Here is a 41792-nt window from a genome sequence, read left to right as displayed (position 1 = left end):
CCTGACGCTGCCGGTCGATGGCGAGGCCGTCCATGGCAGCATCTAACGAGATACGGAGGTAAATAGCAGCGCGTGTAGTCATACGCTATTCATAGCGTATTTAGGTTACATTGAAACGAAACTCCACGATATCTCGTTACAAAGTCACTCTCTCGTTAACACCACCAAAAGGAGCGTTATCCAATGAAGCGTTCCGATTCTTAAGCTTCGGGCATTACGCCTTCGGTGGCCAGCGCGGGTCATCCGCGGAAAAGATCGCCAAGACTCATCTGGATCGCCCAGGCTGCGAACGAAATCGGCGTGAACGACGCGTCCTTCCGAGTCCACTACTTCGTGCCGCAGGCCTCCGCCCCGATGCCGCTGCTCGGTGCTGTCGCGGCCACCACCAAACACATCGAGGTGGCCAACGGTGTCATCGACATGCGCTAGCGCATCTCATGGTTGTGACGTTGGATAGCGGCTGCCGCCCGCGGCTGCGCCGCGGTTGCCCCCGACGTGAGCGACTGGCCCACCCGAGCCTTGTCAGTGGCCGTTGCCGAGTCCTCCCGTGAGTCGGGCGTGGAACCCAGTCGTGAACTCGTTCATCCCGACGAGCTCGACCGTCTTGCCGTGCTGTTCGTATTTGGTCTCGATTGCGTCGAGCGCCGCGACGGTGGAGGCATCCCAGATGTGGGATCTCGTGAGGTCGATGATGACTCGGTCAGGGTCGTCGGCGTACTCGAACATGGTGGTGAGGTCGTTGCTGGAGGCGAACAGGAGCTGACCCTCGACTGTGTAATGCGCGATCCGAGCGCCATCCTGTTCAGTGATCTCACGCCTGACGTCGATGAGGTGGGAGACGCGGCGCACGAACATCACAGAGGCGACGAACACTCCGACGACGACACCGACGGCGAGGTTGTGGGTGGCGACGACGACGGCGACGGTGATGACCATGACGGTCGTCTCGCTCTTAGGCATCCGGCGCAGGGTGGAGGGCTTGATGGAGTGCCAGTCGAAGGTACCTACGGAGACCATAATCATCACCGCGACCAGCGCCGCCATGGGGATGATCGCAACAATGTCGCCGAGGACGACGATGAGGGCCAAGAGGAACACACCTGCGAGGAACGTCGAGATGCGGGTCCGGGCCCCGGACGCCTTCACGTTGATCATGGTCTGCCCGATCATCGCGCAGCCACCCATGCCGCCAAACAGGCCGGAGAGCAGGTTCGCGACGCCCTGCCCCCAGCTCTCCCGGGTCTTGTTCGAGTGGGTGTCGGTCACATCGTCCACGAGCTTCGCCGTCATGAGCGATTCCATCAGGCCTACCAGCGCCATCGCGAGGGCAAACGGCGCGATGATCGTGAAAGTCTCCCATGTCAGCGGCACATTCGGTATGAACAGCTCGGGAAGGCTGCGCGGCAGCTCACCCTTGTCGCCGACTGCGGGTACGTTGATCGAGAAGACGACCGCGGCGGCGGTCACCAGAGCGATCGAGACCAGTGGGGCCGGTATGACCTTGGTGATCTTCGGTATGAGGACCATGATCAGCAGCCCGACTGCGACGAGAGGGTGGACCATCCAGGGCACGCCGATGAGTTCGGGCACCTGTGCCATGAAGATGAGGATCGCCAGCGCGTTGACAAAGCCGACCATGACGCTGCGCGGGATGAATCGCATGAGTCTGGCGACTCCGAAGACGGCGAGGAGGATCTGGAAGACCCCAGCCAGAAGCACCGTCGCGATGAAGTAGTCCAAGCCGTAGTCGCGGGCGACGGGGGCGATAACGAGAGCGATAGCGCCCGTCGCCGCGGTGATCATGGCGGGTCTGCCGCCGAGGAACGCGATGGACACTGCCATCACGAATGAGGAGAACAAGCCCGCACGTGGATCGACGCCCGCGATGATCGAGAACGAGATCGCCTCGGGAATGAGCGCCAGCGCCACGACCAGGCCTGCGAGAACTTCGCGAGTGAGGATGCGCGGGGTCTTCAGTGCGGTGAGCACCGACGGTTCGGGCCGGTACCGACCCTTGTCTTCTTTGGTCGCAGTGGGCAAGGCCATGCGGTACCTCCATCTGTTCAGGGCGGCGCTCTCAGGCCAGGAGCGGAGAATGTCTGGTGGTGCGCGACAACGCGCGGCTTCGCCTGGCGATAGATCGCCACGGCGGAGGCATGTCCAGTCTCATGTGGACACGAGAGTCAACACTAACGTAACGTGAGAGTTGTGTCGAACTGAGACGATGAGATGAGGAGGCTCCCGTGCCCGAAGCGGGAATGATGCACATCGGAGAGCTGGCTGAGCGGACAGCTCTGTCGCAGCGCACGATCCGCCACTACGACGAGATCGGACTCTTGACGCCCTCCGGACGCTCCGAGGGCGGGTTCCGGCTCTACACTGAGGGCGATCTCGGCAGACTCCTGCTGATCCGGCGCATGAAGCCACTGGGATACTCGCTCGATCAGATGGGCGACCTACTCCGGGCGCTCGACGGCGCAGATGGCGTCGGCGCTGCCGCCGAGAGCGCCCGGCGGGCGCTGAACGATTTCCGCACCGACGCGGAGGAACGCCGCGCGAAGCTTGCCAAGCAGCTTGACGCCGCTGACGAGTTCATCGGCCTGCTCGCCGCGCACTCCTCGGACTGAGTCGAAACAGACACACGATGCGCTATCTGTGCCAGCGAGGCCACTTCGAAGCGTTCATGGCTGCAGTGGACGGCAACGGATTCGCCACCGCCGCACCGCTGGACCGGCAGTAGCCCAACATATTCCAGCCCGGCTCCGCCCTGCCGGTCGTCCCCATGGTGCCCGAGCTGCGTTAGCACATTTCCTACAGCTCCGGCACCCACGCTTCTGTCGAGCAAACCGCCGAGGACGGGCTCAACCTGATGTCGTCCACCCTGGTCTCCGAGACCAACGCCGAGCCCCTGAGCGAAATCCAGGCAGACCAGATCAGTCGCTACCGCGCCGCATGGAAGACGGCGGGCCATGCTTGGACGCCGCGCGCGTCGGTTTCGCGCTCCGTCTTCCCCATCGCTGACGGCGCGGACATGCAGATGTTCGGCATGCAGGCCTCCGGCTCCGATCAGCTGGGCATGCTTCCCGACGTCGGCGCCTCCACCTTCGGTCGCACCTTCGCCGCTGAGCCCGACAAGCTCATTGAGCAGCTCAAAGCCGATCCCGCCGTCATGTCCGCCGACGCCCTGCTCATCATCATCCCCACCGGGATGGGCGTGGACGTCAACGTGAAGATCTTGGACAACTTCGCCACGCATGTCGCCCCCGCTTTCGGTTGGCAGCCGAACCGCGAAGGCCCAGTTACCGGCTATCCCATCGAGTAATTCCTGCAGGTCGCAAGCTCTTCGCTTCAATGTCAGTTCAGTGCGTTTTCAATAGTTCAGTGAATACTGTATAGTTCAGCACATGCTGACTATTGCTTCACGCCTCGACGTCATGAACCGGCTCGGCCGAGCCATGGCGGATCCGACCCGCTCCCGAATCCTGATGGCCCTACTAGACGGCCCGAGCTACCCGGCCGTGCTTTCGCGCGACCTGGACCTGACCCGCTCGAACGTCTCGAATCACCTGAGCTGCCTGCGCGATTGTGGCATCGTCGTCGCTGAGCCGGAGGGCCGCAAGACTCGCTACGAAATCGCCGATCCGCACCTCGCGGCAGCGCTCGACGCGCTAGTGAACGCGACATTGGCTATCGACGAAAACGCCCCGTGCATCACCCCTGAGTGCTCGGTGCCCGGCTGCGGCGAGAAAGGAACGGACGCATGAGTTCAGCATGTGGATGCGAACACAAACCAGCCGCGGAGATCGAAGATCTCGATCGGCCTTGGTGGAAGGACCCCGAGTTGCTACTGCCGATCTTCTCCGGCGTAGCCCTCATTACAGGGCTGGCGCTGGACTGGTCCGACTTGGAGATGCCCGCAACGGTACTGTATTGGCTTGGCCTGCTGTTGGGCGCGTACACGTTCGCGCCTGGAGCGATCCGGAACCTTGTCACGAAGCGAAAGCTCGGCATTGGTTTGCTGATGACGATCAGCGCGGTCGGCGCGGTGATCCTTGGTTTCGTCGGAGAGGCCGCGGCACTGGCGTTCCTGTACTCGATCGCCGAGGCGCTTGAAGACAAGGCGATGGACCGGGCCCAAGGCGGACTGCGGGCACTGTTGAAGCTGGTACCGCAAACCGCGACCGTGCTGCGCGACGGTACGACGGCCGAGGTCGCTGCGAAGGACCTTGAGGTTGGCGAGCTCATGGTCGTACGCCCCGGGGAGCGGATCGCCACGGACGGCATCATTCGGTCTGGGCGCTCCAGCCTTGACACCTCAGCGATCACCGGAGAATCCATTCCGGAGGAGGTTGCGCCCGGCGACGAGGTGCCCGCGGGAGCAATCAACTCCGCCGGCGTTCTGGAGGTCGAGACGACTGCAGCTGGAACGGACAACTCACTGACCACACTCGTGGACCTGGTCGAGCAGGCGCAGGCGGAAAAGGGCGACCGCGCCCGGATCGCCGACCGGATTGCCCGCCCCCTAGTGCCCGGGGTGATGATCCTGGCGGTGCTGGTCGGCGTGATCGGCTCGCTGCTCGGCGACCCCGAGACGTGGATCACCCGTGCACTGGTGGTCCTGGTCGCAGCGTCGCCGTGCGCGCTGGCAATCTCCGTGCCGCTGACGGTCGTGGCCGCGATCGGGGCAGCCAGCCAGTTCGGAGTGATCATCAAGTCTGGCGCAGCGTTCGAGAGACTCGGCGGCATCCGCCACCTGGCAGTGGACAAAACCGGAACCCTTACCCGCAACCAGCCTGAGGTTACCGGAGTGATCCCGGCAGACGGATTCGATCGGACGCAGGTTCTTTCCTTTGCGGCGGCAGTTGAGCAGCAATCGACGCACCCCCTCGCCGCGGCGATCGTGGCAGCGGAGCCCGAAGCGCCCACCGCCTTGGATATCAGCGAGGAAGCCGGTCATGGCATCGGCGGCACCGTCAAAGGCCGACGGGTACTTGTGGGCAGCCCCCGATGGATCGACGCCGGGCCACTGAAGGCGGACGTTGAGCGCATGGAGTCCGAAGGCCAGACCTGCGTCCTAGTCACCGTCGATGACGCTCTCGCCGGGGCGATCGGGGTGCGCGACGAGTTGCGGCCCGAGGTGCCCGATGCCGTGCAGTCCCTGCACGCCAACGACGTGGAAGTGAGCATGCTCACCGGCGATAACACTCGCACCGCCCGGGCGCTGGCTGAAATCGCCGGAATCGACGACGTGCGCGCTGAGCTACGCCCGGAGGACAAGGCAAGCATCGTCGCCAAGCTCTCCTCTAAGACGCCGACAGCGATGATCGGCGACGGCATCAACGACGCGCCGGCACTGGCGGGCGCAACGGTGGGCATTGCGATGGGAGCAACCGGCTCTGACGCCGCGATCGAGTCCGCTGACGTCGCCTTCACCGGCCACGACCTCCGGCTGATCCCGCAGGCGCTGCAGCACGCCCGCCGAGGCAGCAGGATCATCAACCAAAACATCGTGCTCTCTCTGGCCATCATCATCGTGTTGATGCCACTGGCGATCAGCGGTGTGCTGGGCCTGGCCGCCGTCGTGTTGGTACACGAGGTCGCTGAAGTCATCGTGATTTTGAACGGCCTGCGGGCTGCGCAAGCGAAGCGCTGAGGCTTTGATCGGCAAGTCTGATAGGGACTCAACCACACGTCGAGCGGACGCTCCTTGGACCAGGCACGTCATTCGAGTTCACGGTCTGCATCCGCGGAATCGGGATCGTACTCGGCCACCTGGCCCTTCTCGATGCGTGCGGGCACGGGAGCTGTGGGCGAGCCGCCGCCCGGCACGCTCCCCCAGCCGGCCAAAGGCCTCCGAGCGCTCCGGGTCTCCAATGCGGACCGTGGAAGCTCAGACGGCAGCCGCTAGCGTCGCACTGAGACGAGCACCAGCCGCCGCTTGATCGATCGCCGTGACAGCAGAGTTCGTCTCGGGCCAGGTATCCACGCCGTCTCCGTTACAACGCGGCACCACATGGACGTGCCAGTGAGCGACCGACTGGTCACTCCCCGGACCACAGGCGCTCAGCAGATTAACCCCCGTACCGAGCCTCGCCTTCACCATCGCTGAACCAATAACGCTGCACAGCTCAACCACCGCTGCGCGAGATTCGGACGTCGCCTCCAGTACCCCAAGGCAGTGTTGCTTCGGCACGACGAGCGTATGCCCGGCCGACAGCGCAGAATCAGTCAACGTCAAGAAGGCGAGTGCCTGCGAACTCTCCGCAATGATGGTCGCAGGGCTGGAACCAGCTATGATGTCGCAGAAGATGCACTCATCGCTGGATTTCACGACGCCCGCTCCAAGGGCGTGATCGCCGCGATCTGCTCCTCCGCGAGGTCCTCCGCACGGTCCAGCTCGTAGTGGCTCTGCAGGTTGATCCAGAACTCCGCCGACGTGCCGAAGTACTTCGCGAGCCGCAGCGCGGTGTCGGCAGTGATGCCCCGCTTGCCGTGCACAATCTCATTGATCCGCCGCGGCGGAACCCCGATCGAGACGGCGAGCTTGTTCTGCGTGATGCCGAAGCCCTCGATGAAGTCCTCCATGAGGATCTCACCCGGATGGATCGGCTCGATCCTGTCAGTGGTAGTCAACGATCTGCAACTCCTCCGGTCCGGCGTCGCTCCACACAAAGCAGATACGCCACTGGTCGTTGATCCTGATGCTGTACTGCCCGGCCCGATCACCCTTGAGGGCCTCAAGCCGGTTGCCGGGCGGGACCCGGAGGTCCTCGAGAGACTCCGCGGACCCCACCTGACGCAGCTTGCGCAGTGCGACGCGATGGATCCTCGGATCGATGGACCGCACGCGCTCACGACGCCACAGCCGTTCGGTCGCCTTGTCGCCGAACGATCTGATCATGAAGCCAGTCTATAACGGGGGCCGTCATTAACGCTAGACATTAAACCTGAACTCCACCACATTGCGCTTAACCGTAAGACTGTGGCTAAACGGATGTGCATGATGGGGATTGAGGGGATTTCACCGCGGGCCTTTGTCCCGGTGACAACGATTCAAGCTAAGCGTAAGTCCACGCTTCCTGACCTGGTCAAGCGCATGTTTGATACTGGTGAGCTCAACCGGGTGTGGATGTCAGATATTACCTACTTGCGCACCGGTGAAGGCTGGTTGTACTTGTGCGCGGTCCGCGATGGCCATTCCCGCCGGGTGCTGGGCTGGGCTATGGATAGCGTTCAAGATACTTCCCTGGTCGAGCGAGCCCTGCGGATGGCGCACACGTTGCGTGGTGACGTTCCTGATGGGCTGGTGTTTCACGCTGACCGCGGAGCTCAATTCACTAGCGAGCAGCTCTGGGAGGTTTGCCGCAGCCTGAGCATTGCTCAGTCCGTGGGGCGTACTGGTGTGTGCTTCGATAACGCGATGGCTGAGTCGTTCTGGTCGACGCTTAAAACCGAGTTCTACGACCGTAAGCGCTGGACGACCCGTGATGCTGCACGCAAGGCCGTTGCCTACTGGATTGAAGTCGTCTACAACCGTCGACGCCGACATTCCGCACTCGGTATGGTCAGCCCCGTCGACTTTGAGAACCAAATTGGTCTAATCACTAGCAGAAAAGGAATAGCTGCCTAACCACTAGGTAGCTCCACTACGTGTCCACGATTTGCGGGTAACCCCACCGACTTTGCCCCTTCGGGAGACAAGACAGTTCTTGTATCGTTCGGAAAGCATTCGTCGCTGCCGGGGTGAAGTGGCGGTTCCATACGCGGCCGTGATGTGCACCTGTGTTTCGCAGAACGGTGAGTTGTTCGCACCATCGAGCGAGGGGATCTTGGTTGTAGTAGCTCTTCTTCTGCTTAGAGTTCAATCGATCGACGTCGCCAAAGAAACCGAAACTGTGTGCAATACTCCGCTGATCATCAAGAGTGAGGCCATCAAAGAGGATGGAAATATCGGAAAAATCAAGGACATCAGCAAGAACCCAGAATGGGTAATCCCCGTAGTTGACACTGTAGTGAGCCACAGCGCGGTTACGTTTTCGCTCGCGATCCACACGCTTCTCAGCAGTCTCTAGCCAGTCTTGATGCCGGAAATCCTCACGAAAGATACCTGGATCTTTGTAAGATAAGGCTCCTTTCGCGACGAGTAGTTCGCCGATCCGTGCACGTAGCGCAACCTCAATCCGCTCAATCCCATCGTAAATAAGTGTGCGCATTTTACGGTCGAATTCGTAGAGAGCGACTATTTCTTCGAACTTCGTGCCTCGCACAAAGCTGTCGGCGCGTTGCGGCTGTTTGGGGTCTTCAGGCTCTGGGAGAATCCGGTAGGCGTACCAATACCCGGACAGCCTGTAGTAAGAGACGCTAGACAGCCACTGCCTTGCTAGGGATTCGTTGAGCTCCATCCCTCGTGAGCGCATGAGGGCAATCTGCACTTCAACCGTGGTGGGATTTTTGATCTTCTTCATCGGGTTTTCATGCCTCGAAAGAAATCCAGCCCGTCTCCAACCTGATGGTCGAAGCGGGCTGAACGATTACCTAAATAATGCCACGGCCCCAGCGCGTTGGGTGGCCTCATTTGGCTACAGGAGCATGACGGCTAGATCGAGAAAAACAAAGACCGGCCCTGGGCTCCCACCAAAATGGGTAGCGGTACCGGTCATGTTGGTATTCAGGCTAGGCGATGACACCTAGCTGTGCAACGGTGAGGGCTCGACAAGCCACTCGATAATGTTTTTGTGTTGGATCCCGTCGCGGCTCATGTCGAACTGGTCCATGCTCAGCACGGTTTTCGGGAAGTTGTCGGTAACCCCGCGAAAGGCACCGAACTCGCGGTCGACGGTGTTTTGGCTGCCGAGCAGGTAACTCACCTGGAAGTACTCAGTGTCGGAACCTTTGCGGGCGATGAAGTCAATCTCGCGCGCGCCGGCTCTTCCGACACTTACCTCGTACCCGCGCGCAAGCAGCTCCACGCACACGATGTTTTCGAGGGTCAGCTCAATGTCGGCCTGGTTCGAAAGGCCGAGCGTTTCACGAAAACCGTGATCCACCGCATAGTACTTCTCAGTTGCCCGAAGCCTCGCCTTCCCCGCAATGTCAAAGCGCGGAACCCGATAAATCAAGAAAGCGTTCACGCAAAACTCAAGGTAGTTCAACACGGTATCAACCGAAACGGTGCGCCCCTCGCTTTTGAAAAAACGCACCAGTGACTGCGCCGAGAAGGTTTTTCCAATATTTGCGAAGCAGTAACCGACGATGCGGTGAAAAATGTCGACGTCGCGGATCTGGTGATACTCAATCACGTCTTTGAGCACAACCGAGTTGTACACCGAGTCAAGGTAGTCGAGCGAGGGTTCCCGGTCGAGGTTGAAGTATTTCAACGCCGGGAAACCGCCGAACTGCACAAAGTGCTGGAAGTGTTCGCTCAGTGTGCGGTCGCTTTGGCGGTGCAGCTCGACAAATTCCGCAAACGAAAACGGTTGGATCAAGAACTCAACGTAGCGACCGGCAAGATGTGTGGCGAGATCACCGGAAAGCATGCGCGAATTCGACCCGGTGACATAGATATCTGCGTCATAGTCGACGCGGATCGCGTTGATGGCTTTCTCCCAGTCGGCGACCTGCTGAATTTCGTCAAAGAAGAAATACGCGCGGGTGTTTTTGTTGAGGTTTTCGGCTTCGATGCGCCGTAGCAGCGCCGCTGCGTCTGTGATGTGAAGCCCGTCAGCGGACTCAAAATTCATCGCAAACACTTGTGGATCAGCGCTGCCCGCGCGAATCACTTCTTGCAGCTGCTGCAGAATCGTAGATTTGCCGCAGCGACGCACACCGGTGAGCACCTTCACGAGGGGTTTGTCGATAAAGGGCTGGATCCGCGAAAAGTATCTCGGGCGTTCAATGATTCTGTCCACCACAAACCTCCCTGTCTTGTCGAGTATAGTCGACAAGCTGCTACTTTGCGGAGGTTTTGTCGATCATAGTCGACAAGAATCGCGCTGGCTCGGGCACAAAACAGCGCACCGCGGGAAGGTTGCCGGCGTGTGCCAGCGTCCAACCCGCGGTGCGCTATTCGGACGGTGCGGCCCGAATCGAGCCGCTGAGCCCTCGAGCCGTTAAGCCCTTGAGCCTAGAAGTCCCAGTCGTCGTCGGTGGTGTCTTCGCCCTTACCGATGATGTAGCTCGATCCTGATCCACTGAAGAAGTCGTGGTTTTCGTTGCTGCCAGGTGACAGCGCCGCGAGAATCTCAGGGTTCACTTCGGTCTCTTCAGCGGTAAACCGCGACGGGTAACCGAGGTTCATCAGCGCCTTGTTCGCGTTGTAACGCACGAACACGGCAACGTCGTCCATCAGGCCGAGCGGCTCGTACAGCTCACCCGAGTACTGCAGCTCAAGCTCGTAGAGCTCTTCCAGCAGGTCGAAGGTGAACTTGCGCATCTCTTCCTGACGCTCTTTGCTCTGCGTCTCGAGTCCGCGCTGGTACTTGTAACCAGAGTAGTAACCATGCACTGCCTTGTCACGCAGAATCAGGCGGATCATGTCTGCGGTGTTCGTCAGCGTCGCGTGCACCGAGAAGTGCAGCGGCAGGTAGAACCCTGCGTACAGCAGCAGCGACGACAGCAGCGTCGAAGACACTTTACGCTTGAGCGGATCATCGCCGTAGTAGTGGTGCAGCACCTTCTTGCAGCGTTCCTGCAGCAGATCGTTGGCAACTGCCCAGCGGTAGGCGTCGTCGATTTCCGGGGTGCTCGTCAGCGTTGAGAACACCGAGGAGTACGAGCGGGCGTGCACCGACTGCATGAACGCAATGTTGGTGTAGACGGCCTCTTCGTGTTCGGTGCGGGAGTCTTGGATCTGCACGATCTCACCGACAGTTGCCTGCACGGTGTCGAGCATGGTCAGACCGGTGAAGACGCGCATCGTGAGGGTGCGCTCTTCCTGGGTCATTTTCTGCCACGCGGGGATGTCGTTTGACAGCGGCACCTTCTCTGGCAGCCAGAAGTTCGCGGTCAGACGGTTCCACACCTCGAGGTCTTTGTCGTCGGTGACGCGGTTCCAGTTAATGGGGCGCAGCCGCGCTGCCGGGTCGTGGCGGTACGACGGCGGGGTGACCGAGATCTCTTGCAGCGGGCGGTCGGTGTTCAACGGATCAGTCATAGTTCAATAAAGCTCTTTCACTAGTGGTGTCTGGTGGTCAGTGCGCGGAGTGCGCGGACGGCGCGCGGTGCGCCCGCGCGCGCAGCACGGGCGCGAACGCGACTACAGCGCGCAGGAAACGCAGCCTTCGATCTCGGTTCCCTCGAGCGCGGGCTGGCGCAGGCGGATGTAGTACAGCGTCTTGATGCCCTTGCGCCACGCGTAGATCTGCGCGCGGTTGATGTCGCGAGTGGTCGCCTCGTCTTTAAAGAATAGCGTGAGCGACAGACCCTGATCCACGTGCTTGGTCGCAGCAGCGTAGGTGTCGATGATCTTCTCGGCGCCGATTTCGTAGGCGTCTTCGAAGAACTCGAGGTTGTCGTTTGTCATGTGCGGAGCCGGGTAGTACACGCGGCCGAGCTTGCCCTCTTTACGAATCTCAATCTTCGAGGCGATCGGGTGGATCGAAGCCGTCGAGTTGTTCACGTAGCTAATCGACCCGGTCGGTGGCACCGCCTGCAGGTACGCGTTGTAGATACCGTGTTCGCGGATCGACTCGCGCAGCTGTTCCCAGTCCGCAACCGTCGGCAGCGCAACTCCAGCCTCGGCGAAGAGCTCACGCACCCGCGCGGTTTCTGGCACCCACTCCTCGGCCGTGTAACGGTCGAAGTAGCTGCCGTCAGCGTAGTCGCTCTTCTCGAAGCCCGCGAAGGTCGCACCGCGGTCAATCGCCAGCTGGTTCGAAGCGCGCAGCGCGTGGTAGGTCACCGTGCGGAAGTACGCGTCGGTGAAGTCAATTCCCTCTTCGCTGCCGTAGTGGATGCGCTGCGAAGCGAGGTAGCCGTGCAGGTTCATCTGGCCGAGGCCGATGGCGTGTGACGCACGGTTACCCTCGGCAATTGACGGCACCGCCTGAATGTCGGTCTGATCCGACACACTCGTCAGCGCCCGCACCGCAATCTCAACGGTTGCGCCGAAGTCCGGGCTGGCCATTGCCTGCGCAATGTTCAGCGAGCCGAGGTTGCACGAAATGTCGTGACCGATCGTCTCGTACCCGATTGCGGCGTCGTACTCAGAGGCGGTGTTCACCTGCAGAATCTCCGAGCACAGGTTCGACATGTTGATGTGCCCCTCGAGCGGGTTCGCACGGTTCACAGTGTCTTCGAACAGCACGTACGGGTAGCCCGACTCGAACTGCAGCTCAGCGAGGGTCTTGAAGAACTCGCGCGCGCTGATCGTGGTCTTGCGGATCCGCGGGTTCGCGACGAACTCGTCGTAGCGCTCGGTGATTGACTGATCCGAAAGCGGAATACCGGTTTCGCGAAGCACATCGTAGGGGCTAAACAGGTGCATATCTTTGTTCTGCTTAGCCAGTTCGAAGGTCACATCCGGAATCACAACCCCAACCGACAGGGTCTTAATGCGGATCTTCTCGTCAGCGTTTTCACGCTTCGTGTCGAGGAACCGCATAATGTCGGGGTGGTGCGCGTGCAGGTACGCAGCGCCTGCGCCCTGGCGAGCGCCGAGCTGGTTCGCGTAGCTGAAGCTGTCTTCGAGGATCTTCATCACGGGAACAACACCGGAAGCCTGGTTCTCGACCTGCTTAATCGGGGCACCCGCCTCGCGGAGGTTTGACAGCAGCAGCGCCACACCGCCGCCGCGCTTGGACAGCTGCAGCGCAGAGTTAACGCTGCGGCCAATCGATTCGAGATTGTCTTCAACGCGCAGCAGGAAGCACGACACGAGCTCGCCGCGCTGTTTCTTACCCGCGTTCAAGAACGTCGGAGTTGCCGGCTGGAAACGGCCCGAGAGGATCTCGGTGACCGTCTTCGAAGCCAGTTCCTCGTCACCCTGACCGAGGAACAGCGCCGTGGCAACAACTCGCTGCTCGAAGTTTTCGAGGAAGAGGCTGCCGTCGAAGGTTTTCAGCGCGTAGGAGGTGAAGAACTTAAACGCACCGAGGAAGGTCTGGAACTTGTGCCCGAAAGCGTCGGCCTGTTCGTGGAGGCGCTCGACGAAGTCCTTGTCGTAGGCGCGCAGGTATTCGGCTTCGTAGTACTCGTTTTCGATCAGCCACTCCAGGCGTTCCCACACCGAAGCGAACTGCTTCGTGTTCGGGATGACCTGCTGGTTCAGGTAGGCCTCCGCCGCTTCGTGATCCTTGTCAAACTGGATCGACCCGTCCGCCGCAAACAGGTTCAGCTGGGCGTTGAGCGCGTGGTAGTCCTTCCGCTCGCCGACCCCGCCAACCCGTGCAGTGTTGGGGGTGGTTGTTTCTGATGGTGTGGCGATCGTCATGCGACGTCCTCCTCATTTGCTTCTGCTTCTAATGTGTTCTGTCGTGCCCAAAATTCGTCTAAACCAGCCTTGACTCGAGCAACGTCGCGGTTGGTGCCAAGAAGTTCAAAGCGGTACAGCTCAGGAACTTTGCACTTGGCTGAGATGATCGGTCCTGCGATGCAGTAGTGCTCACCGAAGTTGGTGTTCCCCGCGGTAATCACGCCGCGGATCAGCGCGCGGTTTGCAGGATCGTTCAGGAACGTAATCACCTGCCGCGGCACCGCCCCGGCCTGCGCTCCGCCGCCGTAGGTCGGAACCACGAGCACGTAGGGCCTGGTCACTCGGATCATTCCCTCTGTGCGCGGTCGGAGTGGGATCCGCACCGCCGGGCGCTCGAGCTTCTCGACGAAGCGGAGGGTGTTCTCCGAAACGCTCGAGAAAAACACCAGGTCAGGTGAATCTTGCCCCTCGAGCACTCGCACCTCCGCGACGCTTCGTGTTCGGCCTTCCCTGCGTTCACTCATCAGCATGTTCTCCTCTCAGCATTTGCACCTCAGCAATCCCACCCCTACATCTAGTCCTGACCCACATTGCGGGCACCACATATAGTGGTTAGCACGAATAATCTCACAAATCTACGACACGCCGAAGTACAGACTACGTCATACCGAACCTGGAGTGCTCTAGGTTTTTAGGTCCAGGTGACTTGAGTGCTGTCCATTGATGCCCTGCCTGTGGGTGGGGAGAATGGATGAATGGTGAAGAAATTCAGCAAGCATACTCCCGAGCAGATTGTTCGTAAGCTCGATAGGGCGCGGGAATTGAAGGAATCGGGATCAACTACAGCTCAGATCCTGACCACGTTGGGGATTAGCGAAGCCACGTTGAACAGGTGGCAGGCTACCTATGGGGCGATGACCAAGAGCGAGGCGAAAGAGCTCCAGCGCCTGCGCGAGGAAAACACGCGCCTCAAACGCCTCCTAGGTCAGGCAGAGCTGGAAAAGGCTGCGTGGAAAGAATTGTCGGAGGGAAACTTCTAAGCCCAGCTCGCCGCCATGATGCCGTCTGGCATCTGGTCGGGCTGGGCTACTCCCAAAGACTTGCCTGCCAGATTGTTGGGCTCTCTCGCAGTGCTTACCGGCGCGCTAGGACCCGCGAGAACAAGCCGGATAAGTACGCGGACCTACGGGCGTGGATGCACGACTTCGTTAAGGATCATCGCCGGTGGGGACACCGGCGCGCCTGGAGAAACGCCCTCGCCGAAGGGTACGGGATATGCCGCGAGACTTTCCGCAGGATCTGGCGTGAAGAGGGCTTGCGTGTCTTGCCTAGGAAGAAGCTCAAGCGTCTAGCTGCCGATACCCATCGTGATGTTCCTGCCGGCCAGTACCCGAACAACGTGTGGGCGTTGGACTTCCAGTTCGATTCAACCTGGCACGGCAAGACAATCAAAATCTGTAACATTATCGATGAATACACCCGCGAACACCTCGCCTTCACGGTCGACAAGAACATTAACGCGGTCTCGGTGACCGAACTCCTTGACGTGGCTTGTCTGGAGCACGGCGGGCGCCCGCGGGTGATCCGGATGGATAACGGGCCCGAGTTCATCGCTCATGCGCTCCAGGAGTGGGCAGCCGAGGGTGAGACAATCCAGGCATTCATCCCACCAGGCCAGCCCTGGCATAACGGGTTCGTTGAGTCTTTCCATAACCGGATGAGAGACGAACTCTTGGAGGACAACAGTATCGAGAATCTCGAGCATGCCCGCCTACTCGTGGCCCAATGGTCATCACGTTACAATAACTTCCATCCGCATTCCTCACTCGGCTACCTCAGCCCACGGAAATACGCGGAACAATGGAAACAAGAAAACACGGTCAACACTTAAACCGAGTGGGCCTAATTCTTAGGCCACTCCACTCGACGCCCCAGGCATAAGGGCGTTGGTATTCAGGGATGACAAACTCGTAGTCTCCATCATTAAGTAGCCTGCCGACGCTTATTTCCTTTGCATCGAGCTGCCTATTTTCGCCAGTCATTACTTGCCCCTAAGTCGTCGGTTGGATGGCATTCTCTCAAATTGCTCATGGATTGCGGAGTGAACCAGTCAGGCGGCCAAATCGTAGCTCGCGCGCGTTTGTATCCGTCGTGGAATGAAAGTTTCAAGTATGAGGTCTTTGTCGCTGGGGTCCAGCATCTCGACCATCATGTTGCAGACGTTGTGGGGGGTGAAGAACTCTCCTCGGTCCCCGCGAAGGTTCGAACCTACGACCTCTTCATACGCCTTACCCTTGACGTCCACATCGGAGTCAAGCAACGAGAACATCTGAAGCTGCGTGACAATGTATGCCAGAACCTTAGGGTCGAGTTCGATTTGCTCGACTGGTTTGAAAATCTGAGGGTACTGAGTCTTGACGTTCTCGAATAGCTTCCCGATCCGCGAGGAGCACCGCATCAGGCCAGTCATGTTCTGACGTTCCTTAGGTGTTGCGTAAAACTGCGGCGAGCTGGAATCACGTTCATCCTGGATCTTGCAAAATATGAGCTTCAGCAGCTCCCAGAACGCCTCCGGCTTTTGCATCCCCTGATTACCAGCGATATAGCTGTGAGCCCTCCGGAAAGCAAACAGCAAAGAGTCCGATGCAGCCGGGCGCAGTTGGTCGAAACGCGGCGTGCCCGCCTCAGCACTGTCACCACAGTGGGGAATGTCAGGGATCTCAACGGAGACCCGCTGGCCAGACGTCCCCGTTTCAAAGGCGTAGCTCGCCATATCCTCACCGTTGGTCCACATGCCGACTTCGACGTTCGGACATGCGGCCATGTAGCTGAGCATCTGTTCGACACCGTCCTTCTTCATTGAGGGACGGACCTTGGCGCTCTTGCACTCAATGATGAGCCAGGCAGTTGATTGGGTCTGCTCTGACGCCCGAAGGTCGGGCGGGAACACCACGATGTCGACGCGGACCCGTCGACTACCGAACTTGAGCGGGAATTCGACCCGAATGTCGCGTTTGTCGTACCCGTACTCGCGCACGAGCGACTTGAGGATCTCCTGACGGACATACTCCTCGGGCGTGTCCTGCCTCAACGTGGCGCCGTCGATGAATTCGAGCACTTTGCCGGGCGGGACAATCGCAAACCCGCCATGCGGCGCATCGCTCTGGACAACTGGGCGGCTCACCTTCTACCGCCAGACGTTAGTCCTGATCGAAACTCGACGACGTCTCCGTCTTGCATAACGTAGTCCTTGCCCTCCATGCGCACCTTGCCGCGGGCCTTCGCCTCTTGCATGGAACCGGCGTCGTCGAGCTCGTCGAAGGAAACGATTTCGGCTTTGATGAAGCCGCGCTCGAAGTCGGTGTGAATCACACCTGCGGCCTGGGGTGCGGTCCAGCCTTTGCGGATGGTCCAGGCACGCGATTCCTTGGGCCCGGCCGTGAGGTAGGACTGCAGGTTGAGGGTGTCGTATCCGACTCGGGCGAGCTGGTCGAGGCCGGATTCTTCCTGGCCCGTTGAGGCGAGCATCTCCGCAGCTTCGTCGGCCTCGAGCTCAATGAGCTCGCTCTCGAACTTGGCGTCGAGGAAGATCGCTTCGGCAGGCGCGACGGCCTTGCGCAGTTCCTCCTGCATCGCGGTGTCCGCGAGCCCTTCTTCATCGGTGTTGAACACGTAGATGAACGGCTTGGCGGTCATGAGCTGCAGTTCTTTGAGGAGCGACACGTCAATTCCGGCGCCGTCGGCCCCTTGGAAGAGGGTGCTTCCGGACTCGAGGAGTTCCTTGGCCTTGAGCACCTCGGGAAGGATCGCGGCATCGATGACCTTGCGCTTCGTGTCTTTCTCGAGGCGCGGAAGGGCATTATCGATCGTCTGGAGGTCGGCGAGGATAAGCTCGGTCGAAATCGTCTCCATGTCGCCCGCGGGGGTCTCGGAGCCGGGAACACGCGTGACGTCGGGGTCGCTGAAGGCGCGGGTGACCTGGCAGATTGCATCGGCCTCGCGGATGTTTGCGAGGAACTTGTTGCCGAGGCCTTCGCCTTCGCTCGCGCCCTTCACGATGCCGGCGATGTCCACGAAGCTCACGGTCGCGGGCAGGATCTTCTCGCTGCCAAAGATTTCGGCGAGTCGCGCGAGGCGGGAGTCCGGAAGCGGCACCACACCGACGTTCGGGTCGATCGTCGCGAACGGATAGTTCGCCGCGAGCACCTCCGCACGGGTGAGCGCGTTGAACAGGGTCGATTTACCAACGTTGGGCAGGCCAACGATTCCAATTGTCAAAGCCACGCCCTTCATTCTAGGGGCAGGGTCCGACGCTTGCCTTCCTCAGGGCGTGCCGCACTTTAAATGTCTCACCCCCGTGGTGAGGTAGAAGCATGAACTTTTCGACTCTTGTGACCGTTCTCCTTCCGTTGCTCATCGGGGCTGTTCTCGGAGCCGCGGTCATGTGGATCCTCATGCGCGAGCGGGTTCGCGCGGCTGAAGCCAGGGCTTCCGCGAGCGGAGCCGACATCGAAGCACTCGCGGCACGCGCGGTGAACGCGTCGAGCACCCAGCTTCTGCAACTCGCTTCGGAGCGATTTGAGCGCGATTCGGCTCAGCGCGAGGCCGTCGATGCCGCGCGCTCGGAGCAGCTTGCCAGAACCCTCTCCCCCATTTCGGAAACCCTCACGAGTTTGGAACGCTCAGTTGCGCGCACGGAGGCGGCACGCAATAAGGCCGACGGCGACCTCGCCTCGCAGTTGAAGAATCTCTCGGATCGCACACGCGATCTGGGCATGGGGACGAACGCCCTCGTGACCGCTCTCAAAGCCCCCACGAGCCGAGGCCAGTGGGGAGAGGTGCAGCTGCGGCGCATCGTCGAGGCCGCGGGCATGCTCGAGCACACGGACTTCACCGAACAGCTCAACGGGAAAAACGTGAGCGGAGAGAAGAACCAGCGCCCCGACCTTGTCGTGCACCTTAGTCACGGCCGCACCATCGTCGTGGACGCGAAGGCACCCATGGATGCGTACCTACGTGCTGCCCAGGCCACGGAGAAAAACGAACGGGCGAAATACCTCGCGGACCACGCGCGGGCACTGCGATCGCACGTCACGCACCTCAGCTCGAAGTCGTACTGGGCCTCACTTGGAGATTCACCCGAATTCGTAGTGCTGTTTGTGCCGAGCGACGGTCTTCTCGCTGGAGCGCTCGAGGCGGATCCCGGGCTGCTCGATGGCGCCTTCACGCTTGATGTCGTGATCGCCTCTCCCGCGACCCTCATGGCGCTGCTGCGCACCGTCGCCCACACGTGGCGCACGGACGCACTGAACCAGGACGCGCTTCGCGTGCTCGAAGCAGGTCGCGAGGTGCATAAGAGGCTCGGCATTCTCGGAGGGCACCTGGCGAAACTCGGCCGTTCGCTCGATTCGTCGGTGCGGGCGTTCAACAACGCGGTGGGTTCGTACGAGGCGCGAGTAATGCCCGCGGCACGCTCAATGGAAGAGCTTCACATCGTCGGTGGCGCCCTCGAAGAAGTCGAACCAGTGACCCAGCTCGCACGCGAGGTTGATCCGCACAACCTGAATGCGTGATTTCGACTCGTACATGGCGAGTACAGCAAATAACAACCGTTTCTTTACTGGTTTGTTAATTTCCCGGAGCAATTTGGAGGGCACTTCCCCGCAAATTCCCATCATCCACTGAGCGAAAGTGAAGGGTATGACTCCTCAGTCACGCGGCACGCGCCGCACTCCTGGCATTTACTCCAAGTCCCTCGCCGCGGCAGCGCTCGGCGTCACACTCGTCGCGAGCCCCGCGATCGTTCCCGCCGGCATTGCTCCTTCAACCCTCACCACTGCCGAAGCAGCCCCCGCGAGCACCTGGCCGCTCGTCGTCACTGAAATTGCCCCGAACAATGCGGGCTCGGACCACTACGAGTATTTCGAGGTCACCAACACGACCGACAAGCCCCTCACGATCGGTGAGGGCGGCTATTCGTTCGCCTACATCTATGAAGACAGCGATAGCACCGCAAAGGACGTCACCCTCGCACCTGAGAAGCCGATTGATGTCGCTGCCGGGGAAACCGTGACCCTGTGGCTGAGCTACACGAGCGATGACGGCAAGGTGGATTCGAGCGCTCACACCGTAGAGGAATTCCGCACTCAGTGGGGCATGGACGCTTCCGCCCGCGTCGAGCGCGTCACTGGTCAAAAGGGCATGGCCAACGGCGGCAACCGCGGCATTCGCGTTCTCGACTCGAACAGCAAAGAAGTCTCGCGCTCGTTCTACACGAAGGGCTCGGTCGCTGAGGACAAGTCCGCACAGTTCCGCACCCCTGCCGATTCGAGCGTGAAGAGTCTCGAGGTTCTCGAAGGCCCGGCTGCTCCCACCGCCGGCAAGGTTGACCCGAAGCAGCTCGAGAACCGCGGTGCAGAGCCTCAGCCCGAGAAGCCGGCTGAGCCCGCACCCACCGAAGACGTCCCCGGCCCGGCGGCCGACACGACTGTTGGCCAGCTCCTCATCACCGAGCTCGTTCCCGATTCCACCAACACCGGTGAGGGCGACGGTTACGAATTCATTGAAATCTACAACCCGACCACCAAGCCGATCAGCCTTGCTGACTACCAGGTCGCCTATCAATACCCCGGTGCGGGCCGCAAGATGGGCAACCAGGCCGTGTGGCCCATGGAACCCGCCGATAAGGTCGTCGAGCCCGGCGGTACGGTCATCGTGTGGATCAAGAACGGCCACAACGACGATAAGACCGTCGACGACTTCGCCAAGAACTACGGTGTTGATCCGAACAGCCTCACCATTGTCGAGTCCCACGTGGGCGGCATGGCCAACGGCTCGCTTCGCGGTATGGAGATTCAGACCCGCACGGGCCAGACCGTAAGCCGTGTCTTCTACAACGAGGACGGACGCGACGACACCCAGGCGGATCAGGGCATTCACTACGCGGTCAATCCCGAAAACTTCCAGGTGAGCGAGATCGGAGAGGTCTCGAAAGCGACGCCTGGTCAGGCGGCTCCCGCGAAGGTTCCCTCGAAACTCGTCAAGCTCAACGAGGACACCGAAAAGCCAGCTCTGGTGGATCAGACCGCCAAGTCCCTCGACCCGACAAAGGACGCCCAGATCACGATCAAGGCGACCGATAACGTCCAGGTTCGTCGCCTCACCGTCTCCCTCCAGTCGAACACCGACGATAAGCCGATGGTCAAGGACCTCCTCGCGAACGAGGATGGCACCTTCACCCTCACGATCCCCCAGGCGGACCTCACGGGGAAGAAGTACTTCGAGTATTCGGTTGAGGCCTCCGACGGTACCAACATCGCCACTATTCCGCTGACTCGCGTTGCGGTCGAAGGGGCCGAGCAGGGCCCGGTTCGCCTCAACGTCTCGGAAAAGCAGTACGTGAGCGGCATGACCCGCCTCTCGGTTGCGAGCGATCACGAGAACGACACTCGCACGCTTGCCGTTGACGGGACCGAGGTCAACGCGGATATTCCCTCGCTCGAAAAGGAGCCCGTCTTCGCCATCGACGCGACGCAAACCGATGCGTTCTTCCGCAACGGCGTGCTCGTCAAGGACGAGGTCCTCACAATCTTCGACAAGGGTTTCTACGAGAACTGGGAAACCGTGACCGCCGATGTCCCGCTCAAGTACGTCACGAAGGGCGAGTCACTCCAGGTTGACGTCGCGGCGGGCACCAAGGCCAAGCCCGGCATCGACCCGAACGAGAACAACGACGACTTCAACGCGCGCAACGCTCGCCTGGTACTCCCCGACGGCCGCACGCTGCGCGCCGCCGATTACGACGGCGCGAACGGCAAACTCGTTGAGGCAAGCAACCCCGAAAAGATCATCCAGATGGGTGATTCGCCGGGCAAGGTCGAAATTCTCAACGCGAAGTTCATGATTCCGGACGACGCCTACACCGCCAACGCTTACCAGTGGGACACCACCAAGGTCGCTGACGGCGAACACAAGGTTCTCGGTAAGAATGCTGCCGGCGACACTGTTGAGACGACCGTTATCGTCGACAACACCGCCCCGACGATCACGTCCTCGATTGAGGATGGCTCCGAGCAGCGCGGTGAGTTCGCGGTGAACTTCGAGGCGACCGACGCCGGCTCCGGCGTTGCGAGCACGTCCGCGACCTTCGACGGCGAGAAGGTCGAATCCGGCACGAAGTTCTCCTCGCTTACCCTTGCGTCGGGAACGCACACGCTGTCGATCGTCTCGACGGACAAGCTCGGTAACGAGTCGAAAAAGACGATCACGTTCACGACGCCCGTCGAGCAACCGTCGGCCACCCTTGATACGGCGGATGGCGCGGGCCTGAACGTGTGCGTGGACGATTCGCTCTCGGCGACCGCGACTGACCCGAGCAAGGACAACCTCACGGTGTCGTTCCGCGAGGGCTACACGACCTCGCTGAGCGAAGGCACGCTCGCGGGCAGCGCGGGAAGCGTCCACGACGCCGATCAAGCAGACCGCAAGGGCGATGCAATCAAGGCCGGCGAGACGACGACTGCGGGTGAGGCACTTCCCTTCCACGAGTTCTCGACCGCCGTGCCCGAGGGCGCAGGCGAAGACTCGGAGATTCGCGTGAGCTGGACCGGTGCCTCCAACAAGGGACAGCGCGTGCGCCTGCTCGTGTGGAACACCGAGAAGAACGGCTGGGAAGAAGTCCAGTCGGTCCTCACGGATAGCAAGTCTGGCGAGGCAAAGCTCGAAGCGATCGTCCCGCTCAAGAACCACAATGTGGATGGCGAGATCAAGGCTCTCGTCCAGCAGGGTGTTGGATACGCCGGTGCGGACCTCTCCGATCGCATGGGAGCAGAACCCGGCGAGCACGCAGAAGACACCCCGCGTTCGGACTACGACTACACGTTCGCGTGGGAGACCGACACCCAGTACTACAACGATGATCCGAAGATCTACAAGCATCAGCTCGCGATTCACGATTACCTGCTGCGCGTGCGCGAGAAGATGAACCTCCAGTACCTCTTCCACACGGGTGACATCGTCGATAAGTTCCCGAATGACGAGGGCTGGGTCCGCGCCGACGAGACCTACAAGAAGCTCGACGACGCGAAACTCCCCTACGGCGTGCTCGCGGGCAATCACGACGTCTATCACCAGGCGGGCGACTACTCGAAGTACAGCAAGTACTTCGGCGAGAAGCGCTATGAGAACAACCCTTGGTACGGCGGTAGCTACAAGGACAACCGCGGCCACTACGACCTCATCAGCGCCGGAGGCCAGGACTACATCATCCTGTACATGGGTTGGGGCCCGGGCGATGAGGAGATCGAGTGGATGAACGAGGTGCTCGCCCAGTACCCCGAGCGCATCGCTTTCATTGAGCTGCACGAGTACATGCTCACCACCGGTGGCCTTGGCCCGATCCCGCAGCGGATCTACGACGAAGTCATCGCGACCAACCCGAACGTGCGCGCGGTCATGAGCGGCCACTACCACGACGCTCACACACGCTACGACAAGTTCGATGACAACGGCGACGGCACCCCGGATCGCATCGTGACCCAGATGCTGTTCGACTACCAGGGCCTTCCCGAAGGCGGCCTCGGCTACCTCCGCCTCATGCATTTCGATAACAAGAACGGTCGCATGATCATCCGCACCTACTCACCGTCGCTCAAGGACTACGACTCCGACGACCCGATGTTTGAAGAGGAAGAGGGCAACGTCCAACACTTCGAGGTGCCCTACAGCACGCTCGGAATCAAGCCCGAGGATAAGAACCTCACGACGAACGATGCACGCATCGATGTGCTCACGACCAAGGAATTCGGTCACAAGGACGGCGTCGCCTCCGGCGACACCGTGAGTGTCCCCGCGAGCAATCTGCCCGAGGGCGAGTTCTCGTGGTACACGCTCACGACCGACCCGTACGGCGCGAAGCACTACAGCGAGGTGCGCAGCGCCTCTGTGACGAGGGCCGAGTGCGGCCAGGATGGCGGCACGACCGTCGATCCGGACGGCACGGTCAAGCCCGGTGAGGGCGGAAAGCCCGGCAAGGGCGGCGAGCCTGAAAACGGCAACACCGGCAGCACAGGCAGCACTGGCTCTGGCAAGGAGCAGCCGGGCAAGGGCTCGCACGGGTCCGACGCTTCCTCCGCCGCCAGGCCAGCGAAGCCCTCGCATGGGCTCCCGCGCACGGGCGCTGAGGTAGCAGGAATTCTCGCGGCAGGCTTCGCGCTCGTTGCGGGCGGTATCGCGATTCTCCGCTCTCGCCGCTTCTCGCGCTGAGTAGCATGAGCCCCGCTTAAGCGAGCGGTCTATCCAAAGGGCCGGCGCTACCCGAAACAGGGTGGCGTCGGCCTTTCTTTGCCGGTGGATTGTCCACACTAACGGGCGGAGCCCACGGGAACTGCCCCAGTTCTGGCACAGTAGAGATATGGACAAGCGAGGCGTGAACCACAGCCGCATGTACGCAGCGGAGGGAGAGAACGTCCCGGCGCTACCCGCAACGGCGGCGGAAACGACTGCGGAACGCCCGTGGCCCGTAGCGCTCTTGAGCCACAAGGTACGCGATTACGTGAACCGCATGAGCGTCGTATGGGTGCGCGGCGAGCTCGTGCAGGTGAGCCGAGGCAAAGGCGCTCTCGTGTTCATGACTCTTCGCGATACCAACATGGATGCGAGTTTTTCAGTGTCGATGCGCGCGAGCGCATTCGCCAAGCTTGACCTCGAGCCGCAGCAAGGTAGCGAGGTCGTGGTGCAGTGTAAGCCCACTTTTTGGAGCCGGCGCGGGAGCCTCCAACTCGATGCCTACGACATCCGGGCCGTAGGAATTGGCGATCTTCTTCAGCGCCTCGAACGACTCAAGCGCACGCTCTTCAACGAAGGCCTGTTCAACGCTGATCGCAAACGCCCGCTGCCGTTCCTTCCACGAACAATCGGGCTCATTTGCGGCCGTAAATCCGCGGCGGAGCGCGACGTGATCGTGAACGCCGAAAAGCGGTGGCCAGCAGTGCGCTTTGCCACGCGTGAAGTGGCAGTTCAGGGCGTGAAGGCGGTAGCGGAAGTGAGTGAAGCACTGCGTGAGCTTGATGCGCGCGAGGACGTCGACGTCATCATCATTTCCCGCGGCGGCGGCTCCCTCGAGGACCTGCTCCCGTTCTCGGATGAGTCCCTCGTGAGGCTTGCCGCAGCGGCTCGCACACCGATCGTGTCGGCCATTGGACACGAGGTCGATACGCCCCTGCTTGACCTCGTCGCGGACTATCGCGCATCGACCCCGACTGACGCGGCAAAGACCGTCGTCCCCGACATGGTCGTTGAACGGACGCAATTGGATGAGGCCCGCAGGCGCGCTTACTCCGCGCTTACTTCACGAATCGATAGGGAGAAAGAGGCTCTCGCTGCGGTTCGAGCGCGGCCGGCCTTCGCCGAGCCTCACACGATGATCGAAAGCCACGCCGAAGTGATCGATGGGGCTATTGCCTCGGCTCGCGCATCGGTCACGATTGCTCTCGAGCGCGCCCGCGAGCGCGTGAGGGCCCTCGCCGATCAAGCTCGGGCGCTCTCACCACTGCATACACTCGAGCGCGGCTACGCGGTCGTGCAGGGCACAGATGGCTCAGCGCTCACCCATCCGAGCGAAGCGCCGGAGGGCGCTCGCCTCTCCATCAGGCTCGCGGGTGGCCGCGTAAGCGCAACGTCGCTCGGCGAGGAATAACAGAAGCTGAAGGGAAAAGCTATGGACAACGAGAACGCGAAAGACGAGACACAACAACTTCCCGAGGATATTCGGGAGCTCGGCTACGAGGAGGCCCGCGACCAGCTGTTTTCAATCGTGCAAACCCTCGAGCGCAACCAGAGCGGGCTCGAGGAATCGATCGCGCTGTGGGAGCGCAGCGAGCTTCTCGCTCAGCGATGCGCGCAGTGGCTCGACGGAGCACGCGAACGGCTCGACCGCGCACTCGAGCGCCAGCAGGATGTGCCCGACGAAGACGCTTCGCAGGAATAGCGCACGCGAAGAGGCGTCTCACGCCTGTGCACGACTCGACGTCACCGTTTTGTAACGACTAGAGTGACTGCGCACACTTACTTACCGTTATGAGAAAGGCTACTCATGGAGTACCTGAAGCTCATCGGCATCGTGATTATCGTGGTGGGCTTCGTGCTCAAACGAGACACGCTTGCCGTCGTGGTCGTAGCCGGTCTGGTTACTGGCCTCGTGGCTGGGCTGAGCCCACTGGAACTGCTGACCCTTCTCGGCCAGTCGTTCACCGATCAGCGCGTTGCCACGTTGTTTATCCTGACCCTGCCCGTCGTCGGCATCTGTGAGCGCTACGGCCTCAAGCAAAAAGCCGTGGACCTCATCGGATCCGTCAAGAATGCGACGACCGGCACTGTCCTTTCGCTCTACCAGCTGATTCGCGCAGTTGCGATCGCATTCTCGGTTCAACTTGGCGGCCACCCGCAGTTCGTGCGCCCGCTCATTTCACCGATGGCTGAGGGCGCTGCCGAGGCGAAGTTCGGCTCGATCACCGAGAAGCAGCGCGACTCGATTAAGGGCGCCTCCGCCGCTGCCGATAACTTCGGCAACTTTTTCGCGCAGAACCTGTTCCTCGGTGCACCGGGCGTTCTGCTCATCGTGTCGACAATGGCGGAGCAGGGCTACACCCAGGTCACCCCACTCTCGGTGGCACTGTGGTCGATTCCCGTCGCGATTGCGACCATGATCTTCGGCGTCGTGCGCAACTTCCTTCTCGACCGCCGCCTCCGCGCAGAATCGACCTCCGGCACTGCATCGGCCGGCATTGAAGGGAGCGTGAAGGCATGACCCCCGATATCGTCATCGGCGAATTTTTCTTCATCCTCGTCGGCGTGATCTTCGCGATCACAGGCGGCCTGTGCGGGAAAGATGCCGCACTCAAGAACCGCATCCCGGCGGCATCCTTCTGGTTCATTCTCGCGTTCGCGTTTATCGCCGGTCCTTGGGTACCGGCGTGGCTCATCGGCATCTGCGTCATTGTGCTTGCCACGATCACCGCCGTGTGGGGTGTAAAGCCCGCCGCGGTGGATCGCCCCGACCCCGCGCACATTGAGGAACGCGCTTCGAAACTCGGCTACAAGGTCTTTATTCCTGCGCTGTCCCTCGCTGTTTTCGCGCTCGTCGCGGCAACCGTGTACCAGAAACTCGAGATGCCCACCTACCTCGCGGTGGGGACCGGCGCCGTGCTCGCCACCGTCGTGGGGCTCGTCGTCACGAAGGCGCCCGCAAAGTTCGTGGCAGTCGATGGTGCGCGCCTCACGATGGACGTCGGGCCGGTGGGGATCCTGCCCCAACTTCTCGCAGCGCTCGGCGCGGTGTTCACCGCCGCGGGTGTGGGCGAGGTCATCGCGAACACCGTCGCCAAGGTCATTCCTGCGCACAATCCCCTCATCGGCGTCATCGCCTACTGCGTGGGGATGGCACTGTTCACCGTGATTATGGGGAACGGCTTTGCGGCGTTCTCCGTGATCACCGTAGGCATCGGCATCCCGTTCGTCGTCGCGCAGGGTGGAAACCCGATCGTGGTGGCGGCGCTCGGCCTGACCGCAGGCTACTGTGGCACGCTCCTTACGCCCATGGCCGCCAACTTCAACGTGGTACCCGCTGTTCTGCTGGAGATGAAAGACAAATACGGAGTCATCAAGTCTCAAGCCGTGACAGCCACGCTGCTTTTGCTTGTCCATATCGTGCTGATGTACACCCTCGCGTTCTAATTGGAGGAACACCATGTCAATCCTTGTGACTGCATTTGACCCGTTTGGCGGGGAGAAGATCAATCCCGCACTCGAGGCCGTGAAGGCACTTCCCGCCGAAATCGCGGGAGAAGAGATCATCACTGTCGAAGTACCGACCGTGTTCGGCAAAGCGATTGAGGCCGCAACCGCCGCAATCGATGAGCACCAACCAAGCGCCGTGCTCTGTGTTGGCCAGGCTGGCGGCCGCTTCGACATCACCCCAGAGCGCGTCGCGATCAACGTCGACGATGCGCGCATTGCCGACAACGAGGGTCAACAGCCGATCGATGAGCCCGTGGTCGAAGGCGCACCACCCGCGTACTTTGCCACGCTTCCGATTAAGGCGATGGCTCAAGCGATCCGCGAAGCAGGCGTCCCCTCGTCCGTCTCAAACTCCGCGGGCACGTTCGTGTGCAACCACATCATGTTTGGCGTGCTCCATCACCTGGCAACCGTCGGACCCCGCGAAGCACGCGGTGGGTTCGTGCACGTTCCCTTCATCCCTGAGCAGACTGTTGGCAAGCCCGGCCAGCCCTCGCTCTCCACGGAAACGATCACGAAGGGGCTCGCTGCCGCTATCGCCGCGATCGTGGAAAACGAAAGCGACGTGGCAACGGCCGAGGGCACGACGCACTGAGCCCCACGCACGCACACCGCACTCGGGGCGTTATGGCACCGCGACTACACGTGTGTATCGCGGCAGCGCGGATCCCTTACCGCGCTGCCGCGCGCGCGTGAAGATACGTGCCGAGAACGGCCACCACGAGAGCAACGACGGCAACGCCTGAAACCCACATACCGATCGCCCCGAAGATGAGCGTGCTTGTGACGGCCGCTCCCCCCTGCACAACGATCCACACGAGAAGCGGGGCGAACAGGAGAGCAAAGGCGAGGATCCACGCAGCGACGAGGGCTCCCGTTGTTGTGCACGTGCGCACCGCGACGATGCCCGTGAGCGCAAACAACGCTGCACCTGCGATCACGCACGCGAGCTGGGCGGTCGAGAACATGCCTCCCCAGGCAAAAATTGCAAGGAGCGCGGAGGCGACGAGCCCAAGCACGATGACGACGGGGGCGGTTGCTGATCGTGGGTGTTGCCGGCTCTGTCGTCCGGGGGCCTCTACCGGCGTCGAAGCGGCGGTAGGGCCGGGCGCAGACGTGCGCGGGGGCACCGTGGTGGGCGTTGACGCAGTTGGGTCGGGACTTGCGACAGGCGCGAGGACCTCGGTGGGGTCAGCACCTAGCGGCGCATCGAGCTTTTCGGTCGCGTCGGCACTACCGCGCGGCGGACGGTGGGAGTTCTCGTTCATGGTTCCTCACTTGTTGACACGGTCGAGGGTGGCCTTCATGAGCGCGGCATGCTCCTCTTCGCTCCCGGCCCCGTACACGATGAGCGTCGTCTCTCGAGCTGAGCATACGATTCCCGACACCGGCTTAGCAGCGTCCGTGTTTGTGTCGCTCGAGGAGGATTGAATTTCGAGATTCGCACACTCCGTGCCTCTGATCTCGAAGTAATCCGCCTGCGTCACTTTTCCGCGGACTCGGGGGGCGAGCGCGGAAAAATCCGCCCGCGCCTGAAGGAGAGTTTCCAGCTCACCGGAGGGTGAGGTGTAGCGCACCTCCCAGTTGGCCGGTTCGGTCGTCGACATTTGTGCCTCACGCACCGTAAACCCTTCCGGCTCGACGTCGGCCGCGCGAAATCCGAGTGACTCACTCGCACGCGCTGCGCTTTCGCCCACATTGACATGTGAACGCGCGGAGTCGGCCGTATCACGATCATTGCGTCCGAGCCCGACGATGACAACCGCGGCAATAGCCACCACAATGAGGTTCAGCCCGATCGCCCACACCAGGTTCCGTACCGAGGTGTTTTTCTTCGTGGGCAGCTCGCGCTTTTTCCGCTGCGGTCTCTCGTGAGATTCGGCCATACCGCCATTGTTCCAAATTCCGGAGCGTCGCGCGCCGTGACTGAGGACCATGCGGCTCCCGCTGTGATCTGAAACAATACTGGCGTGAGTACCTATCTAACGATCGGCGAAGCGCTGACAGACATCGTAATCCGCAAAGACGCTCCTAGGGCCGAGCTCCCGGGTGGGTCCCCCATGAACGTGGCCGTCGCCCTCGGCCGCCTCGGGCACACCTCGCACCTGCTCACCCACATCGGCGATGACGAGCGCGGGCGCGCCATTGTGCAGCATGTTGAATCCTCGAACGTCTCGCTCACCCCCGGTTCGGTAAGGCCCGGGGCTCACACCTCAACTGCGGCCGCGACGATCGGCGAAGGTGGCGCGGCTTCATACGATTTCGACATCGCGTGGGACCCCGATCCACGAGGACTGCCCACGCAGGTCGATGCGGTGCACACCAGCTCGATCGCCGCGACACTCGAGCCAGGCGCCGATACCCTCCGCACGGTCGTGGCTTCGCTCCGCGAGAGCGCCCTCATCTCCTACGATCCGAACGCGCGCCCCACCCTCATGGGAGATCCCGCGATCGCGCGCAAACCGATCGAGGAGAACATCGCGCTCGCCGACATCGTGAAGGCTTCAGACGAAGACCTCGAGTGGCTCTACGAGACGAGCGATATCGATCAAGCGGCCCAGTCGTGGCTTCGCCGCGGGGTGAAGCTCGCGGTCATCACGCGCGGCGGGCAGGGCGCAACAGCATTCACGGCGAGAGGCCGCGTGGACATTCCAGGCGTGCGCGTCGATGTCGCAGACACAGTCGGCGCGGGCGACACCTTTTCGGCTGGCCTTCTCGATGCGCTTTCGCGCAAGGGCCTCCTCGGCGCTGAAGGCCGGGAGAAAATCGCCACGCTCGAGGCCACCGAAATCGAAGAAATCCTCTCGCACGCCGCGCTCCTTGCCTCGGTAACCGTTTCGCGCGCGGGAGCAAACCCGCCGTGGGCGCGCGACATTGCTGACCGCTGCACGCTTTCCCCCGCGGAGGACTGACATGACCGGTACCGAGAACTTCCGCATCGAGCACGACACCATGGGCGAGGTACGCGTTCCGGCCTCGGCGCTCTACGGCGCCCAGACCCAACGTGCAGTCGAGAATTTCCCCATCTCCCATCGCCCTCTCGCACCCTCGAACATCCACGCACTCGCGGAGGTGAAGCGCGCCGCTGCACTCACCAACGCCGAGCTCGGTGTTCTCGACAACGACCGCGCGACGGCAATCGCACGAGCAGCCGAGCGCGTGAGCGCAGGTGAGTGTGACGCGCACTTCCCTATCGACGTGTACCAGACGGGCTCGGGCACGAGTTCGAACATGAACATGAACGAAGTGCTCGCCCGTCTCGCAAGCACGGACGCGCTTCTCGTGCACCCGAACGACCACGTCAATGCCTCGCAATCGAGTAACGACACGTTCCCCACCTCGGTGCACCTCGCGGTCACCCGCGACGTCACGGAAAGTCTTGTGCCGGCTCTCGAGGCTCTCAAGGAGGCCCTCGAGCGCAAAGAAGAGGAGTTCGCGAGCGTCGTCAAGAGCGGCCGCACGCACCTCATGGACGCGACCCCGGTCACGCTCGGCCAGGAGTTCGGTGGCTACGCCGCGCAAGTGCGCTACGGAATCGAGCGAGTGACGGCCGCGATCCCCCGCCCCGCCGAGCTCCCGCTTGGTGGAACCGCCGTGGGGACAGGGATCAACACCCCCGCCGGATTCGCTCCCCGTGTGATTGAAATTCTCCGCGAGCGCACGGGCCTTCCACTCACAGAGGCCCGCAACCACTTTGAGGCGCAATCGGCGCGCGATGCGCTCGTGGAGATGAGCGGCACGCTGCGCACGCTCGCGGTGTCACTCACGAAGATCTGCAACGATTTGCGCTGGATGGGCTCGGGCCCCAACACGGGTCTTGGGGAAATTGCGCTCCCCGATCTCCAGCCGGGCAGTTCAATCATGCCCGGGAAGGTCAATCCGGTTGTTCCCGAGGCAGTTCTCATGGTGTGCGCGCGCGTCGTGGGCAATGACGCGGCGATCGCATGGGGTGGTGCACAAGGGGCGTTCGAACTCAACGTCCAGATCCCCCTTATGGGCACGGCGCTTCTGGAATCAATCACGCTTTTGTCGAACTCCGTGCGCGTCCTCGCGACGAAAACGATCGAGGGAATCCGCGCGAACGAGGATCGCGCACGCTTCTTTGCCGAGGCCTCTCCCTCGGTCGTCACGCCTCTCAATAGACTCATTGGGTACGAGAACGCGGCGGCGATCGCGAAGCACGCGGTCGCACATCGCGTTTCCGTTCGAGAAGCGACGATCGCCCTCGGTTACGTCGAGCGCGGCGAGCTCACCGAAGAGCAGCTCGATTCCGCGCTCGACGTGTCGGCGATGACCACTCCCCCGGCCTCACCCCCGGGCGAGTAGCGCGGCTTACGAAATCGGCGCGTCGAGCACGCGGGTCACGAGTTCGGCGACCCTCGAGCGCTCGGAACGCTGCAGCGTCACGTGGGCGAAGAGCTCGTTACCTTTGAGCGCCTCGACCACGGAGGCAACGCCGTCGTATCGACCGACGCGCAGGTTGTCGCGCTGAGCCACGTCGTGAGTGAGCACTACGCGTGAGTTTTGGCCGATTCGCGAAAGCATCGTGAGCAGCACGTTCCGTTCGAGCGACTGCGCCTCGTCAACGATCACGAAGGCGTCGTGGAGAGAGCGGCCTCGAATGTGGGTCAGCGGGAGAACCTCGAGGAGGCCTCGCCCGAGTACCTCATCCACGACCGCGCTGGAGACCATCGAGCCGAGCGTGTCGAACACGGCTTGTGCCCACGGCCCCATCTTGTCGTCGTGGTCGCCGGGGAGATAGCCGAGCTCTTGCCCACCAACCGCGTACAGCGGCCGGAACACCATGATCTTGCGTTGGTGTCGCTTTTCGAGAACGGCCTCGAGCCCCGCGCACAGGGCGAGCGCTGACTTGCCCGTGCCTGCGCGTCCGCCGAGGCTCACGATCGAGAGGTCATCGTCGAGGAGGAGATCAATCGCAATGCGTTGTTCGGCGCTGCGGCCCGTCACCCCAAACACATTGCTATCCCCCGGCACGAGGCGCACGTTGCCGCTGGGAAGCACGCGCGCGAGCGCGGAACCACGAGGAGAGGAAAGTTTGAGGCCCGTGTGGGTGCCAAGCTCGGCAAGCTCCGGGATCTCGATGCCCACGTGTCGCGCGCCGTTCTCTTCACTCCACAGCGCTGCCATCTGCTCTTCGGTGATCTCGGCGGAGGTGATGCCCGTGTACGCACGATCGCGCGCGAGTTCCGCGCGGTACTCCTCGGCTTTCAGTCCCGAGGCGCTCGCCTTAATGCGCATCGGCAGGTCTTTTGAAACGAGCACGACCTCGGCCCCTTCGACCTGGAGGTTTTTCGCCACGGAGAGGATGCGCGTGTCGTTGTCTCCAAGGCGGAAGCCGTCGGGAAGATTCTCGGGGCTCTGGTGGTTGAGTTCAACTCTCAGTGTGCCGCCCTGGGTTCCGAGCGGGAGTGGCTCGGCGAGTGTGCCGTGAGTCTCGCGTAGCTCATCGAGAATGCGCAGGGATTGGCGCGCGAAGTACCCGAGTTCGGAGTGGTGCCGCTTTCCTTCCAGTTCCGTGATCACCACGATCGGGAGCACAACGTGGTGCTCCGCGAATCGAAAGATCGAGTGGGGGTCCGCCAGTACAACGGACGTATCGAGAACATAGGTCAGCGGCGCATTCATGGTCTCTCGCTTTCGAAGTCCTTCCGGTCGCCCGCGACCGGCTATCGCTTCGATCCTTGCACCGCTTTTCGCCGCTCGAGCCGCCTGGCGCGCCGCGCAAGCAAGACGGTCACCGAGCCTTCACCCTCGCGTTACCCGGGGGCGGAGGATCATCCCCTGCAGTGACCGCACACACCTTCGCCTTTAAGCGCCGAAGCGACGCTCCCGGCTCGCGTATTCGTCGAGAGCGGCATCGAAATCGCCGCGCGTGAAGTCTGGCCACAACGCCTCGCAAAACACGAGTTCGGAGTGCACGGATTGCCACAGGAGAAAGCCTGAAAGCCGCTGTTCTCCGGAGGTGCGAATAAGCAGGTCCGGTGCACTTTGACCGGCGGTGGAGAGGTGGGTTCCGACGCTACCTTCGCTCACGGCGGTGCGCAGGCTCGTGAGGTCTCCCCCGCGCGCGATTTCCTCGTCGATGAGGGCGTGGACGGCCTCGATAATCTCGCGCCTGCCGCCGTAGCCAATCGCCAGGTTGACCTCGAAGGGCGAATTCGGCTCCGCTTTCTCGGTCGCACTTTCCACGGAGGTCAGCGCATGGAGTCGCTCGGCGAGGGGGGCGGGCAGCACGCTCTCAGCGCACAGAATACGTAGTGGGTAGCCCTTGTGGGCGACTGCGCGCGCAAGGTCGGTGATGATGTCAAAGAGCTGCGCGAGCTCCGCCTCGGGCCTTCGGAAGTTATCGGTGGAGAGCAACCAAAGCGAGAGGATTTCGACCCCGCTCTCGCGCGCCCAGTCGATGGTGTCGAGAACTACCGTGGCACCGGCGCGGTGCCCTTCGGAGACCTCGAGCCCCTTCGCACGCGCCCATCGCCGATTACCGTCGAGAATGATGCCGACATGGCGCGGCCCGCGCTCCGCTGAAGACGCGGCGGGCGGCGAAGTGTCGGGGTTTCTCGAAGAATTCACGTCCCCCATTGTGACAGGCGTGCACGCTCTCCCGTGCACGCCGCAAAGGATTGCCACGACTCCTTCACAAAAGTGGGGTGAACACGTCAAGATTCACCCGCCGCCGTGACACCTACGTCACCGTAAGTTACGCTACCGTTATGAGCACTGACCAGCGAGATGCGCAGCGAAGCGAGGCAAGCGTCGGAACTTCCAAGACCCCGACCGCCGGTGAAGCTGTTCCCAGCGCCGGCACCGGAACAAGCGTTCCCGAGCTCCTCGGCGCGTACGGCATTCACCTGCCTACTTTGCCGAATAAGCCCAAGCTGCGCGGCATGATCCACCTGGTGGCCTTCCCCGCCGCGCTCATCGCGGGCATGCTCCTCATCGCGACTGGCTCCACCCTCGCCGTGCGGCTCGCAACCGTCGTGTTTATCGTGACCGCTGGCATGCTCTTCGGCGTCTCCGCGACCTACCACCGCGGGACCTGGTCGGTTCAGGGCACGCTCGCGCTCCGGCGCTTCGACCACGCAAACATCTTCCTCATCATCGCCGGTACCTACACCCCGCTCGCCGTCGCGCTCCTCAATCAGCAGGATGCGACCGTGCTCCTCACGGTGTGCTGGGTCGGCGCCCTCATCGGCGTGGCCTTCAGAATCTTCTGGACGAGCGCCCCGCGCTGGCTCTACGTCCCCGCCTACGTCGCCCTCGGCTGGGTCGCAATCTTTTACATGCCTCAGCTCTATGCCGGAGGCGGCGCGGCCGTCATCGCGCTCATCATCGCGGGTGGCGTCGCCTACACGCTCGGCGCGGTTGTCTACGGCACGAAAAAACCCAACCCCTCACCGGCGTGGTTCGGCTTCCACGAAATCTTCCACTCGTTCACGGTTGTGGGTTTCGTATGCCACCTCGTCGCCGTGTGGCTATCGGTCGTCTAAGAACGCTCAGCCTCGTTACGGCTCTCGCCACGCTCGGCTTCCGCTGCTTCCTCCATGCGGCGCCGAACGTTTTCACGAGCACTCGAACGGCGCACACGCCGCGACAAATCGAGCGCGAGGAGCAGCATCGCGACGGCCATCGCAAGAAACACGAAAAAGCCGGGCAGCCCCGGTGTCACCGTCGCGGTCGTCATCTCCTCCATTCCGGGAGGCGTCGTCGCGCCATCGGCAAGGAGAACGACGGGCGAGAAATGCGCGAGAATCATTGGCGAATCCCTTCGAAGAGGTCGGATTCCGGAAGCGTCACGCCGATGCGCGAGTGCCGCAGCTGGAAGTCCTCGGTGGGCCACGCCTCGCGTTTGATCTCATTCGAGACGGCGAAGAAGAACCCATCCGGATCGACCTGCGTCGCGTGCGCGAGAAGCGCAGCATCACGCACTTCAAGATACCGCGAAACGTTGATCCGCGTAGTGATGGGGCGCTGATCGAGGCCTTCAAAGTACTCCATTTGCGCCTCAAAGGGGTTCTCGAGAGCATGCTCGCGCATGTATCTGGCGTACGCGATCATCTGGGCCGGCGGGAACAGCAGCTGATAGTAAATCTTCGCCACGGCCCACGGCTCGCCGAGCTCGGGCATGTAGTTCGGGTCCGCCGCTAGTTCGTAGGCGAGCATGCTGATCTTGTGCGTGTGGATGTGGTCGGGGTGGGGGTAGCCCCCGTTTTCGTCGTAGGTCAGCATGACGTGAGGCCGCAGCTCCCGCACGAGCTTCACGAGAGGACGCGCTGCCTCCTCGGGATCAATGAGAGCAAAGCACCCCTGCGGAAGCGCGGGCAGCGGGTCGCCTTCGGGGAGGCCCGAATCGATGTAGCCGAGCCACACCTGGTTAATTCCCAAGATTTCTCGCGCGCGGTCCATTTCGCGGTGGCGCACGGCGCTCAAATCGGCATTGGCTTCAGGATCGTCCTTGAGGCGCGGGTTGAGAATGTCACCACGCTCGCCGCCCGTACACGTCACAACGGTGACCTCGGCGCCCTCGTCGACATAGCGGGCCATGGTTCCAGCGCCCTTAGAGGACTCATCGTCAGGGTGCGCATGAACGGCCATGAGTCGCAAGCGACACGGGTTTTTCTCGACTTCGGCTTCGGGGTGCCCGCCATGCTTCAAGAGTGCCTTGAAGGTCTCATCGCTCGGTGCGAGCGCGGCTTTCGGCACACCCGTCTCCTCTGGCGCCACGCCTGCGCGGTAGCGCCCCGTCGTCATTACACAAAGTTCACACACGTGAAACAATGTAGGCATGACTTCCCGCGAGCGCACACTTCAAGAACGCTACGGCGTGAGAAATTCCCCGGAAAAACGCCGCTGGGCGCTCGTGGGGACCGTGGTCATCGCCGTGGGCTTCGTCGCAACCGTGATCTGGGTAGCCTTCGCTTTCATTTCCTCGCAAGCAATCAAAACGAACACGCTCTCCTACCGCCACATCAACGACTCTCGCGTCTCGGTGACGTTCTCCGTTAACGCCACTCCCGGCACGGCGCTCGACTGCTCACTCGAAGCCCTCAATTCTGTACGCGCGCAAGTGGGCTACACGGTCGTGCACATTCCACCCCAAACGAATCGCCTGTCAACGCACACCGCCGAGATCACGACGCAGGGAAGCGCCGTGAGCGGGGTCGTGAGGAAATGTGAGGCAGCGCAGCAATAGCGGTCTCAGCAATGATCCCCGAGCAATCGGAGAAGTCTCGAGAGCTGATGGCCGGCCGCGGCACGATTGCCCCTCAATGTGACGCTGTGGCGAGTGCCTCATCTCTTTTCACGTTCGTTCACTGTATACTTGTGTGACCACTGAGACGTGGATTCGGAGCCCATGGCCACCATGGGGTCCGCATTTTTTTTGATCCCAAGGAGAACCATGAGCGAACCCAACCAGGGCACCTGGCTCACTCAGGACGCCTACGACCGCCTCGTCAAGGAACTCGAGCATCTCGAGGGTCCCGGACGCACCGAGGTTGTAGAGCGCATCGCGGCCGCCCGCGACGAGGGCGACCTCAAAGAAAACGGCGGCTACCACGCCGCACGCGAAGAACAGGGCAAACTCGAAGCTCGCATCGCCGAGCTCAAGGCCCTCCTCAAGACCGCTATTGTTGGCGAGACCCCCGCGGACGACGGGATTGTCGAGCCCGGCATGCTGGTCACCATCACGATGGCCGGCAAGGAGCGCACATTCGTGCTTGGCAACCGCGAAATTGCCGAAGGCAAAGACATCGAGGTGTACTCGCCCGAGTCTCCGCTCGGCGCTGCCATCGTTGGCGCTAAGGCCGGGGACACGGTTGACTACACGGCCCCCAACGGCAAGTCGATTCCGATTGAAATTAAGGCCGCAAAGCCGTACACGGTGTGAGCGGCGAAGTCGCCACACGAACGAAGGGCGTGGAGCCTCCCCCTTGGGAGCGCACTCCACGCCCTTTCGCTTTGCGTTCACTCACGAGAGCGACCGCGCTCCAGACCGCGATAAGCTCTCGTCACTATTGCGGCCTGCGTTTTACTTCTGAGGGATGAGTCGCGCGCGTTCCGCGAGAGTCTTCTTTTGCTCCCGTTCACGGGTCTCGAAGTAGGCGATGTTTTTCTCATCGATACCGAGCGAGGGATCGGGGTCGCGGCCGTCAAGGTAGCAGTACAGAGCATTGAGGAACGCGAGAAGCGGAATCGAGAAAAGCGCGCCCGGGATTCCCGCAACAACGGCGCCTGCAGAAACACCGAGGAAGATCGCGAGCGGGTGGAGCTCCACGGCCTTCCCCATGAGGATCGGCTGCAGAATGTTCGATTCAAGCTGCTGCACGAGAATCACGATGCCAAGCATGATGAGCGCGGGGATCCACCCCTGGAGCACGAACACGAGGAGCATAGCGATTGCACCCGACACGATAGCGCCAACGAGCGGAATAAAGCTAAAGAGGAACACGATGAGCCAGATCGGAACGGCGTAGGGAGAAAGCGCGACCGCCGAGCGCCCCATGATGCCGCTCACGATATCGATGCCGACCATACCGAGGGCAATACCCGTCGCGTCGACTGCCGCAACGAGGATTTGCGTGCGGCAGTATGAGGAAAGAGCCTTCCATCCACGGCGAAAAGCCTCGTGCGTCACGTGGCGTGAGTGAGAGGGCACAAAGCCCAGGAACCAGCGCCAGATATTTCCACCGTCGGCGAGGAAGAAGAACAACGCGAAAAGGCACACGAGCACGCCCGTGCCGAGATTGCCCACCGTACTTGCGGCGCTCGAGGCACCGGAGATGATGCTCGAGGAGTTCTTCTGGAGCTGGTCGAGTGCTTCTTGCTGGAGCTTGCCGAGGTCTCCGAGCGAGTCAAGATCGATCTTGAAGTACCCCGTGATGTCGTTCCACAGCTGCGTGAAGCCCGAGACGGCGGCCGTCGCGATTCCGTCCCACGAATCTACGAGCTGGCGGCCAGCGAGCACGAACATTCCCACGACCACCACGATGAGGCCCACGAGAGCGATCGCTGCCGACGCCATGCGTGGAAGGAAAGTGTGGGTCGTGAGAAGCTTGACGAATGGCTGGAGCATCGAGGCGAGCAGGATCGCCACGAGCACACTGATGAAAAGGGTCGAGACCATCCCGAAGCCACTAAAGATGAGCCACAAAGCGCCAATGACGACAATGAAGCGCCAGCTCCACGCCGCCGCGCGGCGCAGCCCCATGGGCAGCTCCTCTACTTCGAGGGGAAGGGCGAGACTTTGCCCCTTGCGGCCGGTGGGCTTTTCGGTGGGAAGATTAACGCGCCTAGGCGGTTGCATATGCACTCCAAACAGGTGGGGCCCGGCGCCCACGGCAGCCGAGACGGAAGAACCACAGCGTATCCTACCGAACGGCCTACAGTCCCTCAATCCGTGAGGCCCCCCTTATGCCACACTGGTGGCATGCGCCAGGAATCGATCTCCGCGACAAACGACCCCCTCCTCTATCCTTGGGAACCGCCAAGCGGCAGCCTTCTTGTGCACAAGATCGAAAGCTCCACGTGGTTCAAGACCAGCCCTCTCAACCCCGTCAAGGAGCGCCGATTCGGCTTTGCAAACGTGCGCTACAACGACGACGTGTGGTCTTTCGACTCACTCGCAAAGCTCAAGCACCAGCCGTGGGCGGAGTTTCGCCACCTCGTTATCGCGGTTGGCTCAAACGCGGCGCCGTCAGTCATGTGCAATAAGTTCTACCAGCGCAACTGGAACGGTTCGGATTTCTTCCCGATCGTGAAGGCCCGTGTCACGAACATGGCGATTGGCTATTTCGCTTCCGTCGCGCCGCGGGGGTATATCGCCGCGACCCCGCTTCAACAAAGGGGTGCGGAGACGATCGTGTGGGCATCGTGGCTCACGACCGACCAGCTCCTTGCACTCAACTCAACCGAACCTGGCTATTCGTGTCGCGAGGTCAGTGCCGAGGACTTTCCACTCGAGATCCTCTCCATCGCCGAAGACGGGAGCGAGGTCGTTGCCGAGCGCCCCGAATCGTTCTACGTGTATGACGCGGATCAGGGGTACATTCTTGACGCCGATACGCGCGAGGCGAAAATCCTCACGACGCAATCGGAAATTTTCGCTTACTTCCGTGAGCTCTCGAAGCGGAGTGAGTACGCGAGCTTCGCCGAGTTCTTCGCCAAAGACGATCGTGAGATCCAAGAGGGCTTCACCTCCCCCGAAGCTATCGCTCGCTTCGAGAAGCTCCTCGTCGAACACGAGCTGCGCGCCCTCCCGAACCTCGCACCCGATGGCGCTATTGCGCATGCACGTGACGGGTATACCGCGTACGCAACAATCCCCTCGCTCGAGCCTCCCGCGTGGGAGGGAAGCGGCCGCACGCCGTGGCTTCGCGTCACCTCGACGCGCGATGACCTCAATCGCTCGCGCGAGACGAAGGTCGTGGCCCACCCGTCGCTTCGCCAAGAAATCGGCACCCACGCCTCGGTCACAACTACCTACCGAAGCTTCCGCAACAACGGTGAACTAGAGACCCGGCCCGGCGTCATCGCCTCCGTTGACTATAGGGACGACGTCCCCGAGGGCACGCTCGAGGCTGACCAGACCATACGTGAATCGCTCGGCATAGGTCTCGGTGAATACGTGCAGCTTGCCCCGGCACGCGTTGCCTCAAATCCCGTTGCGGACGCGGTGTGCCCCACGCGTTACGTCACGGCACGGGTCTACACCGCGGATCATTCGAACATGGAAACGGAGATTGCGCTCGTCGACGCCCTCACGCTTCGACTCCTCGGTATGAAGGATGGCGGTCGACTCGTGATCGAAGGGTGCCCTCACCCGGATGGCCATATTCCTGAGGTGCGTGTGCGCGCGGTAGCGATGAGCGAAGAGGTGCAACGCCGCCACGGCGCTCTCACAAAGTCGAAAACGGGCCTCTACGCGAACCCGACTTCCCACCTTGGTGCGACCTCTGATCTCGCACCGATTCTGCTTGAGAAAAGCCTGCGCAACAGGCTCAACCTCGATTCCTCGCAACTCGGAGTTGTGCGCTTGCGGGCAAGCCGAAAATCGGCCCTCGCCGATGAGCTTCGCGAGCTTATCCTTGTGCTCCTCATCGCATTCATCGGTGTGCTGTCGGTGTTTTCAAACCCGTACCTCGCGGGCATCGTCACGGTCCTCGTACTCCTCGGGGCTTTCGCCCTCACACTCGTGCGGGTGCGCGGCAATATCGGTGCGGAATCCAGGCGCTCCCGGCGAACCTGAATTGCGCCCATTTCCCCCTGTTATGTTTAAGGCATGACTGCGATTGACCCATCGGTCGATAACTCGGCCGTAACATCAGCACTGTCCATGCGTGGCCTGCGCAAATCCTTCGACGGCACCGAGGTCCTCCACGGCGTCTCACTCGAAGTTCCGCGCGGTTCGTTCTACGCAATCGTCGGCCCCAACGGCGCGGGCAAAACAACGGCCCTGTCGATCGCGACAGGCTTGCTCCGCCCCGACGACGGCAGCGCCGAGGTACTCGGGACCGACGTCTGGTCGCACCCGAACGACGCCAAGGCGCAGATGGGCGTTCTCGCGGATGGGCTTCCGACGTTCGACCGGCTCACGGGCCGCGAACTCCTCACATACGTGGGTCTCATCCGCGACATGGACATCGACACGGTGAACACTCGCGCGCAGTCACTCCTCGATGCGCTCGGTCTCGCCGATAGCGAAGGCAAACTCGTCACCGACTACTCAGCCGGCATGACGAAGAAGATCCTGCTCGCGTGCGCGCTCATTCACGCGCCGCGCCTGCTCGTGCTCGACGAGCCACTCGAAGCCGTCGACCCGGTCTCAGCCCACGGCATCCGCACCTTCCTGACCTCGTACGTTGAAGGCGGCGGCACCGTCGTGATCTCGAGCCACGTCATGGAACTCGTCGAGGACCTGTGCACGCACGTTGCCATCATCGCCGATGGCGAAGTGCGCGCCGAGGGCACGATCGACGAGGTTCGCCGTGGCGGCAGCCTCACGGATCGCTTCATTGAAATCGCCGGTGTCGACGAAGCACAGGGGGATCTTTCGTGGCTGAACCAGTAAACGATCAGGCCCCGGCAAGCGTCGGAACCAAAGAGTTTTTCGAAAACCTCGACCGAGAAAGCTCGAGGGCCGCCGACAATGGATCGACGGCAGTGCCAAAGACGACCCCGAGCCTCATGCGATTGCTCCCACGGCTTCAGTGGACGCTGCTCAAGCGCAGTTTCCACAAGAATTGGCCTAAGATCATCGGGCTCGGATTCGCGCTTCTGTACGGTATCGGCGCACTCGTGTTCTTTACGATCGTCATGTCAGGCTTCTTGTTTGCTCCCGCCGACTCGGGGCTTTTTACCCTCGTGATTCGCGCGGTGGGCCTCGGCGCCGTGGTTGTGTGGACCGTCCAGTCACTCTTCCTGTTCGGCGTGGATGACACGCTCTCCCCCGCTCGCTTCGCGCAGTTCGGTCGAGGCCCCAAGGAGCTTTTGAAGCCGATCCTCGTGGCCTCATTTATCTCGGTCGGTTTTCTCTTCACAGCGCTTGCGGCGCTCGTGGCTGTTGTGC

Annotated in this window: 41 protein-coding genes (1 of these 41 running past the window's edge); 23 read left to right on the top strand and 18 right to left on the bottom strand. The window is 61.7% G+C overall.

What is annotated here, in order from left to right; genetic code table 11:
- Positions 1-300 precede the first annotated feature (300 nt).
- On the top strand, positions 301-429 hold the full coding sequence (locus NBW56_RS09165) for a hypothetical protein (protein ID WP_034372423.1): 129 nt from the start codon (positions 301-303) through the stop codon (positions 427-429).
- 93 nt (positions 430-522) lie between these two features.
- Here the strand turns inward: NBW56_RS09165 and NBW56_RS09160 are convergent, their stop codons facing one another.
- Positions 523-2046 carry a SulP family inorganic anion transporter gene (locus tag NBW56_RS09160; protein ID WP_250258917.1) on the bottom strand — a complete coding sequence of 508 codons (1524 nt, stop codon included), beginning with the start codon at positions 2044-2046 and terminating at the stop codon, positions 523-525.
- Positions 2047-2243: 197 nt separating this feature from the next.
- Here NBW56_RS09160 and NBW56_RS09155 point away from each other — a divergent pair, with 197 nt between their 5' ends.
- The 4 genes from NBW56_RS09155 (at position 2244) to NBW56_RS09140 (ending at position 5653) form a co-directional block, all read left to right on the top strand.
- The gene (locus NBW56_RS09155; RefSeq protein ID WP_016664134.1) at positions 2244-2627 is read left to right on the top strand and encodes a MerR family transcriptional regulator; all 384 of its coding nucleotides are present in this window, start codon (positions 2244-2246) and stop codon (positions 2625-2627) included.
- Between the two features lie 242 nt (positions 2628-2869).
- Positions 2870-3322 carry a flavin-dependent oxidoreductase gene (locus NBW56_RS09150; protein ID WP_074299879.1) on the top strand — a complete coding sequence of 151 codons (453 nt, stop codon included), beginning with the start codon at positions 2870-2872 and terminating at the stop codon, positions 3320-3322.
- An 82-nt stretch (positions 3323-3404) separates the two neighbouring features.
- Positions 3405-3764 (top strand): Cd(II)/Pb(II)-sensing metalloregulatory transcriptional regulator CmtR, encoded by a 360-nt coding sequence (cmtR, locus tag NBW56_RS09145; protein ID WP_074299880.1) that lies wholly within the window; start codon positions 3405-3407, stop codon positions 3762-3764.
- Entirely contained in the window at positions 3761-5653 is a 1893-nt protein-coding gene (locus NBW56_RS09140) for a heavy metal translocating P-type ATPase (RefSeq protein WP_250258916.1), read from the top strand. The genes cmtR and NBW56_RS09140 overlap by 4 nt, the downstream gene beginning before the upstream one ends.
- Positions 5654-5890: 237 nt before the next feature.
- Here the strand turns inward: NBW56_RS09140 and NBW56_RS09135 are convergent, their stop codons facing one another.
- Genes NBW56_RS09135 through NBW56_RS09125 form a run of 3 tightly spaced genes read right to left on the bottom strand, consistent with a single transcriptional unit; the run spans position 5891 to position 6901 of the window.
- The gene (locus NBW56_RS09135; RefSeq protein ID WP_055089486.1) at positions 5891-6331 is read right to left on the bottom strand and encodes an HIT family protein; all 441 of its coding nucleotides are present in this window, start codon (positions 6329-6331) and stop codon (positions 5891-5893) included.
- Positions 6328-6633, bottom strand: a complete 306-nt coding sequence (locus tag NBW56_RS09130; protein ID WP_055089484.1) for a HigA family addiction module antitoxin — start codon at positions 6631-6633, stop codon at positions 6328-6330. The genes NBW56_RS09135 and NBW56_RS09130 overlap by 4 nt, the downstream gene beginning before the upstream one ends.
- A complete protein-coding gene (locus NBW56_RS09125) occupies positions 6620-6901 on the bottom strand; it encodes a type II toxin-antitoxin system RelE/ParE family toxin (RefSeq protein ID WP_070435232.1) in 282 nt (93 codons plus the stop codon). Before NBW56_RS09125 ends, NBW56_RS09130 begins: the two co-directional genes overlap by 14 nt.
- A 39-nt stretch (positions 6902-6940) precedes the next feature.
- Here NBW56_RS09125 and NBW56_RS09120 point away from each other — a divergent pair, with 39 nt between their 5' ends.
- Positions 6941-7630, top strand: a complete 690-nt coding sequence (locus NBW56_RS09120; protein ID WP_257737092.1) for an IS3 family transposase — start codon at positions 6941-6943, stop codon at positions 7628-7630.
- 16 nt (positions 7631-7646) lie between these two features.
- Here NBW56_RS09120 and NBW56_RS09115 read toward each other — a convergent pair whose 3' ends face one another.
- The 5 genes from NBW56_RS09115 to nrdI all read right to left on the bottom strand — a co-directional run bounded on the left by NBW56_RS09115 (position 7647) and on the right by nrdI (position 13941).
- On the bottom strand, positions 7647-8465 hold the full coding sequence (locus NBW56_RS09115) for an Abi family protein (RefSeq protein WP_070459966.1): 819 nt from the start codon (positions 8463-8465) through the stop codon (positions 7647-7649).
- A 222-nt stretch (positions 8466-8687) separates the two neighbouring features.
- Positions 8688-9908, bottom strand: coding sequence for an ATP-binding protein (locus NBW56_RS09110; RefSeq protein WP_034372399.1), 1221 nt, complete (start codon positions 9906-9908; stop codon positions 8688-8690).
- Positions 9909-10123: 215 nt separating this feature from the next.
- The gene (gene nrdF, locus NBW56_RS09105; RefSeq protein WP_016664111.1) at positions 10124-11152 is read right to left on the bottom strand and encodes a class 1b ribonucleoside-diphosphate reductase subunit beta; all 1029 of its coding nucleotides are present in this window, start codon (positions 11150-11152) and stop codon (positions 10124-10126) included.
- 102 nt (positions 11153-11254) lie between these two features.
- Positions 11255-13429, bottom strand: coding sequence for a class 1b ribonucleoside-diphosphate reductase subunit alpha (gene nrdE, locus NBW56_RS09100; RefSeq protein ID WP_016664110.1), 2175 nt, complete (start codon positions 13427-13429; stop codon positions 11255-11257).
- Positions 13426-13941, bottom strand: a complete 516-nt coding sequence (nrdI, locus tag NBW56_RS09095) for a class Ib ribonucleoside-diphosphate reductase assembly flavoprotein NrdI (RefSeq protein WP_019174207.1) — start codon at positions 13939-13941, stop codon at positions 13426-13428. The genes nrdE and nrdI overlap by 4 nt, the downstream gene beginning before the upstream one ends.
- A 225-nt stretch (positions 13942-14166) precedes the next feature.
- Between nrdI and NBW56_RS09090 the strand changes: the two genes are divergently transcribed.
- The gene (locus NBW56_RS09090) at positions 14167-14451 is read left to right on the top strand and encodes a transposase (RefSeq protein WP_016664108.1); all 285 of its coding nucleotides are present in this window, start codon (positions 14167-14169) and stop codon (positions 14449-14451) included.
- Entirely contained in the window at positions 14421-15302 is an 882-nt protein-coding gene (locus NBW56_RS09085; RefSeq protein ID WP_016664107.1) for an IS3 family transposase, read from the top strand. Before NBW56_RS09090 ends, NBW56_RS09085 begins: the two co-directional genes overlap by 31 nt.
- A 219-nt stretch (positions 15303-15521) precedes the next feature.
- Here NBW56_RS09085 and NBW56_RS09080 read toward each other — a convergent pair whose 3' ends face one another.
- Both NBW56_RS09080 and ychF read right to left on the bottom strand, forming a co-directional pair.
- Complete coding sequence (locus NBW56_RS09080) at positions 15522-16595, bottom strand: type I restriction enzyme HsdR N-terminal domain-containing protein (protein WP_250258915.1); 1074 nt, start codon at positions 16593-16595, stop codon at positions 15522-15524.
- Complete coding sequence (gene ychF / locus NBW56_RS09075) at positions 16592-17695, bottom strand: redox-regulated ATPase YchF (RefSeq protein WP_250258914.1); 1104 nt, start codon at positions 17693-17695, stop codon at positions 16592-16594. Before ychF ends, NBW56_RS09080 begins: the two co-directional genes overlap by 4 nt.
- 89 nt (positions 17696-17784) lie before the next feature.
- Here ychF and NBW56_RS09070 point away from each other — a divergent pair, with 89 nt between their 5' ends.
- The 7 genes from NBW56_RS09070 (at position 17785) to pcp (ending at position 27800) form a co-directional block, all read left to right on the top strand.
- The gene (locus tag NBW56_RS09070; protein ID WP_250258913.1) at positions 17785-18984 is read left to right on the top strand and encodes a DNA recombination protein RmuC; all 1200 of its coding nucleotides are present in this window, start codon (positions 17785-17787) and stop codon (positions 18982-18984) included.
- A gap of 127 nt (positions 18985-19111) precedes the next feature.
- Positions 19112-23674, top strand: a complete 4563-nt coding sequence (locus NBW56_RS09065; RefSeq protein WP_250258912.1) for a lamin tail domain-containing protein — start codon at positions 19112-19114, stop codon at positions 23672-23674.
- Positions 23675-23837: 163 nt separating this feature from the next.
- Positions 23838-25106 (top strand): exodeoxyribonuclease VII large subunit, encoded by a 1269-nt coding sequence (gene xseA / locus NBW56_RS09060; RefSeq protein ID WP_349815709.1) that lies wholly within the window; start codon positions 23838-23840, stop codon positions 25104-25106.
- A 21-nt stretch (positions 25107-25127) separates the two neighbouring features.
- Complete coding sequence (locus NBW56_RS09055; RefSeq protein WP_250258911.1) at positions 25128-25397, top strand: exodeoxyribonuclease VII small subunit; 270 nt, start codon at positions 25128-25130, stop codon at positions 25395-25397.
- 105 nt (positions 25398-25502) lie between these two features.
- On the top strand, positions 25503-26216 hold the full coding sequence (locus NBW56_RS09050) for a DUF969 domain-containing protein (RefSeq protein WP_250258910.1): 714 nt from the start codon (positions 25503-25505) through the stop codon (positions 26214-26216).
- On the top strand, positions 26213-27142 hold the full coding sequence (locus NBW56_RS09045) for a DUF979 domain-containing protein (protein ID WP_074297621.1): 930 nt from the start codon (positions 26213-26215) through the stop codon (positions 27140-27142). Before NBW56_RS09050 ends, NBW56_RS09045 begins: the two co-directional genes overlap by 4 nt.
- 13 nt (positions 27143-27155) lie before the next feature.
- Positions 27156-27800 carry a pyroglutamyl-peptidase I gene (pcp, locus tag NBW56_RS09040; protein ID WP_074297622.1) on the top strand — a complete coding sequence of 215 codons (645 nt, stop codon included), beginning with the start codon at positions 27156-27158 and terminating at the stop codon, positions 27798-27800.
- Between the two features lie 76 nt (positions 27801-27876).
- Here pcp and NBW56_RS09035 read toward each other — a convergent pair whose 3' ends face one another.
- Together NBW56_RS09035 and NBW56_RS09030 are read right to left on the bottom strand one after the other, a co-directional pair.
- Positions 27877-28473, bottom strand: coding sequence for a hypothetical protein (locus NBW56_RS09035; RefSeq protein WP_250258909.1), 597 nt, complete (start codon positions 28471-28473; stop codon positions 27877-27879).
- Between the two features lie 6 nt (positions 28474-28479).
- Positions 28480-29091, bottom strand: a complete 612-nt coding sequence (locus NBW56_RS09030; protein WP_250258908.1) for a DUF4245 family protein — start codon at positions 29089-29091, stop codon at positions 28480-28482.
- 84 nt (positions 29092-29175) lie between these two features.
- Between NBW56_RS09030 and NBW56_RS09025 the strand changes: the two genes are divergently transcribed.
- Together NBW56_RS09025 and NBW56_RS09020 are read left to right on the top strand one after the other, a co-directional pair.
- Positions 29176-30117 (top strand): carbohydrate kinase family protein, encoded by a 942-nt coding sequence (locus tag NBW56_RS09025; protein ID WP_250258907.1) that lies wholly within the window; start codon positions 29176-29178, stop codon positions 30115-30117.
- A gap of 1 nt (position 30118) precedes the next feature.
- Positions 30119-31531, top strand: coding sequence for a class II fumarate hydratase (locus NBW56_RS09020; protein WP_250258906.1), 1413 nt, complete (start codon positions 30119-30121; stop codon positions 31529-31531).
- Between the two features lie 6 nt (positions 31532-31537).
- On the opposite strand, the gene phoH2 is transcribed toward NBW56_RS09020, so the two are convergent.
- Complete coding sequence (gene phoH2, locus NBW56_RS09015) at positions 31538-32851, bottom strand: RNA 5'-3' helicase PhoH2 (RefSeq protein ID WP_239379149.1); 1314 nt, start codon at positions 32849-32851, stop codon at positions 31538-31540.
- Between the two features lie 183 nt (positions 32852-33034).
- On the bottom strand, positions 33035-33808 hold the full coding sequence (gene uppS / locus NBW56_RS09010) for a polyprenyl diphosphate synthase (RefSeq protein WP_250258920.1): 774 nt from the start codon (positions 33806-33808) through the stop codon (positions 33035-33037).
- A gap of 131 nt (positions 33809-33939) precedes the next feature.
- On the opposite strand from uppS, the gene trhA reads away from it, so the two are divergent.
- Positions 33940-34716: a PAQR family membrane homeostasis protein TrhA gene (gene trhA, locus NBW56_RS09005; RefSeq protein ID WP_250258905.1), complete on the top strand. Its 777-nt coding sequence runs from the start codon at positions 33940-33942 to the stop codon at positions 34714-34716.
- On the opposite strand, the gene NBW56_RS09000 is transcribed toward trhA, so the two are convergent.
- On the bottom strand, positions 34713-34982 hold the full coding sequence (locus tag NBW56_RS09000; RefSeq protein WP_250258904.1) for a hypothetical protein: 270 nt from the start codon (positions 34980-34982) through the stop codon (positions 34713-34715). The genes trhA and NBW56_RS09000 overlap by 4 nt on opposite strands.
- Positions 34979-35977: a mycothiol conjugate amidase Mca gene (mca, locus tag NBW56_RS08995; RefSeq protein WP_250258903.1), complete on the bottom strand. Its 999-nt coding sequence runs from the start codon at positions 35975-35977 to the stop codon at positions 34979-34981. The genes NBW56_RS09000 and mca overlap by 4 nt, the downstream gene beginning before the upstream one ends.
- Before the next feature lie 34 nt (positions 35978-36011).
- On the opposite strand from mca, the gene NBW56_RS08990 reads away from it, so the two are divergent.
- Both NBW56_RS08990 and greA read left to right on the top strand, forming a co-directional pair.
- Entirely contained in the window at positions 36012-36419 is a 408-nt protein-coding gene (locus tag NBW56_RS08990) for a DUF4307 domain-containing protein (protein ID WP_065247432.1), read from the top strand.
- Between the two features lie 207 nt (positions 36420-36626).
- Positions 36627-37115 (top strand): transcription elongation factor GreA, encoded by a 489-nt coding sequence (gene greA, locus NBW56_RS08985; RefSeq protein ID WP_250258902.1) that lies wholly within the window; start codon positions 36627-36629, stop codon positions 37113-37115.
- A 141-nt stretch (positions 37116-37256) separates the two neighbouring features.
- Here the strand turns inward: greA and NBW56_RS08980 are convergent, their stop codons facing one another.
- On the bottom strand, positions 37257-38531 hold the full coding sequence (locus tag NBW56_RS08980) for an AI-2E family transporter (RefSeq protein ID WP_250258901.1): 1275 nt from the start codon (positions 38529-38531) through the stop codon (positions 37257-37259).
- Positions 38532-38654: 123 nt separating this feature from the next.
- Between NBW56_RS08980 and NBW56_RS08975 the strand changes: the two genes are divergently transcribed.
- The 3 genes in view from NBW56_RS08975 to NBW56_RS08965 are tightly spaced (at most 33 nt apart) and all read left to right on the top strand, a layout consistent with a single transcriptional unit that may run on beyond the window.
- Positions 38655-40472, top strand: a complete 1818-nt coding sequence (locus NBW56_RS08975) for a hypothetical protein (RefSeq protein ID WP_250258900.1) — start codon at positions 38655-38657, stop codon at positions 40470-40472.
- Positions 40473-40505: 33 nt separating this feature from the next.
- Positions 40506-41294, top strand: coding sequence for an ABC transporter ATP-binding protein (locus tag NBW56_RS08970; protein WP_250258899.1), 789 nt, complete (start codon positions 40506-40508; stop codon positions 41292-41294).
- On the top strand, positions 41279-41792 hold the start of the coding sequence (locus tag NBW56_RS08965) for a hypothetical protein (RefSeq protein WP_250258898.1). 1265 nt of this gene lie beyond the right edge of the window; the window shows 514 of its 1779 coding nt (coding positions 1-514); the start codon lies at positions 41279-41281; its stop codon lies beyond the right edge, outside the window. Before NBW56_RS08970 ends, NBW56_RS08965 begins: the two co-directional genes overlap by 16 nt.

It is taken from the genome of Dermabacter sp. Marseille-Q3180, assembly GCF_940792985.1.
Lineage (GTDB): Bacteria > Actinomycetota > Actinomycetes > Actinomycetales > Dermabacteraceae > Dermabacter > Dermabacter vaginalis.
Note: the sequence above shows the minus strand (reverse complement) of the source record. Positions and strands in the feature narration are given on the sequence as shown.

Excerpts from the sequence above, each read along its gene's own strand:
- NBW56_RS09125 (WP_070435232.1), bottom strand. The coding sequence starts at position 6,901 with ATGATCAGATCGTTCGGCGACAAGGCGACCGAACGGCTGTGGCGTCGT.
- greA (WP_250258902.1), top strand. The coding sequence starts at position 36,627 with ATGAGCGAACCCAACCAGGGCACCTGGCTCACTCAGGACGCCTACGAC.
- NBW56_RS08970 (WP_250258899.1), top strand. The coding sequence starts at position 40,506 with ATGACTGCGATTGACCCATCGGTCGATAACTCGGCCGTAACATCAGCA.
- nrdI (WP_019174207.1), bottom strand. The coding sequence starts at position 13,941 with ATGCTGATGAGTGAACGCAGGGAAGGCCGAACACGAAGCGTCGCGGAG.
- NBW56_RS09055 (WP_250258911.1), top strand. The coding sequence starts at position 25,128 with ATGGACAACGAGAACGCGAAAGACGAGACACAACAACTTCCCGAGGAT.
- NBW56_RS08980 (WP_250258901.1), bottom strand. The coding sequence starts at position 38,531 with ATGCAACCGCCTAGGCGCGTTAATCTTCCCACCGAAAAGCCCACCGGC.
- NBW56_RS09150 (WP_074299879.1), top strand. The coding sequence starts at position 2,870 with ATGTCGTCCACCCTGGTCTCCGAGACCAACGCCGAGCCCCTGAGCGAA.
- trhA (WP_250258905.1), top strand. The coding sequence starts at position 33,940 with ATGAGCACTGACCAGCGAGATGCGCAGCGAAGCGAGGCAAGCGTCGGA.
- nrdF (WP_016664111.1), bottom strand. The coding sequence starts at position 11,152 with ATGACTGATCCGTTGAACACCGACCGCCCGCTGCAAGAGATCTCGGTC.
- NBW56_RS09065 (WP_250258912.1), top strand. The coding sequence starts at position 19,112 with ATGACTCCTCAGTCACGCGGCACGCGCCGCACTCCTGGCATTTACTCC.
- NBW56_RS09000 (WP_250258904.1), bottom strand. The coding sequence starts at position 34,982 with ATGATTCTCGCGCATTTCTCGCCCGTCGTTCTCCTTGCCGATGGCGCG.
- NBW56_RS09020 (WP_250258906.1), top strand. The coding sequence starts at position 30,119 with ATGACCGGTACCGAGAACTTCCGCATCGAGCACGACACCATGGGCGAG.
- NBW56_RS09050 (WP_250258910.1), top strand. The coding sequence starts at position 25,503 with ATGGAGTACCTGAAGCTCATCGGCATCGTGATTATCGTGGTGGGCTTC.
- NBW56_RS09035 (WP_250258909.1), bottom strand. The coding sequence starts at position 28,473 with ATGAACGAGAACTCCCACCGTCCGCCGCGCGGTAGTGCCGACGCGACC.
- NBW56_RS09070 (WP_250258913.1), top strand. The coding sequence starts at position 17,785 with ATGAACTTTTCGACTCTTGTGACCGTTCTCCTTCCGTTGCTCATCGGG.
- NBW56_RS08990 (WP_065247432.1), top strand. The coding sequence starts at position 36,012 with ATGACTTCCCGCGAGCGCACACTTCAAGAACGCTACGGCGTGAGAAAT.
- pcp (WP_074297622.1), top strand. The coding sequence starts at position 27,156 with ATGTCAATCCTTGTGACTGCATTTGACCCGTTTGGCGGGGAGAAGATC.
- uppS (WP_250258920.1), bottom strand. The coding sequence starts at position 33,808 with ATGGGGGACGTGAATTCTTCGAGAAACCCCGACACTTCGCCGCCCGCC.
- NBW56_RS09115 (WP_070459966.1), bottom strand. The coding sequence starts at position 8,465 with ATGAAGAAGATCAAAAATCCCACCACGGTTGAAGTGCAGATTGCCCTC.
- NBW56_RS09045 (WP_074297621.1), top strand. The coding sequence starts at position 26,213 with ATGACCCCCGATATCGTCATCGGCGAATTTTTCTTCATCCTCGTCGGC.
- NBW56_RS09030 (WP_250258908.1), bottom strand. The coding sequence starts at position 29,091 with ATGGCCGAATCTCACGAGAGACCGCAGCGGAAAAAGCGCGAGCTGCCC.
- NBW56_RS09160 (WP_250258917.1), bottom strand. The coding sequence starts at position 2,046 with ATGGCCTTGCCCACTGCGACCAAAGAAGACAAGGGTCGGTACCGGCCC.
- cmtR (WP_074299880.1), top strand. The coding sequence starts at position 3,405 with ATGCTGACTATTGCTTCACGCCTCGACGTCATGAACCGGCTCGGCCGA.
- NBW56_RS09090 (WP_016664108.1), top strand. The coding sequence starts at position 14,167 with ATGGTGAAGAAATTCAGCAAGCATACTCCCGAGCAGATTGTTCGTAAG.
- phoH2 (WP_239379149.1), bottom strand. The coding sequence starts at position 32,851 with ATGAATGCGCCGCTGACCTATGTTCTCGATACGTCCGTTGTACTGGCG.
- NBW56_RS08975 (WP_250258900.1), top strand. The coding sequence starts at position 38,655 with ATGCGCCAGGAATCGATCTCCGCGACAAACGACCCCCTCCTCTATCCT.
- NBW56_RS09140 (WP_250258916.1), top strand. The coding sequence starts at position 3,761 with ATGAGTTCAGCATGTGGATGCGAACACAAACCAGCCGCGGAGATCGAA.
- mca (WP_250258903.1), bottom strand. The coding sequence starts at position 35,977 with ATGACGACGGGGCGCTACCGCGCAGGCGTGGCGCCAGAGGAGACGGGT.
- nrdE (WP_016664110.1), bottom strand. The coding sequence starts at position 13,429 with ATGACGATCGCCACACCATCAGAAACAACCACCCCCAACACTGCACGG.